At 36.3% G+C, this 57,671-nt stretch carries 47 protein-coding genes and 1 pseudogene (1 of these 48 only partly in view); 38 read left to right on the forward strand and 10 right to left on the reverse strand.

The window, feature by feature from the left end:
- From ACFQRG_RS08435 to ACFQRG_RS08450, 4 genes are all read left to right on the forward strand, one after another.
- A protein-coding gene (locus ACFQRG_RS08435; RefSeq protein ID WP_380965446.1) for a sugar phosphate nucleotidyltransferase crosses the window boundary here: on the forward strand, positions 1-167 show its 3' end. It extends 1,204 nt beyond the left edge of the window; 167 of the gene's 1,371 nt are visible here — the last part of the coding sequence; its start codon lies beyond the left edge, outside the window; the stop codon is at positions 165-167.
- A gap of 341 nt (positions 168-508) precedes the next feature.
- Positions 509-976 (forward strand): hypothetical protein, encoded by a 468-nt coding sequence (locus tag ACFQRG_RS08440; protein ID WP_380965447.1) that lies wholly within the window; start codon positions 509-511, stop codon positions 974-976.
- A gap of 647 nt (positions 977-1,623) precedes the next feature.
- The gene (locus ACFQRG_RS08445) at positions 1,624-2,994 is read left to right on the forward strand and encodes an AAA family ATPase (protein WP_380965448.1); all 1,371 of its coding nucleotides are present in this window, start codon (positions 1,624-1,626) and stop codon (positions 2,992-2,994) included.
- Positions 2,987-3,859 (forward strand): DUF4435 domain-containing protein, encoded by an 873-nt coding sequence (locus tag ACFQRG_RS08450; RefSeq protein ID WP_380965449.1) that lies wholly within the window; start codon positions 2,987-2,989, stop codon positions 3,857-3,859. The genes ACFQRG_RS08445 and ACFQRG_RS08450 overlap by 8 nt, the downstream gene beginning before the upstream one ends.
- A 792-nt stretch (positions 3,860-4,651) precedes the next feature.
- On the opposite strand, the gene ACFQRG_RS08455 is transcribed toward ACFQRG_RS08450, so the two are convergent.
- The 7 genes from ACFQRG_RS08455 to ACFQRG_RS08485 all read right to left on the reverse strand — a co-directional run bounded on the left by ACFQRG_RS08455 (position 4,652) and on the right by ACFQRG_RS08485 (position 12,794).
- Positions 4,652-6,292, reverse strand: coding sequence for an APC family permease (locus tag ACFQRG_RS08455; RefSeq protein WP_380965450.1), 1,641 nt, complete (start codon positions 6,290-6,292; stop codon positions 4,652-4,654).
- Between the two features lie 401 nt (positions 6,293-6,693).
- Complete coding sequence (locus tag ACFQRG_RS08460) at positions 6,694-7,875, reverse strand: trans-sulfuration enzyme family protein (RefSeq protein WP_380965451.1); 1,182 nt, start codon at positions 7,873-7,875, stop codon at positions 6,694-6,696.
- Positions 7,876-8,490: 615 nt separating this feature from the next.
- Complete coding sequence (locus tag ACFQRG_RS08465; protein WP_380965452.1) at positions 8,491-9,285, reverse strand: carbon-nitrogen hydrolase family protein; 795 nt, start codon at positions 9,283-9,285, stop codon at positions 8,491-8,493.
- 38 nt (positions 9,286-9,323) lie between these two features.
- Positions 9,324-10,646 carry an MFS transporter gene (locus ACFQRG_RS08470; protein ID WP_380965453.1) on the reverse strand — a complete coding sequence of 441 codons (1,323 nt, stop codon included), beginning with the start codon at positions 10,644-10,646 and terminating at the stop codon, positions 9,324-9,326.
- A 22-nt stretch (positions 10,647-10,668) separates the two neighbouring features.
- On the reverse strand, positions 10,669-11,319 hold the full coding sequence (locus ACFQRG_RS08475; protein WP_380965454.1) for an RraA family protein: 651 nt from the start codon (positions 11,317-11,319) through the stop codon (positions 10,669-10,671).
- A 56-nt stretch (positions 11,320-11,375) separates the two neighbouring features.
- Positions 11,376-12,140 carry a creatininase family protein gene (locus tag ACFQRG_RS08480; protein ID WP_380965455.1) on the reverse strand — a complete coding sequence of 255 codons (765 nt, stop codon included), beginning with the start codon at positions 12,138-12,140 and terminating at the stop codon, positions 11,376-11,378.
- Positions 12,141-12,164: 24 nt separating this feature from the next.
- Entirely contained in the window at positions 12,165-12,794 is a 630-nt protein-coding gene (locus tag ACFQRG_RS08485; protein WP_380965456.1) for a GntR family transcriptional regulator, read from the reverse strand.
- A gap of 584 nt (positions 12,795-13,378) precedes the next feature.
- Between ACFQRG_RS08485 and ACFQRG_RS08490 the strand changes: the two genes are divergently transcribed.
- From ACFQRG_RS08490 to ACFQRG_RS08560, 15 genes are all read left to right on the forward strand, one after another.
- On the forward strand, positions 13,379-13,918 hold the full coding sequence (locus ACFQRG_RS08490) for a toll/interleukin-1 receptor domain-containing protein (protein WP_380965457.1): 540 nt from the start codon (positions 13,379-13,381) through the stop codon (positions 13,916-13,918).
- Positions 13,919-15,320: 1,402 nt separating this feature from the next.
- Entirely contained in the window at positions 15,321-16,412 is a 1,092-nt protein-coding gene (locus tag ACFQRG_RS08495) for a DNA sulfur modification protein DndB (protein ID WP_380965458.1), read from the forward strand.
- Between the two features lie 12 nt (positions 16,413-16,424).
- Complete coding sequence (locus tag ACFQRG_RS08500) at positions 16,425-17,468, forward strand: DNA sulfur modification protein DndB (protein ID WP_380965459.1); 1,044 nt, start codon at positions 16,425-16,427, stop codon at positions 17,466-17,468.
- Positions 17,469-17,691: 223 nt separating this feature from the next.
- Positions 17,692-18,258: a competence protein ComK gene (locus ACFQRG_RS08505; protein WP_380965460.1), complete on the forward strand. Its 567-nt coding sequence runs from the start codon at positions 17,692-17,694 to the stop codon at positions 18,256-18,258.
- A 338-nt stretch (positions 18,259-18,596) separates the two neighbouring features.
- Positions 18,597-19,217, forward strand: coding sequence for a DUF1643 domain-containing protein (locus tag ACFQRG_RS08510; RefSeq protein ID WP_380965461.1), 621 nt, complete (start codon positions 18,597-18,599; stop codon positions 19,215-19,217).
- A gap of 375 nt (positions 19,218-19,592) precedes the next feature.
- Positions 19,593-19,820, forward strand: coding sequence for a DUF1659 domain-containing protein (locus ACFQRG_RS08515; protein WP_380965462.1), 228 nt, complete (start codon positions 19,593-19,595; stop codon positions 19,818-19,820).
- 36 nt (positions 19,821-19,856) lie between these two features.
- Positions 19,857-20,075 carry a DUF2922 domain-containing protein gene (locus ACFQRG_RS08520; protein ID WP_380965463.1) on the forward strand — a complete coding sequence of 73 codons (219 nt, stop codon included), beginning with the start codon at positions 19,857-19,859 and terminating at the stop codon, positions 20,073-20,075.
- Positions 20,076-20,536: 461 nt separating this feature from the next.
- Positions 20,537-20,905: a helix-turn-helix domain-containing protein gene (locus ACFQRG_RS08525; protein WP_380965464.1), complete on the forward strand. Its 369-nt coding sequence runs from the start codon at positions 20,537-20,539 to the stop codon at positions 20,903-20,905.
- Positions 20,906-20,909: 4 nt separating this feature from the next.
- On the forward strand, positions 20,910-21,701 hold the full coding sequence (locus ACFQRG_RS08530; RefSeq protein WP_380965465.1) for a hypothetical protein: 792 nt from the start codon (positions 20,910-20,912) through the stop codon (positions 21,699-21,701).
- Positions 21,688-22,524 (forward strand): hypothetical protein, encoded by an 837-nt coding sequence (locus ACFQRG_RS08535; protein ID WP_380965466.1) that lies wholly within the window; start codon positions 21,688-21,690, stop codon positions 22,522-22,524. Before ACFQRG_RS08530 ends, ACFQRG_RS08535 begins: the two co-directional genes overlap by 14 nt.
- A 315-nt stretch (positions 22,525-22,839) precedes the next feature.
- The gene (locus ACFQRG_RS08540) at positions 22,840-23,397 is read left to right on the forward strand and encodes a sugar O-acetyltransferase (RefSeq protein WP_380965467.1); all 558 of its coding nucleotides are present in this window, start codon (positions 22,840-22,842) and stop codon (positions 23,395-23,397) included.
- Positions 23,398-23,760: 363 nt separating this feature from the next.
- Positions 23,761-25,695, forward strand: coding sequence for a PTS mannitol transporter subunit IICBA (locus ACFQRG_RS08545; protein ID WP_380965468.1), 1,935 nt, complete (start codon positions 23,761-23,763; stop codon positions 25,693-25,695).
- 239 nt (positions 25,696-25,934) lie between these two features.
- Positions 25,935-28,019, forward strand: coding sequence for a BglG family transcription antiterminator (locus ACFQRG_RS08550; protein ID WP_380965469.1), 2,085 nt, complete (start codon positions 25,935-25,937; stop codon positions 28,017-28,019).
- 1 nt (position 28,020) lies between these two features.
- A complete protein-coding gene (locus tag ACFQRG_RS08555) occupies positions 28,021-29,166 on the forward strand; it encodes a mannitol-1-phosphate 5-dehydrogenase (RefSeq protein WP_380965470.1) in 1,146 nt (381 codons plus the stop codon).
- Positions 29,167-29,506: 340 nt separating this feature from the next.
- Positions 29,507-29,764 carry a phosphocarrier protein HPr gene (locus tag ACFQRG_RS08560; RefSeq protein WP_380965471.1) on the forward strand — a complete coding sequence of 86 codons (258 nt, stop codon included), beginning with the start codon at positions 29,507-29,509 and terminating at the stop codon, positions 29,762-29,764.
- Positions 29,765-29,996: 232 nt separating this feature from the next.
- Here ACFQRG_RS08560 and ACFQRG_RS08565 read toward each other — a convergent pair whose 3' ends face one another.
- A complete protein-coding gene (locus ACFQRG_RS08565; RefSeq protein ID WP_380965472.1) occupies positions 29,997-30,197 on the reverse strand; it encodes a cold-shock protein in 201 nt (66 codons plus the stop codon).
- 349 nt (positions 30,198-30,546) lie between these two features.
- On the opposite strand from ACFQRG_RS08565, the gene ACFQRG_RS08570 reads away from it, so the two are divergent.
- The 3 genes from ACFQRG_RS08570 to ACFQRG_RS08580 all read left to right on the forward strand — a co-directional run bounded on the left by ACFQRG_RS08570 (position 30,547) and on the right by ACFQRG_RS08580 (position 33,818).
- Complete coding sequence (locus tag ACFQRG_RS08570) at positions 30,547-31,062, forward strand: CarD family transcriptional regulator (RefSeq protein ID WP_380965473.1); 516 nt, start codon at positions 30,547-30,549, stop codon at positions 31,060-31,062.
- Positions 31,063-32,203: 1,141 nt separating this feature from the next.
- Complete coding sequence (locus ACFQRG_RS08575; protein WP_380965474.1) at positions 32,204-33,430, forward strand: MFS transporter; 1,227 nt, start codon at positions 32,204-32,206, stop codon at positions 33,428-33,430.
- A 250-nt stretch (positions 33,431-33,680) separates the two neighbouring features.
- On the forward strand, positions 33,681-33,818 hold the full coding sequence (locus ACFQRG_RS08580) for a hypothetical protein (RefSeq protein WP_380965475.1): 138 nt from the start codon (positions 33,681-33,683) through the stop codon (positions 33,816-33,818).
- A 950-nt stretch (positions 33,819-34,768) separates the two neighbouring features.
- Here ACFQRG_RS08580 and ACFQRG_RS08585 read toward each other — a convergent pair.
- The gene (locus ACFQRG_RS08585) at positions 34,769-35,458 is read right to left on the reverse strand and encodes a GntR family transcriptional regulator (RefSeq protein WP_380965476.1); all 690 of its coding nucleotides are present in this window, start codon (positions 35,456-35,458) and stop codon (positions 34,769-34,771) included.
- A 116-nt stretch (positions 35,459-35,574) separates the two neighbouring features.
- Positions 35,575-35,931: pseudogene (locus tag ACFQRG_RS08590) on the reverse strand (FAD-dependent oxidoreductase); the annotation flags it as partial.
- 389 nt (positions 35,932-36,320) lie between these two features.
- Here ACFQRG_RS08590 and ACFQRG_RS08595 point away from each other — a divergent pair.
- The 16 genes from ACFQRG_RS08595 (at position 36,321) to ACFQRG_RS08670 (ending at position 57,660) form a co-directional block, all read left to right on the forward strand.
- Positions 36,321-37,475: a Gfo/Idh/MocA family protein gene (locus tag ACFQRG_RS08595; RefSeq protein WP_380965477.1), complete on the forward strand. Its 1,155-nt coding sequence runs from the start codon at positions 36,321-36,323 to the stop codon at positions 37,473-37,475.
- 28 nt (positions 37,476-37,503) lie between these two features.
- Entirely contained in the window at positions 37,504-38,601 is a 1,098-nt protein-coding gene (locus ACFQRG_RS08600) for a Gfo/Idh/MocA family protein (protein WP_380965519.1), read from the forward strand.
- A 147-nt stretch (positions 38,602-38,748) separates the two neighbouring features.
- On the forward strand, positions 38,749-39,441 hold the full coding sequence (locus ACFQRG_RS08605) for a GntR family transcriptional regulator (RefSeq protein ID WP_380965479.1): 693 nt from the start codon (positions 38,749-38,751) through the stop codon (positions 39,439-39,441).
- A 15-nt stretch (positions 39,442-39,456) separates the two neighbouring features.
- Positions 39,457-40,545, forward strand: a complete 1,089-nt coding sequence (uxuA, locus tag ACFQRG_RS08610) for a mannonate dehydratase (protein WP_380965480.1) — start codon at positions 39,457-39,459, stop codon at positions 40,543-40,545.
- A 161-nt stretch (positions 40,546-40,706) separates the two neighbouring features.
- A complete protein-coding gene (locus tag ACFQRG_RS08615) occupies positions 40,707-42,239 on the forward strand; it encodes an MFS transporter (RefSeq protein ID WP_380965481.1) in 1,533 nt (510 codons plus the stop codon).
- A 344-nt stretch (positions 42,240-42,583) separates the two neighbouring features.
- A complete protein-coding gene (gene uxaC, locus ACFQRG_RS08620) occupies positions 42,584-44,038 on the forward strand; it encodes a glucuronate isomerase (RefSeq protein ID WP_380965482.1) in 1,455 nt (484 codons plus the stop codon).
- Entirely contained in the window at positions 44,029-45,654 is a 1,626-nt protein-coding gene (locus tag ACFQRG_RS08625; RefSeq protein ID WP_380965484.1) for a mannitol dehydrogenase family protein, read from the forward strand. The genes uxaC and ACFQRG_RS08625 overlap by 10 nt, the downstream gene beginning before the upstream one ends.
- Positions 45,655-45,755: 101 nt before the next feature.
- Positions 45,756-48,245 carry a glycoside hydrolase family 31 protein gene (locus ACFQRG_RS08630; RefSeq protein WP_380965486.1) on the forward strand — a complete coding sequence of 830 codons (2,490 nt, stop codon included), beginning with the start codon at positions 45,756-45,758 and terminating at the stop codon, positions 48,243-48,245.
- 676 nt (positions 48,246-48,921) lie between these two features.
- The gene (locus ACFQRG_RS08635; RefSeq protein WP_380965487.1) at positions 48,922-50,139 is read left to right on the forward strand and encodes an acyl-CoA dehydrogenase family protein; all 1,218 of its coding nucleotides are present in this window, start codon (positions 48,922-48,924) and stop codon (positions 50,137-50,139) included.
- Positions 50,140-50,211: 72 nt separating this feature from the next.
- On the forward strand, positions 50,212-51,399 hold the full coding sequence (locus ACFQRG_RS08640; RefSeq protein WP_380965488.1) for a CaiB/BaiF CoA transferase family protein: 1,188 nt from the start codon (positions 50,212-50,214) through the stop codon (positions 51,397-51,399).
- A gap of 32 nt (positions 51,400-51,431) precedes the next feature.
- A complete protein-coding gene (locus ACFQRG_RS08645; RefSeq protein WP_380965490.1) occupies positions 51,432-52,190 on the forward strand; it encodes an IclR family transcriptional regulator in 759 nt (252 codons plus the stop codon).
- A 36-nt stretch (positions 52,191-52,226) separates the two neighbouring features.
- Entirely contained in the window at positions 52,227-52,571 is a 345-nt protein-coding gene (locus ACFQRG_RS08650; RefSeq protein WP_380965491.1) for a cupin domain-containing protein, read from the forward strand.
- Positions 52,572-52,745: 174 nt separating this feature from the next.
- Positions 52,746-54,053, forward strand: a complete 1,308-nt coding sequence (locus ACFQRG_RS08655) for an MFS transporter (protein ID WP_380965492.1) — start codon at positions 52,746-52,748, stop codon at positions 54,051-54,053.
- 609 nt (positions 54,054-54,662) lie between these two features.
- Positions 54,663-55,604, forward strand: a complete 942-nt coding sequence (locus tag ACFQRG_RS08660; RefSeq protein WP_380965494.1) for a 3-hydroxyacyl-CoA dehydrogenase NAD-binding domain-containing protein — start codon at positions 54,663-54,665, stop codon at positions 55,602-55,604.
- An 18-nt stretch (positions 55,605-55,622) separates the two neighbouring features.
- A complete protein-coding gene (locus tag ACFQRG_RS08665; protein ID WP_380965496.1) occupies positions 55,623-56,960 on the forward strand; it encodes a short-chain fatty acid transporter in 1,338 nt (445 codons plus the stop codon).
- 22 nt (positions 56,961-56,982) lie between these two features.
- Positions 56,983-57,660 carry a cyclase family protein gene (locus tag ACFQRG_RS08670; protein ID WP_380965498.1) on the forward strand — a complete coding sequence of 226 codons (678 nt, stop codon included), beginning with the start codon at positions 56,983-56,985 and terminating at the stop codon, positions 57,658-57,660.
- The last annotated feature ends 11 nt before the right edge of the window (positions 57,661-57,671 follow it).

Below are 57,671 nucleotides of genomic sequence, written 5' to 3' on the forward strand. Positions count from 1 at the left end.
CTGGTGATGTTTTAACTATAGCGGTTGGTACAGAACATGCTATAAAAGCGAATTCTAATCTTGAGTTTATTGAAGTGCAGACTGGTACCCAGTTAATTGAGGAAGATATTTTGAGGATTTGCATGGATTGGGATGAGATTGAAAGGTATTGTGGAGTGGTTAAGTAAAAATGGTAAAATAATTGAAATAATTATAATGTGAAACTTTATAGGATTTTTATTAACAAACAATTTGGTGAGAAAATTTTGGTTAAATGGGGGTTTAATGGAATAAATATAATATTTTATTATAATTTACTTATTTCCTTCACAATTCTTTCTGAAAAGAAAGTTTGGTCTGTGATCTCTCGTTTCGATTTGCTATGCTCTATCTAAATTGTTTTATCAATGGCTAATGGCAACCAAGGTGAACATATTATCTGCCGCTTTTAGCCATTAGTTGATACATGGAACATCAGATATTACTTAAAACTTTTAATTGGCATATGAACAATTACTAGGTGGTTTTTATGAATAATAAAAATGAAGATCAAAAGGAATTTGGTATAGGACTTGCTTTAGCCTTTATACTACTGGCAATGTTTATTTATCTAAATCATGATTACTTAGGAAATAAAGACTTATCATATATAATTTCTGCTATTTTAATTTCTGTTGGTACAATAGGACTTGGAACTGAATTGGAAAGTGAAAATAAAAAATTTGGATTTGATAATTTGGGAATTGGTTTAGGGCTTTTAGTAATATGGGCTTTATTACACTATTATTTTCCTTACACTTTGATAAATTGGGTAATTTCATTCTTATTATTCTTTGCTTTTGTTGGTATTTTTAGTGGTATTGTAAGTTTATTGGTGAAATTGGTTAACACTAGGTCAGGAAAGTCATTAATCTATAAATTACCTGTAATAATTACCCAAATAGGAACTGCTGTTTTAACTGTATACCAAATAATGAAAAAGTTAAACTTGCTTTAAATTTTATTTTTAATAACTAATTTTAAAGAAGGCGGATTGTGTATATAGGTCTTATTTAATTAAAAGGTCGGCTATTTTCTAGGATATACAATATTAGTTTGCTAATTCTAATTTAAACTAAATCCACAAAGAAAGGGCGGCCCTTTTTTCTGCCCTATACTCAGTGCTTACCGAAGTCCTGTAATTGGTTTTAGGCAGGGTTGGGGAACTATACCAATTTGGAGTTCCCTAGATGGTATGCTTATTAGCCTATTAGAGCAGTATGGTCTATAAGTTGTAATTGAATTTTGCAACGTTTAGTATATTTGGTACTAAAAATACAGTCTAAAAAAAGGAGGCCCGGATAAAGAGTTAGGAAACTTATAAAGAAGTCTTATCTACCTTGAAAAATCAGTGCTTTCTAAAAGAGCCTAAAATTATTATTAAAGAACATCGTAATCCTTAACGTATTTTCCAGGCTGTTTCATAAATGGGACACTTAAAACCTTTTCACCTTGAAAATAATTCCTGGTTAAATAGTCCCGTGTCAAATCAATAATTTAGATTTTCAGTATAATAACTTTAAAATGGCTTTTGTTTATTTGGAAGGTAAAATCATTAAATCATTTTTACCAGATATTGATTTAATTTAAAATAAGGGGATAACAATGAAGATTAAAAGTTTATTTATTAAAGGTCTTTATGAAAAAGAATATACTCTACATTTCAATGATGATGTAACTATTTTCTATGGAATTAATGGATGTGGAAAGACAACTATATTAAACATTTTATCAAGTATAATATCAGGAAAATTAGAAAGGCTTAACAGATATGTGTTTGAATATTTAGAATTAATCGCTTTCGATTCAATTAGGAAAATGCATAAAATTATTATTTCCTCTCAGATCATTAATAAAAATGAAAATTGCTATGAAGTAATTTACGAAGATCATCAATGCATTATACCCCATGGTTCTAATTACGAAAGAGAGACTTTTGAGAATGATGTAGTACATGGTAATTTTTATATGCAAGAGAAAATAAAAAAAACAATATATAATGAAGACCTTACAAAAGGTAGTATAAATGATATGAAAAGTAAAATAAAGGAAAATTTTTATCATCTTTATTTGCCAATATCAAGGAAAAATATTTCAAGTTTAGAACTATATGATGAAAATAGGCGAACTCATAGTCAAAGGAGACACCATTTTGGGCAAATATCTGGAAGTTCATTAGACTCCATTATTAGAAGTGCTGTTTCATTATTAAGGGATTATATCGCAAAACTTATACAAAAGGAAAATGATATTCTAGAAAGGTTAAAGAAAGATGTTTTAACAAAAACTACTGTTTATAACGATATTAAGACGGTAGACTTAAATATTAGAGAAGAAATAAATATAGATGAATTAATAAAAAATAATGAAAATTTAAAATTTGACTTACCAGTAGAAAGCGATTTAAAAAGGATAGCAAATAAACTTAATACATTAAGAGACTCTTTTAGTATACTTCAAGATGGCCAAATTAGTATAAATAATGCACTTGATTTTGCAAATTATATATCAGCTACTTCTCAATTAAAAAAACTAAATGAAATTGCACTATTAATTAATAAGGCTAATGAAGAAAGGAAAAAAATTCGAGGTCCAGTTACAAAGATGCTTGAGGTTATTAATGGCTTCTTTTCAGATGCTGGTAAAGAAGTCTTTATACAAGAATCTACACGAACTATAAAATTTAGAAGAATAGGCAGTGAAAAATCAAATCTAGTAGGACATATGTCATCGGGGGAAAAACATATATTAATATTTTTTATTTTTTTGGTCTTAGATTTAGATCAAATTGGTAAAGGAGCTTTAATTATAGATGAACCTGAGCTTTCACTACATGTTGAGTGGCAAAATAAACTTTTAAGCAACTTAGTTAATCTTATACCGAATGCACAATTAATATTAGCTACTCATTCACCAGAAATTATTGGAGATCGAATTGATAAGTGTGTAGAAGTACGAGGTGAATACAATGAATAGTCTTCCTATCCATAATGATATATCTAAACTCGCTCTAAGTAAATTATACTCGTCATATAATGATATAACAATATACGTTGAAGATGAAAAAATTGTCCATGCATATTTAAAATTATTTAACGAATTATTTAAAAATGAATTAAAAATAAAAAGGGTATTCTCTCTTAAAGGAAAAGGAAATATAATAAGGGCTTTAAAATCATACCGATCAAATCAAATTAGCCTCCCTAGTCCATGTTTTTTTATTGTAGACCAAGATTTAGATCCCTTTTTAGAAATCGAGAATCTTGAAGACGAATTATTAATTTATTTAAAGGAATATTGTATTGAAAATTATTTAATAGAAGAGGTTGCAGTGCTTCGTGCATTACAATGGAAACTTTGTTTACCGATAGAGGAATTGGGGAACATTGTACAATTTCAAAAGTGGTTAAATGAGATCAGTCTTGCTTTTTTACCATTATTTATCGCGTTTATTATTTGTAGAAAGCATAAACTTGGTGAAAACGTTCAATTATCTCCATATAAATTTATTGAAGATAATGGTTATAAAGTCGACAATAAAAAAGTAGAAAAATATATTAATAAATTAAGACAAAAATATGTTCAAAAAGGGATTGGGTCTATTGAACGATTTGAAGATGAATATGAATATATAAATGTATTAATTCAAGAATTGGAAGCACCTTTTTTTAAATGTCTTATATCAGGTAAATATTTATTAGCCAGTTTACTTAGATATGTAAAAAAAATTAGTAAGAAGTCAATAGATGAAGATTTCTTCTTTGGACATTTAGTCGAAAACTTTGATATAAGTAAATTTCAATTTATAAAAGATCATATCCTTAAATTAGTTTTTAATTGAACCAATTCCATAATTCTATAGGTTAAAAGGATAGAGGATCGCAGAACTTAACTACTTCCTAATTGTTAGACACAACTAGCAATTAGAGGAGTAGTTTTTTTAAAGGGGAAGACTAGTAAGCGGCAAATAGTGGGATTTCAAGTATACTTTATTCATTACCATTAGGACGTAAACAACCCCGAGAGAACTTAAAAATAGGCAGAATTACTAAAAAGAAAGTAGGGTTATATTATGTGGACAAAGCCCGTAAACATTATATTTTCGGGCTTAGACACGGTTGCTATACCAAATTTGTATCTAAACTGATTACGGCCACGGAAATGTACCAGCGATGACATATTTATTACCAATCCCCGCCATTAAATTTAGCATCGAATGACAGTCTTTTTACCAGTCTTCATTCAGAACGCTATACTTTTATGAATAGAGCCAGAGCCACAGTGCAGCTGCTTGCCATTGACTATAACGCCCGATTCTTTGCAGACGCTGGAAGGGGAAGGGGCCCCGCCAGCGAATGCTTAGAATCAATTTGTCCGTGTTATCGTGTTTGAGCATGTGTGCCTCTTAGGCATTATTTATGCCACACCTACGATAGTTCCACAACACGGACAAAAGTTAGGTCAATGGTGGCAGACTACCGAATTTGCACTGCTTTGGGCAAAGTAGAGTAGCCCATTTACTGTGTGGTAAAGTGGGTGGCGTCACTTGGTAAATTGTTTGTCAAACACTGGTACAAATGATGGCAAAGGTGGTAAAAAACGCTGGCCGTAATCATCTAAACTACCTTGTCGTTTACTCTCTTGTTCTCTCGACATTCCGAATCGTTTCCGCCGTTGAAAGTCTTAAAGCCAAGCTCATCCAATAAACGAACCCACTTAGAACGGCGACAATCAGCTCTCCTACGCCAGTCTTAAAAAGATCAAGTCCCCCATCATACGGGCCAAAGAAACTTATGATTGCCAGGCCCCCGAGCCAAATCGGAATCCAAGAAGCCGCCTTAAGGTGAAGAGGAGGAGTTGATGGGTTTTTACGGGCAATAAAGTTATAAATGCCAAATAAAATAAAACCTATTAGAATAGATATAAAGAGCCTAGAGTTTGTGTGCCAACCCGTCCAATACACAATAAGATTCGATGATAGGAAGGCTGCATATCCAAGAACATCGGATCCCGGAGCACGAAATTTCCGCGGCTGGTCTGGTAACTGTCTTCGCAACGCGGCAAATACCAGCGGGCCAATACCGAATGCAAGGATCATCGCCGAGGTAGTAAAACCAATAATTTCTTTCCAAGAAGGAAACGGAAGAAAGGCGATGCAACCAATAATAAACATAAGTAGAACTGAAATCCAAGGCACACCCTTTTTATTGAGCTTGCTCAATATCTGCGGCGCGTTCCCAGCCCTCGCTTGCGAGTACGACAATCTGGCAGTAACTGACGCATATATTAATCCAGTGTCTGCGGGAGAAATGATAGCGTCGATGTACACGATGATTGCAAGCCAGCCGATGCCGAGTATCGTCACAAGGCTGGCTAACGGACCTACTGACCCCTCAAATGATAATTTAGGCCAACCGCTGCTTAGAAAATGGCTTGGTGTTGCACCAATAAACGCAACTTGAAGTCCGATATACAATATCAGACACAAAACCACGGATCCAATCACCGCGAATGGCACATTTCGCCTAGGGTTGTTTGTTTCCGCCGCAAACTCGATACCTTGCCGGAACCCTAGAAACGAAAATACGATACCTCCAGCCGGAAGGGCCTCCAGCACCGATGAAAATCCGCTTGGAGCGAAGCCACCAAATCTTGGAGAGTAGAAGTTTTGAAGATTAAAGGAAGACAAGATAAGGATAACAACCAGCATCACAAGGGCACATAGTTTCCACCATACTAAAACATTGTTTATCCGGGCGAATAGTTTAACCCCTAATACGTTAACCAAACTAAATAGTGCCATGAGACCAATCGCAATGATAAGGCCAATTGACGAAAGTGAGGATCCCCCGGGTCCCCCTTTTACCAGCCACGGAAGGTAGTTGCTCGAATATTGAAGCGTTGCCAATACTTCCGTAGGTGCAGCCGTAACTGCAGAGATGTATGTCAGCCAACCACCGGTAAAACTCACGGTCGAACCGAATGAATACTGCGGAAAGCGTATCACCCCTCCAGATACGGGGAATATAACGCTTAACTCAGAATAGACTATCGCGATTACAAGTATCATTATTGCCGCTAAAACCCATGATATAATTGCAGCAGGGCCAGCCAGTCTCGCTGCGTTAAATGCAGCGAAGAGCCACCCTGATCCGATTATGGTTCCAACGCTGGTAAATAATAACCCGTTTTTTCCAATATGACGTTTAAATCCAATATCATTTGGTACCTTCACCTTAGTAGGAGGTGAGGATGAGGTTTTCTGATGTTCCATTTAGTTTGTTCCTCCTCATGCTAGTATCAATCTTGTTGATCAATGGGGTTGAACCTTTGAAACATAAAGCTTCTATCATTCTTTTAAATCAAAAAAATTTATTCTCAGTTTCCTGATTATATTTTTTCTTTTATCCCAGATCTTTTGCTGAGAGCTGCAGTTGGGATGCTGTAAAGGGTCTGGGACAGTGTGGGCGGAGCTTTACCCTTGACTGAATAGACAATCTGGCTGCAATTTCAGAAGAGACAAACAGGAAATCAAAATGATTGCTGGATTTTATAGATTTTTTGATAACATTGATGGGAAATAGGGGAGGCCGTGCCTCCTCCTTATTTCATTTTTTATAGGCAGGATCAATAACTTAATCAACTCGATATAGGTTTAAAAGAAGCCTTCCTTTACTATGAAGAAATTTTGTTAAGAGCCTGAATAAAGTCAGAGCATAGATCGCCTGCATCTTCACATCCAATCGAGAGACGAATTAAATTCTGACGTTTCGGCATAGGATAGACAAGACTCCGGACGTCACCAAGACTAACCGCTATAGCTGAGAGTTCGAGATTCGCCGCAAACGCCTCCATCGCTTCAGCTCCTCCGTGTAAGCGTAATGCGATCATTCCTCCGTTCCCGTCACGAAGCAGCTTTTGGGCAACATCATAATGGGGATGACTTTTAAGTCCGGGGTAAAGGACGAATTCAACTTCCGGACGTGATTCAAGAAGTTCTGCAACCGCTTGCCCGTTCAACGAATGTGCCCGCATTCGGAGAGGAAGTGTACGAAGGCCGCGAAGTATCAACCAGGAGTTAAACGGACTAACAGGAGCGCCCAAATTGTCCAAATAATAACGCACCCGGTCAACAAGACTCTTATCTCCAGCGACAGCACCTGCCAGCGCATCCCCATGGCCCGCTATGTACTTTGTTGCTGAATGTACGACAAGGTCGGCACCAAACTCTAGTGGACGTAATAAATAAGGAGATAAAAAAGTATTATCGACGATAAGGTACAGGCCATTCTCATGTGCTATTTTGGAGAGATTCGGTATATCAGCAACATTCATGTGTGGATTAGACAAGGACTCGACGAAGATGGCCTTCGTATTTGATCGTATATGTTCTGTTACGTCTGCGATATCATTGGTGTCAATCCGTGTTACTTTAATACCTTTTGCATCAAATACATCATCTAAAAGACTCTGAGTTATCGTAAAAAGGTCAGACGAAGCAATACAATGATCTCCCGCATTTAAAATGCTTAACAGCGCTGTAGCACAGGCCGACATGCCCGAGGCTGTCACAACGGCATCCTCTGCCCCCTCCAGTGATGCCATCTTTTTCTCCAACGCTGCCGTTGTCGGATTCCCGGTCCGGCTGTAAAAATAAGTGTCGGGGGTCCAACTCATTCCTTCATCTACGGCGGCTTCTTTATCTCGTGCGGACTCGAATGCAAATGTTGAAGTTTGATAGATCGGTGTGTTGAGCGCCCGTGTCACAGAATCAACTGATTCACCTGATTGAATGGCACGTGTCGAAAACGCCCATTTTTCTTTTTGCATGGAAGTTCCTCCTTTAACATTAGCCAATTAGCATTGACAAAGTGGTATTAACTGATTCCCATGATAGCGAATCCATCTATACCTGGTTAAACTAACGTGGGATCGAGCCGTTCATTAACCTGAATCCACAAAGCAAAAAGGCTTAATCCTCTTAAGGAGATATCAAAATCTACAGGAGGGTGTACCAATCTATCTCGTAAAATTTAAGATGAAGGCAAACAATTTTGATAACTCCCAAAAAACGATTAAAATGGCACTTTCCTCTTGCTTTCGGGACCCGTCATTCATGTAAAAATCCCCAAATACTGTAGAACCTTTTACACACATCTGAAAGGCAATCATCGGTTAAATAGGTGCTTGTATTTATGTATATCTTTCTTAGATATAAAATATGAAGGGGATTGTACCAATATAGTTTAAAACTTCGGGTGTTTTATCAAAACGTATATATTATCAATACCGCAATCCTCTTAAAATTAGGTATCTAAATTTATAAGCTTAAATAAAGTATAGACCGATATATTTTTTTGCTCCGTTTGAATGTCACCGAGATACTTTTCATCAAGATCTGACCATTTTTCTAATCTTTGAATTGTCCCCATCCGATGAACAGATGGGGACTATACTTAGACATAAAGCTTCTTAGTTATAAAACTCAGGCCTTCTATCAGCCACGCTTGGCAATTTTTCTCTCACACTATTTATTCGGTCAGGACTAACCTCCGAAATAATAAGTGTTTCTTCCTCTCCAGCATTAGCTTTAACCACACCCATTGGATCTATAATCATGCTTTGACCTGAAAAAATATTATCGACTTGGTCAGCTGCAAACACATAGACAGTATTTTCAATAGCTCTTGCACATAGGAGAGTTTTCCAATGATATTCCTTCATTGCTCCTGCAACCCAACCTGAAGGAATAAAAAGGAAGTCAGCGCCTTTAAGTGCTAATCGCCTGCTGATTTCTGGGAATCTTACTTCGTAACAAACCATCATTCCAACTTTACCAAACTCGGTATCTACAACTTCCTGAGCATCTGTTCCAGGTATAATATAGTCAGACTCTTTATAGTTGAAAGCATCGTATAAATGAGTTTTATGATAGGCTTGTAATAATTCGCCAGATCGGTTAAGAAAAATGGTTGTATTATATACTCTGGAATCCTCACTGGGCTTTGATTCGTGCACGCCGCATATGACGTATATTTGGTTTTCCTTGGCGCACTTTGCTAATCCGCTTACAAATGGGCCGTCTAAAGGTTCCGCTATATCTGCATACGTCATATGCGATGAGGAAGGAATAAAAGCCATATACATTTCGGGTAACAGGATAAAGTCTGCCCCTGAATCTTTAGCTTGCTTAATATATTTTCTTGCTTTCTCTAAATTAGCGGTTTTATCCGAACTTGACTTTAATTGAGCAACAGCTACTTTCATTTAAAATACCCTCCTAATAATTAGCGGTTTGTAAAATATTAAAGTGTTTGATTTGATATATCCGGATTTTTTATGATTATTTCATCACTCTTTAGAAGTGGTTTATCAGGTTTTATAAGAAGCCACGACATAGCGCCAAGTACACCCATTACGGTTATCAGCAAGATACCTATTGTCCAACTTCCTGTAAGGCTAACAATTTCCAAGACTAAAATAGTTCCAACTGCTGTTGAAGCGTTCCCGCAAAAGTTAACAAATCCTGATAAGGAGGCGTTGTGTTTACCTCCGATGTCCTGAACTGCAGACCAATTCGGGACTTGAATCATACCGATGCCAGCCATTGAAATCATTAAGAAAATAGATAAACTTATTACCGAACTCGCTTGTATGGCCAGCCATAAACATCCGGAACTGATAACGAAGCCAGCTATTCCGAAGGGAACACGTGAAAGGTAGCGGGAATTAGTTTTTTTGTAAACAAAATCAATGATATTGCCCATAACAAAAACACTAATAGCGAGCGCAATCCAAGGTAAAGCGGCTACGATGCCTATTTTTCCAATGGTTAATCCGCGGGATTGAACAAGAAATGTAGGAAGTAAAGTGATATAAAAACTTTCAATTAATACTAAACAAAAATATTGAAAGCCGATCGCCCAAAACTGACATTTGCTAAAATAGACTTTCCAATCTTTCCATGATGTTTTAACTTTAGTATTGTTTTTCGATGGGTCCGGCTCTTTGCCCTCATTAATCAATTTCAATTCTTCTTGATTGACACCTTTATGTTCATGAGGACTATTCCGAAAGCTAACATACCAATACACGCCAACGGCAATACCAATAATGCCGTAGCCATAGAATCCCCATTGCCATCCAAAATGAGAGACAATCCAAGCCGTTAATGTTGTGCCAATCGCGGCAGCTAAGTATCCGGAACTTAGAAAAATTGAATTTGCCTTTGCCTTTTCTCTTTTAGGAAACCAATTGTTTATAGCATTAATTCCCCCAGGAATATCCGCTGCTTGAGCTATGCCTAATAAACCGCGGAATATCAGTAATAAAATAAGTGTTGAGGCAAAAGGTGTAATCAGGGTACACAAAGACCAAAGAATACCGGCGATTGCAACTGCTTTGCGGGATCCAATGCGTTGTACCCAAATCCCAGCAGGTATTTGGAATAGTGCATAGGTCCAAGCAAAGGCCGATAAAACAAGACCCATTTCTGCTAAACTAAACCCAAAATCTTTTTGAATTAATGAAGCGCTTACACTAATGTTGATACGATCCATTTGCATCATTAATTGCATAGGAAACATAATTAATAATACAATGCGCCATCTGACGTTAGTGGTTTTCATTCAACCCCATTCCCCTCAAACCTTATTTAGAAAAATATTTATCGGCACCGCTGAGAGAGGCGAGACTTACTCCTTCATCTACCTGTCGCTTCATTTCTATCTCCGCATCTTGCTTTTCAATAGCCGTTCTAGCATATTGCTCCGCATCTTTTGGATTAATGGCGAATACTCCGTCATCACTTGCGACAATTAAATCACCTGGGCTAATGCTTGTGCCGCTTACACTGACTGTCGTATTTATTTCTCCTTCAATACCAAGAATTCTAGTTGTTAAAGGACTGATACCGAGTGAGAAAATGGGGAGGTTAAGTTCTAAAATTTCCGGAACGTCATTAATACAACCTGATACGATGACACCAGCGACTTGCTTTGCCTTTGCAGCATAAGAAACCATTCCTCCCCAACAAGAACGCTGCTCATCACCAGACATATCTACAACGATGACATCACCAGGTTCTACGAAATCCATTGCTTTATGGACGGCAGTTGAGTCCATATGAGGAATTCTGACTGTAACGGCATTTCCTGCGAATTTTATTGGGCGATATAGTGGTTTCAATCCTTTCAGGAAGCCAAAATCTGTCATATGGCCAATGGTAGATGGATCGACCTTTTGATAGAGGTCAATAAGTTTTGAATTGACTCCTTGAACTCTTGGATGAATACGAAACATCTTTAAACCCCCATTTTATTAGTATTGTTTTTTATTAATAGATGAAGTGAAGGTACCTAAGAAATAACTGAGTTTTTTTCTTTAATATGCCATTTTTGCAGTAAAAATTGTACAATGCGGTCAACAGACCTATTGACTAAAGCTTCACCTTTTTCTTTGGTCCCTAATGTTGCATTACCTATTGTTCCTGATGTTGTGCTTTTATCATAGTTATTGTATTGAATAAAATCAGAGAATTGGTCGTTGGATTTTGGCGGTTCATTTACCCATTTTTCTGTATCTACCAGATGAGGATAAAGATACATTAAGACAGATGTGCCTGCTTCGCTTGCATGAGCGTGAGCCAAATCACCAGATTCGATGATCCCTTTATCTAATGATTTTATAAAACGCCAATAATCAATTTGTGCACACCGCACTTCATTTTCCCGTTGGATATTGTGAGCAATTTGACCAATAATAGGGACATTGCCAAGATGAGTATTAATAAATAAAAAGTCTTTGAAACCCCATTTTCTCAAACTTCTTAGTGCGTCAGTTAAATAGGCTTTAAAACTTTCCGGTTGAATAGTAATCGTTCCGGGAAATACATCCAGCATGGCGGAATCACCAACTTCCAGCGTAGGACCAATAATTGCATTAACCCGTTCAGCTACAAGTTCAGCAATTTTAACTGAAACTAAAGTATCAGAGCCAAGGGGCAAATGCGGGCCATACACTTCAAATGCCCCTGAAGGTATAAGAACAAGATCAGTTTCCTTTTTTTTGTCCTCAAACATTTTCCAACTCATCTCTTTAAGAAAATTAGTTTTAACACTCATTTTCACATCTCCTCATTTTCTGTTTTAAACAAGTGATATTTTACCGCTCTTGATGTGTTCTTCTAATCTGTTAACTGCCAAATGATGGTTTTTCCTTTTCAATGCATCAATAATCTCAATATGACCTTGAATAAATGTCATCATATTTTGCCGTTTAATTAAGAAACACTTTGAGTTATAAAAAAGCCTTTCACGTATATTAGACATCGTTTGGATAAACAAACTATTACCTTCAACTTCCAATAGGTATTGATGGAAATCAGCATCGAGTTGTGCAAAGTTAAAAAAATCTTGCTTTTCACAGCAAATCTTTTGTTCTTCAATCATTTCAAATAGAGTATTAAAATGATTTTCAGTTAACAAGTCAATTGTTTTTTGAATTGAAAAGGTTTCAATAGCAATACGTGCATCATAAAAGTCATTTATCTCTTTAATGGACAACTCTTGAATAATGATTCCTTGATTAGAAACAACTTTTAAAAATCCCTCATGTTGAAGTCTTTGAAGTGCTGCAACAATTGGTGTTCGACTCATGCCAAGTTCTTCAACCAGTTGATTTTGTGAGGTGACATTTTCTTCTGCAAAATCGCCCCTCATAATACTTTGTTTGATTTTTTGATATGCAACTTCGTTTAAAGCTGGGCCTTTTTTCATATCGAATAGTCCTCCTCAAATAATTGAGCATGACCTGAATGCCAGTTGAATTCAGGCTGTATACAACTATAAATATTTCAATGTTTAAAAATAATGCTAATTATTTTTCAGATGATGGGGAGGATGTTTTGATTGCAAACTTATGGCTTAGTTAAATATTATTAACAGTTTTTTAGTCAAATATGGTCAAACTTTTTAATAATATTTTTGTTGAAAAATAGGCTAATGTTCAAGTAACGTGGAAATCAAAACACTAAAAGTGTTGATTTAATAGGGTTGGTAAAACCCGTTACTTGAACATATACCACATATTGTAAACAAAATACCATCAAGATATAATGCTTTTAGAGCCTTCCGGAGACTCTATTCATATAAAATGGAGTTGTGTATATCTACCAAATACCAAAAAGGGTTTAGTTATAAGAACAATAAAATTTTTTAGCTTTTACTGATCATAATCCAAAATGATTTAGTGGCTATTCACTTGAAATATTTACTGTTATCTGTTACAGAACCATCCAAGTTAACAGGGCGGGAAGCACTATTATTATTAAATTAGAAAATTGTTGTTAGGGGTGAACGCCATGGACAAGGTAAAATCCGTTTTTGTTAGTTATAGTTGGGATAATGATGAACATCAAAAATGGGTGTTAAATTTAACTAATAAGTTACGTACTAATGGTGTTGATGCTACTATAGATTTATTTGAAACACAAAACGGCACTACAAATTTAAATAAAATGATGATTCAAGGTTTACGTGATAGTGATTCTATAATCATAGTACTGACTGAAAAGTATGCTAATAGGGCAAATAAATTTGAAGGCGGGGTAGGTTTTGAAACTACTTTGTCATTACCAATACTAAAAAATAATCCAAACAGACTAATATTTATTTTGCGTCATAAAGAAAACTATTTGAATGCATTCCCTTTCCATTATCGTGATTACTATGCTATTGATTTTTCTGATGATGTCTCATTCGAAAATGCATTCCGCAAACTTCTATACCACATTGCAGAGGTTCCATTATTTGAGAAATCACCACTTGGAAAAATGCCTATATTACAGCCGATTAATTCAAATAGCGCAATAAATGTTCATGAAACAATTGAATCAGGTTAGGATGACTTTGATATACCGAATTTAAAAAGTGTTACTGACTTTGACAGAAATCAGTTTATCTCAACAAACTATACAAAAATAACTAAGCTACTTTCTGAACTGCTAGAAAGAGTAGAATCGAAAAATCCTAATTTTCAATTTATAAAAGATAAAATAAACGATAAAAAATTGATTATCCAATTTTATGTTAATGGTCAACATAAAACAGGGCTGAAAATTTGGGTCGGAAGTTTACTAGGATCAAGTAATCCAAGTATAAACCTGGTTTATGGAAAAATGTTCAATCCTTATAATGATGGTTTAATAAACGAAACAATAAATTGTGAAGTAAAAGAAAATAACGAGATGTGCTTAAATATGACAATGAGTATCTCTGGAGAAAGTCCAAGAGAACCACGAGAAATTGTAAAACGGATTTGGAAAAAAAGTATAGAGCCGTATTTAAAGTAAAGGGTATAAAGGCGGGACTTCGAGAACAGGAACCGATGCCCCTTTAACCCTTATTTAAAGTTTTTATGAGTCTAGCGGTGATAATTACATTAGCAAAACCATATGAACTAATTTGATAGTTTGTGCAAATGGAAAATCTAAAATTGTATAAAAGGTAATTAAAACTTTTTAATAAATGCTGCAATGGATGCTTCATTTGGGGTCCTTTTTAGAAGGGGAGCACTCCTTATTACTTAGGGAGGGGATCAAATGACCCGAAGAACAAAGGCATTGAGGTGAAAATCGGACAATTCAATAAGCAGTACGTTGTAGTTGTCTCTCTTGAGAATTATAAGAAACGTAAAAATTATTATAGAAAGACATAGATAACAATGAAAAAGAAAACGGGAGTTAAATTAATCGTTTAGTAGCTCGTTTAGAACGGGTAAAAACACGATACTGAAATAAGTAACTTAAATTGGGCTTAAAAAATCTAATGTTTAATTACATCCTCATCTAATAAAAAGATAAGTAGTTCGTATGTAAATAAGCCATTATAACGGAATTTATGTTTTTCTAAAAATAGAATAGTATTGTTAGCCACCACTGTCTAATGAAATGATACTCATTAGACAGTGGTGGCCTTTTTATAATAAAAGCATAAAAATATCTCTATAAATTTGTTAAGTTTATTTCCTAAGAAGACGATGATTAGAAAGGTTAACTTGAATAATTATCTGCAGTTTTTGAGCAAAAACTGACGTAAGGTATATATATAGGTTATATAAGGCAGCTTTCTTCTTTGTAAAGCAAACTAAATAAAGTGCCACCCCATATACTATATTAATATAACTTTGTCAATAGTTAGGACGCAGGTGTAATACATACACGATTGGTAAAAAAGTAATAGAAAATGCAGAAAAATGCTTCCTTTTTGAATAGAGTTTAAGTATAATGCTTTTAGGTGGTAAAAATGACTAATACTATTGGCTTGGTAACTCAAATGCAAGGGCAAATCTATCGGCAATTTGGAAAGAAAATTCTGATGACATCCATGCCGTTTCGACAACTTGAAGCGATTTTTGACATCGATTATAATGTTCAACGCGAACTCGACATTGGGAAACTTAATGAAATAAGACAATATATTCTTGATCACCCGGATGACGAAGGGTTTTATTACTCACCATTTATTTTTTCGGCAAGAGGTGCAATAGTCGAAAATGATAACGGCGAGTGGGTGATCGATCCAACGAAGAAGATTTATGTCCAAGACGGGCAGCACCGCTTATCGGCCCATGCCTCAGCGGTTAATCGCTTGAAATCAAAAAATGAAACACTTGCTGAAAGAGGAAAGTTCAATGATTTAGAGTACATACAATCGAAAGAACAGATAGACAAGCTATTAAATTTCCCAATCATGATGCAGATTTATCTGAATCTTAATACTGAAGAAGAAAGACAGCTGTTTACGGACATCAATACTTCAAGGAAAGACGCACATCAAGGCCTGGTCATGCGTTACGACCAGCGGGACCCTTACACTGTTATGACACGTAAAGTTGCAAAGAAACTTGAAAATCGTATTGAGATCGAATGGCAGTTATCCCGTCTAACAACAAAGAACACTGCACTGACCTCACTTCGAATTATTAAACGCTGTTTGTTAGCGCTGTTTGAAGGCACTTTAACAGTAAAAAACGGAGAACCTTATCCAAGGCGTTGCCGAATAGAGGAAATGCCGGATGTTGCGGAAACCTTTTTTAACACTCTTGTAGACGTATTTCCTTCTAAGGCATGGGATAGGAAGAAATATACATCAGGTTTAACAGGTATACAAGTGGCTTTAGCATATACTGTGTTCAAATATGCTGAGCAAAATGATTGTGATTATTATGGGGCAATAAAGAATTTAATGGTGTTAAAAAAATGCTGCACATGGCGTCATGACGATCCATTATACAGTAACTTTTATGATTCAACGGCGCGCAAAATAAAAAGGCATTCAGAAACTATTGCTATACAGAAATTATCTAAAATTTTTTTGGAGTGCATTAATAAATAGGGTGGTCTAAAAATGGTTTTGACTTATGAAAGGAACATCGAGCAAACATACGTGATATATAAAGTCAGAGACCTTATTAAGATGGTAGAGGAGAATAAAATCAAGCTTAGATCTGCAAGACAGGCACAGGTAAGTGAGATAAAGAAATACATATTTGATAACATAAAGGAACAAAAGGTATATTTGCCGCCAGTGGTTGCCAATTGCCGCCCTGAAGATTGGAATGATGGACAACCCACCCGATTTGAAGTTATTGATGGCAGCAAAAGAATATTAGCATTACATCAGTTACCTTCATTGATTGAACAGATGCTAAAAGAAGATCAATCGTTAAAAAAAGTCTTTTTAGCGGATGAAGAATTGAATGACTCTTCATTCGGCATTCAAATGTTTAAAGGATTGACACCTGAAGAATGCGACCAACTCTTTATTGATTTTAATACTAAGGGAAAAAAGGTAGCACTGTCGAAGCGCATTGCTTATGATTCTCGTAATGAAATTAATAAGATTACAAATGAGTTGCTTATCCAAAACCTGGATCTCAAAGATGTTGCTGGTATTGAAATGGAAAAACATGCGGTGGTTAAACCGCCCAATAAGAAATTGCTCTCTTTGGCACAGCTCCGGAATATTGTCGCTATTTTTATAAGAGGGAAGATCACGAAACAAGACCTAAATAAGGTTGATATTGACGGCTTCTTATCGACAAACGAGTATGTTCATCTTCTCCATTTATGGTTTGATAAGCTCTTTCAATGTCATTCCGCAAAAACGATTGGTGATTATGAGATCACGATATTGGCAAGTTACCCAATGCTGCTTGCCATCGCCCTTTATGCAAATGAAGATCTTGAGAGAGTTCCATTTGAAAAGCGTCAGGCTGTAATTGAGGAGCGAATGGATAGAATTCGGCACATTGATTGGCTGATTACCAATAAGCAATGGCGGAAATTCAAAGGCAACGTTCGCGGCAGAAGGAATATCTATTACCTTGATAAGGATAAGTCAAGTCTTAATCAAATCGTTGGATGGTTAAAGTCAGAGGCTGAGAGTTAAAGTAAATATATGATAAAAGTGCTATTACTTAAGGAGGTGAGGCTAGTTGAAGGCCATTCAAAAGGAAATCCCCTAAGTGTACGGTCTAGGAAACAGAACACTTAAGGGATTTAGGCAAGTTGGGTATACCAACTTATTTTTAGTATACCCTCTTTCCGAAAAAAATGAAAGATGTGAATGGCTATTTTAGAAACTTAAAATAGTTTGGGAAGGGGAAATAAAAATGATGCAAGTAGAAAATTACATCGTTAAACCGGAGACAATGGCACTTTTTCCGATGAACGGTCCATATGGTGAACGGTGGACAATTGTTATTGAGACGACTCAAATCATTGTTGTACCTCAATTACATACCGAGATCATAGATCGATCTTGCGCGGAATTTGGTACAAGTTACGAAGGCGGTAAAAGTGGAACAATAGCTCTTATGGGATATAAAACAATGACACCTATTTGTCTCTGTGCAGAGCTTGGAATGTATTTTCTTCCATTGTCATCTCCTGAAAATCATTATTGCATTTGGCTGTCTCATACGCATATAAAGGATTGGAAACAAAAAGACAAAGAGTCAATAACCGTTCGTTTCATTAATTATCAAGTGATTGATTTACCAATCTCAAAGAACGCATTTGATTTAAAAGTCTTCAGAACAGCCCAATACCGCCATCGGATACAAGAAACCGTCGCGGAATATAGGGTGGTAAGAGAGCCAATGACTGACAGAAATGTTGTGGATTTAAATAAGAGTGTTATAAAAATGGAAGATGGGGGCTATAGACTTAGAGAATAGTGAATGTAATTTTAAAAGTAGACCTTTTGAGAACAGATATGGTTTCGAACCATTAAAATTATAGTACAAAATGAACTGCCCCCTGTCTATTTGACAGGGGGCTATTCATTTGAGGGGATAACCTCTTTCATTTTTTATAAAATCTTTCACCACTTTCCGCCTCTTCTGTTTACTGTTTATTTGGATCCTTAATAGATTCACGTTTTGAAACTATAATTAGTTGACATTCATAAGGTTTACTTATGTATGACAATGGGGTTTTAAACAAAGGTAGGGGACGAAATTACAGAATAATAACAATATGCAGTAAAATATATTAAATTAGGGGGGAAGGTAAAATGAATATAGTTGCTCAATTTGAGTCAAGAAATACTTCCGATGGCATTAAAATCTTCAGGCACAGCACTGAATGTCATTCGAAGTTAGGGCCTGGTAAAGTCATAGGGTTAGTTTATATGCTTAACCCTGGGGATGCCCGGCCTATATCAGAAGAGCTATTTCATACTCTTCAAACAAGTGAGTATAAGACAATAGAACCAGTGGCAACAGCTCCTGATAAAACGTTAAGTAAAGTTACTAGACTTATTAATTCGGCGTTTGAATACAACAATATCACGCTTCCGGATCGTTATACCATTCATATAGAAAACTTATTTAATCTAAGGGAAAAGGATAGTGACAAGGCTATTCGATTAGCCAAAAAATTAACAGGGGTAGAGGATCTAATGTTTAAACAAAGGCCGGTTAACAATTCTTATAAGTTTGTATGGATTGCTTGGGGGAGTCAAAAAATTAATTCACAGCGGCAAAAAGAAATAATGAGTCAATTTCCGGACGCCATTATAGTCAAAAAGTTAAAACATAGGGGAGAAATAAGAGATGTTACATACCCGGTTCATCCATTATATATGAATACGGATTATTTTATTGAAGCGTCGAGAGGAAAAATCCGGGTTTAATGATATTTCAAATGGGGAAAAAAATGATATTTTGAAGGGTTTAAACAAACGTTTAATTAATTAGAAGTGACAGGCGATCTAAGACAATTTTTTTAATTGAAAACTGACTAGCCGTACCTCAGGAATATGAATCATTTTAGCCGCCATTTTCCCATCATACCGCAGTCGGGCAAAAGAGAAATTACTAGAGCAATCAAGGCTTTGACGATCATGCCGCTGTTAATCCGGCTAAATACATACAATTAACTGCCTCCTGTCAAATTAAACAGGAGGCAGTTCACTTGATCGACATCCTCTTTCATTTTTTTATAAATGTCTTTCACCACTTTCCGCCTCTTCTGTCTACTTATGATATGAAGGGAGGAGGTGATGAACATGGCTATGAGTACACTAACAGATACAGCGCTTGTTATGTCTTTGGATGGCGGTATGAACAAAGACGGCAAGCCTGTTATTAAGAAAAAAAGCTTCCGCAACGTCAAAATTAATGCAACTGATGATCAACTATATAACGTTGCCAAAGCGATTGCGCCGCTGCAACAATACCCGCTCATTTCTATCGAGAGAAACAACACGGTAGATTTAGTTGGAGAATCTAAGTGAAAATATTTAACAGATTAAGGGAAGGAGTTGGCAATAATGGCGAAAACATTAGAGCTGTTATTTACGAATCAAAAGGGAGGCACCGTGAATATCAGCTTGGATGAACCGGTTGATCCTATTAGTCCGGCCGTTGTGAATGCTGCTATGGATACTATTGTTTCAGAAGGTGCATTTACATCCGCTGGCGGTGACCTGATCAGTAAAAAAGGCGCGCGGGTGATTGAAAGAAATGTGACTGATATTGAATTAGGGTAGTAAGACACTCAAATTCCTGAACGGTCCAGAAATCGTCTGTTTTGGTAAGAAAAGAAAGATACTTAAGGAAACCTGTTGTGAAATGGTAACTCATAACAGGTTTTCTTTTATTTGTAGCAAGCTGTTTATTGCCTGTTGGTGAAAGTCTGCCTAAGTTTACATGATCGGTAGTTGATATAGTGTGATGAACTTGGGAAACAATATTAAAAACCTTTTGGGATAAAGGATCGCATGCTAAGTAATGAATGGAATTAGGGATGCTTTTTCTTGTTAAAAGATTTGTAGGTAATGTCCATGTATTATTTTAAGTAATCCTTTACTAATTACTTTATATTTCAATCAATAAGTATAAAGATTCTTTTATTAGACGAAAATATTTTTACAACATGTAAAAAACATTTTTACATACTATTCAAGTTTTAGTGTATAATGAATAAGGAGAGCAAGATGGGGGTGATTAAATGAAATTGTACACATTGCAGAATGTTATTGGAGAAAACTTACTTACTTTTTTAAGGATAAAGGGATATACAAAAACATCTTTAGCTAAATTGACGGGGATTTCTCGTCCAACTATAAATCAAATTTTGGAAGGAAAAAGCCCTAATCCTAAAATTTATGAAGAACAAATAAAAAAAATAACTGAAGCTTTAAAATTACCCATCGATTATTTTATAAATTTTTCTCCTGCACAACAAGAAAAATGGCAAATTCCAACCACTCAGTATTCGGATAGATCAGCATCTTCTAAGAGAACCCAATTAACACAAGATTTATTGAATGATTTAGATGAGTTATTAACTGTTGCCGCTTTTTATATAAAGGGGTGAAAACTTGAGAATAACAAGTAAGAATTTGGATGAAACCGTAAAATTAAATCGGCAAATTGAAAATGAAATACAACGTCATTTAAAATTTACACATAGGTTCCTTGCTAAATATGATATTCAATCTCCAGAAAAACTTGCATTACAAATATTGAAAGATAATTATTTAATTCAAATCCCTATTCCAGACTCAGATTGGGGAGGAGCTATTAGGGAATTGCCTAATGGTAAAAAAATTCCCGTGATTAATACTTTTCAACCCCGTTTATATCAGTATTTTATTTATTGGCATGAAATTTACCATCTTACTGAGGAATTTTCAAATTCCCATGAGATTTCAACGGAATTTGATTTAACGGAACGTAAAGCGGATTATTTTGCCAGTCAAATGTTAATTAGTAAAGATCTTTATAATTATTTCTTTGCATTAAAACAAACTGAGTTTATTGATAAAGTTGCCATATGTATGGATACGTTTAAAGCCCCATACAAAGCAATATTAATTCAATTGTATGAGTCTGCAATAGAATATGAAAATAAACGGCTTCAAGAAATAATAAAAACGAATTTTGATTTATCATTAAGTATAGAGTCATGGGAAAAATTATTTAAAAAGCTATCTTTGGATGAAAATTTGGTTAAACCATCATTTAAAGTGGATTTTGGACTTTTGAAATATGAAGTAAATCAAGTGGACACTTCTGATGATCGTGCTTATATAGAAACAAAAGAGTTTATAAACGCACTGGAACAAAAATATCTGCAAGTGAAAGGGAAACTAGAAAGTGGGGAATTATAGAGATTTTGATAGAGTAATCAATGAGAGAAACAGTAATCGTATTCTCATTATGGATAATAATAATTTGGAGTTCTGTAGTCAACATGGTGATATTTTTCATACGGATAAAGTATTTAATAATTATGATATTATACTTATTCCTGAGTGGGTTCATCGTGAAATATCCCATAGTTCTAACCGATTAAATTATCTGGCCGCCATTCCAGTTCCATATTTTATATTGAATGAAGAGGAAGATTATGTTGATTTAATAAATTACCAAGAGTTAAGGTTAATGGAACTTTTTAAGCATGCTTCCTCTTCAATATCTCCTGCTAGAAAGTTTTTTTCCGGTTTAAAAAAATATTACAATCAGAATAATGATCTACCTGAACATTGGATTGAAGATTTTTACGAAGAAGGCTTCGAAGTCAGAGGCGATACAGAATTAAGAAAGAATGCTGGAGAAACTTCAATTTTAGTATTAACATATTTATTACTTCATCATTACCCCTCATTAATTGGCCATATTACAATATTTTCAAGTGATAAAGGTACTTTAACTATTAAACAAAAGATAATGGACAACCTTCGTAAAATTGAATTAATACATAACCCAGCTACTCCTGTAAGCTTTGCCAGCACTGATATATTGCTTATTGAGGCTATTTCAGAGGGATGGATTAATATTGAAGATGTTAATAAGTTGCGTCCAAATAGCAAATTCGTAATATATACAAAAAAACTAGATAATCAAAGCAGCTCTAGACATGAATATGTTATGGATACCGTAGACTTTGTGGATGCTTTGAAACATATAGATGATTACCATTTTGAATTTTAACGAGCGCATTATTCCAGACACTCCTTTTCACTTTAGTTTAGGGGGTTTGAAATAATGTTTTTTTCTTTCAGAAGGTACCTACTCAAATTATTCCGGACTCAAAAAATCAAATTCCAAATTAAAGTTAAATTAATCCAGAGTCGTTTGCACTCTAAATGCTCAGGTATAATAACGAATCTTCGATATGTTCAGGAAATTGAAATTAGAAATATTGTCATCGAAGAAAAAAGATAGTTTGAAAAATGAAAAGTCTGCAATTTGTTTCATGTTAGTATTGAAATGATTTCAATTTAGGTCGGAAGGGACATCTAATAAGTGAGAACTGAAAAAGAAAAAATGATCAATGGCGAGCTATATTTTCCTGCAGACATAGAATTGATGAAGGATAGAGAAAAAGCAAGAAGGCTTGTTCGTACATTTAATCATACGGATGAAACAGACTATGAAAGTCGTGAGGCGTTGTTAAAAGAACTATTTGGGTCAACAGGGGAACGAATCCATATCGAATCTGACTTTCGCTGTGATTATGGATACAACATACACGCAGGAGAGAACTTTTATGCCAATTTTGACTGTACAATTTTAGATGGAGGACGGGTGACTATCGGACAGAACTGCATGATAGGTCCAGGTGTACATATCTATACAGCCGCTTATCCTATAGATGCCGAACAACGGATAACTGAAATCGAATATACGAAACCCGTTACCATTGGAGATAACGTATGGATTGGGGGACGGGCTGTCATTAATCCAGGCGTGGCGATTGGAAACAATGTTGTCATCGGTTCCGGATCTGTTGTAACAAAGAATGTTCCAGATAGTGTGGTAGTTGGAGGAAATCCGGCGAAAATCATTAGAAAGTTAGATTGATTTGTTTTCCCCATACTCATCATCCTTATTATACCTGGGTTTGAGTATCCGTCATTTTAAGAGAGAACTGCAAGTAAATCTGAAGAGGCTGTTTAAACCTATTAATATATAAAATTTACATAAAAAGAGAAATAATGATGTATCAGATCATTGATACAATCTTATCCATGAGAAGGCGCCTATCTGAATGTTACGTACATTTATGATTAGTGCCTTCTCTTTTTTACCTTTAATTGCTTGAGAATTGTTTAACACATCATTTGTCTTAATGGCTGTGACAAAGTTAGCTTTTTCTTTTATTGAATGTAAGTGCTTTCTGACTTACATTAATAGTGTAATCAAAAGAAGAAAGGAGCAAAACTTTTGACTAAATCAGGTTTAAAAGTTGGCGTACAAAAGTTTGGTAATTCATTAAGTTCTATGATTATGCCAAACATCGGAGCGTTTATCGCCTGGGGGCTTGTCACAGCTTTATTTATCCCTACAGGTTGGCTGCCGAATAAACATTTGGCAACACTCGTCACTCCGATGATTACTTACTTACTGCCATTATTAATAGGTTATACAGGCGGAAAATTGGTACATGATAAACGCGGTGCTGTTGTTGGCGCCATTGCGACAATGGGTGTCATTGTCGGGACCAATATTCCAATGTTTCTTGGTGCGATGATCATGGGGCCGCTTGGCGGTTATTGTATAAAACAAGTAGATAGGTTATTTGGAGATAGAATTCGTCAGGGATTTGAAATGCTTGTGAATAACTTTTCCGCAGGCATTGTCGGCGCTATTTTAGCCATCCTTGCTTATTTAGGTGTAGGACCTGCCGTTGAGTTTTTGAGTAATTTGTTAGCTTCCGGTGTTGACTGGCTGGTTAATCACCATTTAATTCCGTTAGCAAACATCTTTATTGAACCGGCAAAAATTTTGTTCTTAAATAATGCGATTGGCAACGGGATTTTAGTGCCATTGGGCATAGAACAGGCAAAATCAGCCGGGCATTCAATTTTGTTCTTGCTTGAAGCAAACCCGGGACCTGGTCTGGGACTTCTTCTTGCTTACTGTTTCTTTGCTAAAGGGAGTGCAAAGCAATCGGCGCCTGGTGCAGTCATTATTCAATTTCTTGGCGGGATTCATGAAATTTACTTCCCTTATGTATTAATGAAACCAATGCTTATTCTTGCGGTTATCGCAGGCGGGGTTTCCGGTGTCTTCACGTTTTCTATATTTCATGCCGGTCTTGTAGCACCCGCTTCACCGGGAAGTATTTTTGCGGTATTGGCCATGACGCCTAAAGGCGGTTACCTTGGTATAATAGCCGGCGTTTTAGTAGCGGCTGCCGTATCATTCATTATTTCCAGTCTTATTCTTAAAACAGCAAAAGATAAAGAAAATGAAGGGGATCTTTCAGAAGCAGCTGCAAAAATGCAAGAGATGAAAGGCAAGAAAAGCTCAGTAGCAAGTGCTTTAACTGCAGAACCTGGTGTTTTCCCGGAAAACGTCAGCAAAATCGTTTTTGCCTGTGATGCCGGAATGGGTTCCAGTGCGATGGGTGCTTCCCTTCTTCGTAAAAAGGTTAAGGAGGCGGGACTGCCTATTACCGTTACAAATACGGCAATCAGCAGCCTTCCGTCAGACTGTCAGATTGTTGTTACACAGGAAGAGTTAACCCCTAGGGCCAAGGATAAACTGCCAAATGCTTACCATGTATCCGTTGATAATTTCTTATCAAGCCCTAAATACGATAAATTAATTGAACAGCTGAAAAACAACGGGGAAAGCGAACTTAATGAAAGCATTGAAGAGGCAGAAGCTGCTGTGTCTGAACAAGATAACGATATCAATCATCAGAATGATAATGATCTGCTTCTTGAAGAAAACATCTTCCTAAATCAATCGTTCGAAACGAAAGAGGATGCCATCCGTTTTGCCGGCAGGGTTTTAGTTAACGGAGGGTATGTTAAAGAGGATTATATCGAAGCAATGATTGACCGTGATAACTTAACTTCAACTTATATGGGGAATGACGTTGCCATCCCGCATGGTACGGAGGAAGCAAAGAAGGCTGTTCTAAAATCCGGCTTTACTGTTATCCAAGTCCCTAATGGTGTCGACTTTGACGGTAATAAAGTACGAATGATTTTCGGTATTGCAGGAAAAGATGGTAAACATCTGGAGATTCTGTCTGGCATAGCTGTGACTTGCTCGGATATGGCCAATATTGAAAAAATGGCTGCGGCCAAAACAGCACAGGAAATCATAGATATTTTAACTGCTGAAAATGATTTCGTTAATGCATAATGAATAGAAAAGCTAGCTTTTCTATTCATTATTTCCTTTTACGTAAGGAAAGTATAAATTGGCAGCAATGCAGCCGTTCGACGTAGGGGCCAATTTTAAGATCCTAGCATAAGGGCAACAAAGCGAGACTGCGAACAGAGTGAGTTAGCGAGACTTGTACTCTGGAGTGCTAGGCAGTTGTCTGCGCCTTTTAAGGCTTGACACCAGCCAAGTTTTCTTTACTGAAAAGAGATGATAGCATGGATATTACCTCAAGAGAAAAATCAATTATTAAGTTAATTATTAAAACATCTGGTAAACATACACCTTCTTCTATTGCGGATTATTTAAAAGTCAGTGTCCGGACGGTGCATCGTGATCTCAATTCAATCGAAAAAATGCTTGAATCGTTTGGGCTCCGTTTAGTGCGCAATCCGGATAAAGGCTTAATGATTAATGGAAAGAATGAACAAATCTTTCGCCTGATCCAGTATTTAGAGGACATCAAGCCAGTCGATGAAACGCCGCAAGAAAAAATGCTTCAGCTGCTTTTAGCCTTACTGGAAGAAGAATCGTACAAAATTCACAGCTTATCTAACCACCTTGGCGTCAGCGTGGCAACGATATCCGGTTATCTGGATCAATTAACAGAATGGCTAGGGGACTATGGTGTGGTGATTACGAGAAAAAGAGGCGTAGGGGTCGAACTTATTGGTTCAGAGTCCAATAAACGCAAAGCTCTTGCAGGCTATATCTTACAGTATTTTTATGAAGAGCTTATTGAGCATTTATTTCAGCTGGAACAAGGCCAGTTTTCTCAAAAAATGATTTTGTATTATTTCCAGACTGATTACCTTCTTGCCATCGATAGAATTGTCAACAGTATCTTTCACCATTTGCATCCGCGGCTTGCGGATAGTGATTATATTAGATTCATGATTAATATTTGTATTACGATGCAAAGAACGAAAGATGGCTTTTTACTGGAAGAGGAAGTCGTCTATAACGAAAACACAAATGAATATAACCTCATCACCACAATAAGCAAATATATAGAGGGCATATGTTCGGTATCTTTTACAAAAAATGATCTCAGCTATCTCGCTGTCATCCTTAAAGGTTCTAAACTGCAAGCGGTGGATGCGGCGCCTTATGACAGCATTGTGCTTAGCCAAAAGATAAAAAATTTTATTCAAGATGTATCTAACCAGATTAATGTTGATTTAACAAAAGATTTTTCTTTGAATCAAGGGCTTCTTGCCCACATGGAACCATCTCTTTTTCGAATGAAACATCAAATGGAATCGTACAATCCTTTAACAGAAGATATTAAACGGAAGTATCCCCTTTTATTTATAGCTGTCAAGAACAGTGTACAAAAGGAATTTAATGAGATTGAACATTTTCCTGATGATGAGATTGCTTTTATTGCCCTTCATTTTGGGTCGGCATTACTCATGCGGGAAGAAGATATATCCGTCAATGCGCTGATTGTATGTCCCACTGGCATTGGCACCTCCAAGATGCTGGCCAGCAGGATTAAAAAGGAGATCGCTGAGATTGACGCCGTTGAAATATGCTCGATTAAAGAGATCCAGCGTCATGAAAACCTCAGAAGTTTTGATATTATCATCTCGACTGTCAGCCTGCCTTTTATCGGTATAGACTATGTTTTGGTTTCACCCTTGTTGACTGACGAAAATATTCAAGCCATTAAGGCCTATATAACGAATAATATTGAAAAAATAACGAAGAAAAAACATTATATAAAACCAAAACCGCAAAGCAATGCTTTAACAAGTCACAAACTTGGCCTTCCCGAAATATTAGACGACCTCGCGGATGTTAAACAAAGCATTCAATCAGTGATTCGTCATTTTCATGTTCTTCGGTTTGATCTGGAAAACCATCGGCAGGTCATTGAGGAAATGGTAAAGAAAGCTGAAGAAGATCAGCTTTTATCTGACACTAATGATATTATTGAGGCTTTAATGGAAAGGGAAAGAAAAGGCGGACTCGGCATACCAAACACCGGGATGGGGCTTTTTCATTGCAGGCATGAAAAGGTCAATGAACTCATTTTCCAAATTTCACATGTTAATAAGCCCATTCTTATAAAAGGAATGGACGGGAAAAACATGTATATGAAGAATTTGCTGCTGATGCTGGCACCTGAAGCATTAAGTGTCAGACAACAAGAAATCGTTAGCTTAATCAGTACAAGTTTAATTGAAAATAACGATTCAATCATGATATTTTCATCCGCCGATGAGAACATGATCCGTCAAAAATTAGAAACAGTTTTTTTAGATTATCTTTATACTCATGTGATAAGGAATGATTAGAATGAACCAAGTTGTACATTTTGGAGCAGGAAACATAGGAAGAGGATTTATAGGCGCCCTTTTTTCAAAATCGGGTTACCATGTCACATTTGTTGATCTTGCAGATGACATCATTAATCAGTTAAATGAAAAAGGGCAGTATCAAGTGAAGTTGGCAACAGATCAACAAGAAACGATGACAATTACCAATGTCTCAGGTTTAAATAACATGAAACAGGAGAGCGATGTAATTGAAGCCATCAAGCATGCAACCTTTCTAACGACGGCTATCGGGCCGAATATCCTCCCGCGTATTGCGCCGTTGATTGCTAAAGGTTTAACCGAGAGAGTTAAATCAACCGATGACAAGTTATATGTTATTGCCTGCGAAAATCAAATCTCGGCAACAGATTTATTAAAAGGTTATGTCTTGGAACATTTGGATCAAGAGACAGCAGAGCTTTTAACCGGAAAAGTTTATTTTTGTAATTCAGCTGTTGACCGTATTGTCCCAATCCAAAACAATCAAGGCTCTCTTGACGTTCTCGTTGAACCTTATTATGAATGGGTTGTGGAAACAAAGGAAAATATCCCTTCAGTTGACGGGATGGACATCGTTGCGGACCTTGCGCCATTTATTGAAAGAAAGCTTTTTACTGTTAATACCGGACATGCGGTCATTGCCTACCTTGGTTATTTGAAAAACAAATCATTTACCATTGATCAGGCATTAGCTGACGAGGAAATTGTCCAACAGGTTAAAGCCACTCTCAGCGAGACCGGTGCTTATTTAACCCATCAATATGGACTCGATCCGGAAGAACACCAACAATATATCAACAAAATTATCAACCGTTTTAAGAACTCATATTTAAATGATGCCGTTATAAGAGTAGGACGTTCGCCGCTTCGTAAGCTCGGCCTTAATGATCGCTTGGTACGCCCTGCCACCGAAGCAAAAAAAGCCGGACTTTCTTATACTAATCTAGCAAAAGCGATCGCATCAGCTCTGCTTTTTGATTACAAGGAAGATGAAGAGGCAGTCAAACTCCAAGCCATGATTAAGGAAAAAGGTGTCTCCCAAGTACTCAAAGAAGTCAGCGGGTTAGAAGAAGATAATGAAATAACTCAAGAAGTCATCAGCTATTATAATGTTTTAAAGGGATGAATAGTTTTTTCCTTGTCTAGTAAACTATAAAATATCAACCCGTTATAAGTGATGAAAGACATTTTTTAAATTATACCGTACAAAATGTCTTTCATTAGCCACATGAAGGACAAAAAATAAGACCAACGATTGTAACTTGTCCTTCATCGACAGTATGAAGGACAAAATTTAATTATAAATTTAAAACATTGTCCTTCATGCTCTTTTACTCATATTGTCCGACAGATTCAGAGATTAAGATATCCATTGGGCACTGATGAAGAGCCAACCATTATTTTATAGAGATTTATTGAAAACAGCAGAATTAGTAGAATTATGAAAAATGAAGGAGTTAATAAAGATGGCAGAAAAAACATTTACAGTAACTAATGACTCAGGTATTCATGCAAGACCGGCAACAACTTTGGTCAATCAAGCGGGCCAATTTGGTTCAGACATAACGATAGAATACAACGGCAAACAAGCTAATTTAAAATCCATCATGGGCGTTATGGCTATGGGCATTCAAAAAGGCGCTGAAATTAAGATTACTGCCGAAGGTCCTGATGCAGATGAAGCACTTAAAGCCATTGAAGAAGTTTTTAAATCACTTTCCTAGGGTCAGACCCCTAAAGCTTATGGATTGTGTGGATAATGTGGATTAAGTAAAATTAGAAATAAATATGGTAGAAATTAAGCCGGTTTTTACACACTTAACGTGGTAAAAACCGGCTGTTTTTTTGGTCTTAGATTGCTTAATGTTGTAAATTGTTTTTGTTGGTTTATCTTAAAAAAGCCGGACGAATTAAAAAAGGCCTCCCTAATTTTAGGAAGAGCCTTCTTGTCAATCCTTACGCTTTTACAACGTTAGCAGCTTGAGGTCCGCGGTTACCTTGTTCAGTATCAAAAGTAACAACTTGACCCTCATCTAATGATTTAAATCCATCGCCTTGAATGGCAGAGAAGTGAACAAATACGTCCTCTCCGTCTTCAACCTCGATAAAACCGAACCCTTTTTCTGCATTAAACCATTTAACTGTACCTTTGTTCATGTTTTTTCCTCCAGGTGCTTAGCACACATTATATTGTACTATTCCTGCTCCCACATAATCATTCAAGAGGATAATTACTTGTAAAAGTTATTTCTTCTATGATTAATTACATCCGAACAACAATAATAATTTTAATTATATCACATTTGAAATAAAAAGATACTATATTTCAAAAATAAAATCTATATTGTAGTCGAGGGCAGGAACTCTTGGAATATCAACGACTTATAATCTTGTAAAAACCGAGCTGATGTACGGCCGCCCCATTGTTTTTTTACAAACGGCTCAGGAGATAATTTTATTGACTATTATTAATAAAAAATGATAAAATTTTTTATTTAGGTATTGTATGGTATACTTAAGATGTCTTAAATTTGGAGGTGGTCAGTTGTTTCAAGTTGGTGATTACATTGTTTATCCTATGCAGGGAGTAGGAGTTATTGAAGCAATAGAAGTAAAGCAAATTCAAGGTGAGAAACAGCAGTATTTTATAATAAATATGCTAATGAATAAAATGCATGTTATGATTCCAATTGCAAAAGTACACGAATCACGGATTCGCTTAATTACCGATATGACTACACTTGAAAACGTATTGTACATTTTTCATCATGGTCTAACCGATACAACTCTTTCAGCGAAAGAAAGATACAAGATTAATACTGCAAAACTTAGAACAGGTAATATGCAAGAAGGAGCTGAAGTTGTACGGGACTTAATGCGGATAAACAAAAATAAATCACTTAATTCAAGTGAAAAGCAGATGCTGGAGAGCGCAAGAAAGATTTTAATAAGTGAACTTGGTTTAATTAGAGGTATCACTGAAAATCAGGCAATAGATTTATTAAGTAACGAGGTGGGATAAGTATTTTATTTCAAATTTTAACTTTCACGCTCTTATGAAAAAAAATATCTTAACCACTTAAATCATAATTATTCATATCCTCTTATTTCTAACATCATTAGAAAGTACAAATTTCCCCTTTAACTGTAAAAGACGCTAATTTTTTAAGAACCTTTTTCAAAACGGCGCGGTCTTACAACTTAATTAAAGTGAGGGCTCTTAATAAAGACAATCCTTTGTTATAAAGGGTTTTTTTTTATATTTTAAATCACTAGTGTTGCATTAATTGGTTCTGATGATTTTAAATACTAACGATGTTTAATTTTTTGTTGTTTTGACAAGAAAAAAATCCTTTACAAATGGAAGTACAGGTGATTCCTGTCTAAATCCAAAAGTAAAGGATAGCAGTTGTGGACAAGAATACACTAAATTCATCATTTGGTAAATGGATTTCACCCATCAATATTCAAAAACTTGTTGAACAAGTTAAAGATTATAGCAAGATCACTCACAAAGAAACTGACGATAAAACCTTATATTAAGCTGTTACTCTTTGCTTAGCTGCACGAAATCGGATGACATTGGGGTCAGGTCCCAAAAAAACTTGTGGATTGTGTGGATAATGTGGATAAAGTAAATCATATAAAATAGATTTGAATAGTGAAAATGTTAATAATGTTTTTGCGTTTGGGTTATTTTTTCAAGAAGGTGGAGCTGAGAGAACCAACCCACCTTGGAATAGAAATTAAGCCGGTTGTTACACACTAAACGTGGTAAGAACCGGCTTTTTTGTTCCCTAATGCTGACTTTGTAAATTGCTTTAAAAAGAGACAGCAGATATAATTTTCCGGGAAATAATAACATGCTTTGACATTTTTCAAAGGAAGCAGACAAATTAAATTGCAGTTAGCTTGTCAAGTTCTGCATGAGATTGATTATGTTGATCATGTATCAACTCTGCCCTGCATTTTTGAGGATTTGGGAAGGGAAATTCGGTTCTAAAAAGATCGTTTTCGATTGCATGAAATTTCCGACCATTTAGTATCATATAATGCTATAATAATAAAAAATCTGTTGGCAGGAGGTTCCAATGTAAATTTCCCTTACTTTTTAAATTAATTTGATGCTCCTTGAAAATTAAATAAAAAGTGAGGGAATACGCATGGACCAAACGAACGTTGTTTCCTTTCGTTTTCTTTGGCTTGGCCAAATGCTGGCGAATCTTGGCGATGTTTTATACATCGTTAGCCTCATCACGCTCGTTTATAAGGTAACTGACTCTGTAACACTTGTGTCTTTAATACCGTTTGTCATTACAATGACATCTCTGATTAGCGGGCTGCTTGCTCCGCTGATGATTAATAAGTATAAATTAAAATCAATATTGTTTTATTCGCAAAGCGGAAAAACGATCATCCTTCTTATTTTATGCTTATTTACTCCTTATATAGGGTTTGATACCCTGTTTCTTATATATTTATTGATTGCTATTGTCTCGTTTCTGGACGGATGGGCGATGCCTGCACGCAATGCGTTAGTGCCGGGGCTTGTTGAGGAAAGGAAACTTGTGAAGGTCAATAGTTTCCTGGCGATATCTGATCAGGTTACACAGCTCATCGCTTGGCCGATTGGAAGTGTACTCCTTGCAGCATGGGGAGGACCTTATATCCTTTGGTTAACGTTCGGTTTATTTATTGTTTCAACTTCCTTTATGTCTCTCATTAAGGATAAAGGAATAGGCGTTGTTAAATCTGAAGACGGCAGTTCAAAATGGTCAGTGTTAAAAGAAGGCTGGCAAATGATCTGGGAATCTAAACAACTTCGGACGATTAGTACGATGAGTATTCTGGAAGCGATGGCAAACGGGGTATGGATTGCAGCTATTTTGCTTGTCTATGTTTCACAAGCGCTTCATAAAGGTGAAGCTTGGTGGGGATTTATTAACACCTCGTTCTTAGCTGGAATGATTCTTGGGGGATTGTTGGTATATCGTTATGCCAAACATTTAGAAAATAATCTAGGGAAAACAATGATGTTAGCTTCCATTTGTTTAACAGTAATCACATTGCTGTTTGGGATGAATTCCATATCATGGATTGCGTTGATGTTTTCCCTGGTATTAGGCCTTCCTCAAATGGCCCGTGATGTTGCTGAGACGACCATTGTTCAACGAAGTGCAAAAAAGGAACGGCTTGCTAAAATTTTTTCTGCCCGCGGTACCTTATTTAATGGAGCCTTTGGCATTTCTTCTGTCTTGTTAGGGTGGTTAACTGATCTTTTCGGCGTTCGAACGACTTTTCTAACAGCCGCAGCTCTATTTTTCTGTTCCTTCCTTATCGCTTTTTTTAACCGTGAATACTTGTTTAATAGCAGGATTAGTAAAAATTAAATAATCTTGAAATCACGTCTTGTTGGTTTAGATTAAAATGGGCCCATAAAAAAATCAGATTAGCCAAAAATATAAGAGCATGTTTTGGGGAAAATTGACCAAAACATGCTCTTTTTAATATGGCTTATCCCAAGTCAGCAAAAGATAAGTTTGATAAGGAAGGATGAATAGACGTTAAAGTATTAATATCTTTATATTGGAATGATGGAGTTAAGACTTTCCATAGATGTAAAAAATAAAGGTGCTTTAAATGTTATACTTTGATAATTTGATTACCCATTCTTTTTACGTTAACAAAGCTGACATGGGCGCTTTAAATGGGGATCGGTGCGAGGAAACAAGTATTGTTTACTACCAAATTGAAGAGTTTAAACAAACGTTTAATTAAATGGAAAGAATTAAAAAACATAACATTTAATAAATCTAAAATTCTATAATGAAAAAAACAGATGAATAGATAATTAAAGCTCCCTGTATGGGAGCTTTTTACTTGAAAAGTACGGCATAACGTTACGTTCTTGATTCAAAATGAATTATAAAATTCTAATTTGAATCGATATACATTTATTTAATTCAAAAATGAATCAAAACAATAAAACAAAAAGGTTTATAGCATATAAAAGACATTGGCAATAACTTTGCATAAACAAAATGTAATTACAAGTACTCGAGGTTATATATCAATCAAAAGATTCGTTACTATCCCCACTTTTTTTGGCCATGCTTCCATCGTAGCTTTTAAACGATTACACTTACCCCTAAAACTTAGATCTCACTCGCATTACATATTTTGGAATGTAAAATATAACGCCTCTCAACCACCTTTATAAACAAAAATGCCCCAGGCTTTTGAAAGAAATTGAAAAAAGGCACGCTTTATAGCGTGCCTAAATTAGTATAGTGAATGCACAATATATCTTATGAAAGCATAAAAGATGCAGTTTTGCAAAAGTAATTTTTATTTTTAGTATTCTTAATTATGGATTTAAAAACGGTGTGTTGAGTAAGAAACACAAATCCTCTTTGTGAATTATTGGTTTATTTGTCCTTTACATTGTCAGCATTGCTATTTTTCCCTTTATTAGAATTAGTATTGTAAAAAGCATCAATACCTTTAAAGAAGGAAATTTCAGTGTTAGCCATTTTGATCGTGCAAGTAGGATTAGGTAAGCACTGCTGGATTGGTTGCAGAAGTATTTTCGCTTTCGGTATATAATGTAATGGGGACAATGGTTAGTTTTTGTTGTAGTATATGAAAAGCACCTCCTTAAATTGATACATCTATTGTACCAAGGGGGATTGATCATTTATATGCGTTGTTTGAATGCAAGGTAAGGCTTACCTTTCAAAGTAATCAGGATACTGTTTAATTAAAATACTTTCTTCAGATAACATAAGCTGTAAGTGCTCTACTATTTTTTTCTTTGCTTTTTGCTTATCTTTTTCAAGTATAGCAGTGTAAATATATTTATGCTGGTCAATTAAAATATCCCAATCGAAACTTGAGGTAGACATCGTTCTTAGTAATCTAAAACGATTTAAATGTCCAGTAATACTTTGCATCATTTGCCATGTGCGATGATTTCCAGTCAATTTAAAAAACTCTTTATGGAAGTTTTCATCTAAATTAAAAAAGTTTTCCTTTTGTTCTAAACCAACTTTTTCACTGGCTAACAGCTCCTGTATCTTTATGTTCATCTCTAAATTTAACAAAGATTCTTTTGAAGCTTTTTCACAGCACAATAAAATTACTGCTGTTTCAAGGTTCTCACGGACAAATCTAGCCTCTTTAGCGTAGTCCAAGTTAATAAGAGAAACAAATGTACCACTTTGAGGAATAATTTTAAGCAATTCCTCTTGAGCTAATTTTATGAACGCTTCTCTTATTGGTGTTCGGCTAACCTGCAATTGATCTGCAATCGACTTTTCAGATATTTTAGTTCCTGGGATTAATTTTAAATTTAAAATTTGCTCCTTGATTTCATTGTAGGCAAATTCTTTTACATTCACTACTCCATTTACAACCATACAAATTTCCCCTTTACTTATACTTTTATTACTATTAGAAATATGTTTTTTTATATTAATTATATCTGGAATTAAGGTTGATTACTAATTTGCTTAATTCATAGTTTCTCTTTTAGAATTTCTGGAAAGATATAGTTAATAGCATTAATAATATAATCGCGATCGCTAACTGCCATATTTGGGTTAACTGCATCTTCATTAAAAAGGTATCAGTGGTTCCTACATAAGTTTTTCCATCCTTTCGAATGGCAATCGTCCATCAGGAGTATTAAAATAGATGGCTTGTTTTAATGGGGAACCGGGATTGCTCAAAAATAAGATGGACACCTTTCTGAAAGCCGAAGTACCTTACCGTTTTTTGATTGGTCCATTTCCCGGATTGAATCAACCCAGGACAGCTGCATTCACGACTTTTTTGCAAGAACCTTAAATGTTTCACCTGTTAACGGGTCATTAACTACGGCGCCTACTATTATTTACAAAAACAAATTTTCAGTAATTTAATCATTTCGTTATTACCTTCAAAATACTCCCAAAGTTCTTTTTTTGTAGTCGTTATAGCTGTGGCTCCTGAACCTATAGCAGCTAGGACGTCTATAATCCTTATCACAGAAAAACTGTAGCGTAGGAACATATGTAATAGTTGTTTATGCCGTTTTTTTTAATTTAATGTTAATAATTGTATGGATAATATATACATTTATAGATTAGAAAAGATGCTTTTTATACTATTGAAATTTTTTAAACTATTGATATTTATAAGTGATTTTATTAAAATACATTATGTAACTACCATACTAGTATGATTAACATATTAAAAAATGTATATATTTCCAATGAAAATATGAAAGGGGTTTCTTGAATGATTAAGGTAGCAATCGTTGGATCAGGTTCAATCTCAAATGAACATATCAAGGGATATCAACAATTTCCGGAAAGATGTGAGATTGTAGCATTATGTGACATTTATCCGGAGAAAGCTGAGAAACTTGCAGAAAAGTATAATTTAAAAGCGGATATTTATATCGATTATAAAGAAATGTTAAATCGCTCCGATATTGACTTAATCTCTGTTTGTACCCCCCCGTATACACATGAGGAAATTTCAGTAGCATTTCTAAATGCTGGTAAGCATGTGCTTGTAGAAAAACCGATGGCTTCCTCATTAGAAGAATGCGATGCTATGAACAGTGCTCAGATAAAAAGCGGCAAAATTTTATCAGTTGTTTCCCAGAACCGCTTTACAAACCCAATGATGAAGGTGAAAGCGATTCTCGATACGAAATTAATGGGACCAATTGTTCATACTCAGGTAGATTCTTTTTGGTGGAGAGGGCATTGTTATTATGATCTCTGGTGGAGAGGAACATGGGAAAAGGAAGGTGGAGGCTGTACATTAAATCACGCTGTCCATCATATTGACATTTTCCATTGGATGAATGGCATGCCTGCTGAGATAACCGCAATATCTACCAATACTTCTCATGATAATGCAGAGGTTGAGGACCTGTCCATAGCAATCGGCCGTTATTCGAATGGAAGCTTGGCTCAGATTACAAGCTCTGTCGTCCATCACGGAGAAGAACAGCAATTGATTTTCCAGGGTAAAAATGCACGAGTATCTGTTCCATGGAAGGTGGAAGCATCAAAATCAAAAGGTAATGGTTTTCCGGAACCGGATGAGGAATTGGAGCAAGAATTGCAAACGCTTTATGAACAGCAACCAAATCTTAGTTATGAAGGACATACCGGACAAATTGATAATGTTTTATCTGCCATTGAGGGCAAAGGAACCGTTCTTGTTGACGGAATACAAGGAAAAGAGACTTTGGAGCTAATTACTGCCATTTATCAATCGGCAAATACAGGTCAAACTGTAAAACTTCCGTTAATTAAAGAAAGCCCATTTTATACCCGCGATGGCATTCTAAAAAATGCACGCCACTTTTATGAAAAAAATACTCATATTGAAAACTTTAGCGAAAATGAAATTACCGTTGGCGGAAAATATGAATAACAATAAAATATTGGAAAGGATTGGAAAAATGGATAAAAGCAATGGTATGAATTACGCCCCAAAAGCTTCAGTTAAGCATGTTGTCGTTGAACCAGGAGAGTTTCAATTTGCAGCAATTGGATTGGATCATGGTCATATTTATGCAATGTCTAACGGCTTAATCGAAGCAGGAGGCCAACTGGTTTCTGTTTATGATCCAGATCCCAAAAAAGTAAAGGCATTTATTGAGAAATATCCTGAAGTCAAAGCTGCTTCTTCAGAAAAAGAAATTCTTAACAATCCCGATATTAAGCTGGTTGCCAGTGCCTGCATTCCGTGTAATCGGGGCCCACTTGGTCTTAAAGTACTTAATTATGGAAAGCATTATTTTTCAGATAAACCAGGTTTTACAACAAAGGAACAAATTGAAAAGGCAAGACAAAAGGTTGCAGAAACGGGATTAAAATGGGGAATTTCATACAGTGAACGTATCCATGTAGAAGGTGCGGTATTTGCCGGCCAATTAATTGAAGAAGGAGCAATTGGACGGATAGTACAAGTTATCGGAACAGGCCCACATCGTATTTCTGCCAATAGCAGACCAGATTGGTTCTTTGACCCCAAATGTTATGGGGGAATTCTGTGCGATATCGGAAGCCATCAAATCGAACAGTTTTTACATTTTGCAGGAGCAAAAGACGCAAAGGTGGTGCATAGTAAAATCGCCAATTACAATTTCAAACAATATCCGAAATTTCAGGATTTTGGTGATGCTACCCTTGTGGCTGATAACGGCGCTACATTCTACTTCCGTGTCGATTGGTTTACGCCGGATGGTCTCGGTACATGGGGGGATGGTCGTGTAATTATTTTGGGAACAGAAGGTTATATTGAAGTAAGAAAGTATATTGACATTGCCCGGGATGCAAGTGGTGATCATGTTTACTTAGTAAATCATGAAGGTGAAAAACATTTTGATGTAGCAGGTAAAGTTGGTTTTCCGTTTTTTGGTGAATTTATTTTAGATTGCTTACATGGTACAGAAAATGCAATGACACAAGAACACACTTTTAAAGCAGCTGAATTATGTATCGATGCCCAAGAAAAGGCAGTAGTGATTGAGGGATCAGAGCTGCAAATCAGTTAATAAAAAAAGCAAATATATGTGTTTAAGGAATTGAAAAATGTTTTTAATCTATTGATTTTCAACAGTGATTATACGCTTATAGCCTTAAATTACCATACTAGTATGATTACCATATTAAAAAACAGGTATATTTGCTCTTGAAAAGAGATGGTTCAAATTTTACCTACGAAATCACGAATAAAAGGGTCTACAAGAGATTTTGTTTACCAGGAAATAAAAAATCAAATCATTAATTTAGAATTAACACCTGGTGAAAAGATCTTGGAAAAGGAAATTGCTGAAAAATTAGAAGTGAGTAGAACCCCTGTAAGAGAAGCCTTTCTCAAATTAGCCGAGGAAGAACTTATAGGAATCTACCCACAAAGTGGAACCGTTGTATCAAAAATTGATTTAGACCTTGTTGAAGAGGCAAGATTCGTAAGAGAAAACATAGAAAAAGCAGTAGTCAAAATTGCTTGTGTACAATTGAATGAAAGCGATTTATTTTTGTTCAAGAAAAATTTAGCTTTACAGGAACTGTGCCTTAGTAAAGACACATATCAACAACTATTTAAATTAGATAAAGAGTTTCATAAAATTTTATTCGAATCGGTTGGAAAAAGCGGGATATGGAAAATAGTTAATAAAATGAATAGTCATTTTGATAGATTACGATTACTTAGACTTACAGTAAATACCGATTGGGAACTCCTCGTTTCTCAACATAAAGAAATATTTCAGGCAATTGTAGAAAAAAATGAGAAATTGGCGGGAGATCTTATGGAAAAACACCTTAAACTAGTTAATTTTGAGAAAGAAGAAATAAAAGCCACGTACCCAGAATACTTTAACCAAAATTGACAGGAGGTATACAGCATGCAAATGACATTTCGCTGGTATGGAAAAGGCAATGATTCTATTACGTTAAAACAGATTCGTCAGATCCCGGGCGTTAAAGGGGTTGTCTGGGCCTTGCACGATGTGCCTGTCGGTGAAGTTTGGACGGTTGAACGGATTGCAGAAGTCGTAAATCAGGCTAAAATGTACGGTCTGAATACAGATGTTGTTGAGAGCGTTAACATCCACGAAGACATCAAACTTGGGCTGCCAACAAGAGACAAATATATTGAGGCATATAAAGAAACTTTGGAGAATTTAAGTAAATTTGGTATCAAGGTTGTATGTTATAACTTTATGCCAATATTTGACTGGTTCCGGACCGACTTATTTAAAGAATCAGAGGACGGTAGCACCGCTTTATTTTTCGATGCTAAAAAAGTTCTTTCTCTCACACCGGAACAAGTGGTTAAGAACATGGAAGAAAACTGCAATAATTTTACACTCCCAGGCTGGGAACTTGAAAGATTAAAAGATTTGGAGCACTTATTCTCTAAGTATAAAAATGTGACTGAAGCAGAACTTTTTGAGAACCTGACCTATTTCCTAAAAGAAATTTGCCCGGTTGCAGAACAATGTGGCATTAAAATGGCGATTCACCCAGATGATCCGCCGTTCTCGATCTTCGGATTACCACGGATTGTTAAAAACAAAGAAGACATCGCACGGCTTTTAAGTGCTGTCGACAATCCTGCCAATGGACTGACATTTTGTTCAGGTTCATTAGGGGGAAATCCAAACAACGATTTAGTAGATATCGTTAAAACCTTTACAGAACGCATTCCTTTCGCTCATATCCGCAATGTTAAGCATTTTGAAGATGGCAGCTTTATTGAATCATCCCACCGTGTAGAAGATGGTTCATTACCGATTACGGAGATCGTTAATGCCCTTTATGAAAACGGCTTCGATGGCTATATTCGCCCCGACCATGGCCGACATATTTGGGACGAAGTTTGCCGCCCTGGCTACGGATTATATGACCGTGCATTAGGTGCAATGTATTTATTAGGTGCTTGGGATGTAAATGTGTTGTTGAAAAATAGGAAAACAGCTTGTCTGATATAACTTGATAATAACTGCTTTGAAAACAAATGTGGTTCAAGGCTAATCTTATATCTGAAAAGGAATGTTTTTGTTCCTTTTCTTTTAAAAAGCCGTTGAAAACGTTTACCCTATTTCTTTATTTTTTATCATTTATATAATATTTAATAGAGGGAGCAAAAGTAATGGAATCTGCAAAAAGAAAGTTAACATGGAAAAACTTTATTGGTTACGGTGCAACGGATTTATTTGGTGGTGGTTTCCTTGCGGTAATGAGCGCCTGGATGTTATATTTTTACACCACCTTCTGTGGGCTTAGCCCAATTGCGGCAGGATCTATTATTGGTATCGCCCGTATTGTAGATGCAATAGCCAGTCCGACTATGGGTTATATTACAGATAGTTTCGGTAGGACGAGACTTGGTAAGAAGTTTGGAAAGCGGAGATTTTTCTTATTGCTGGGAATGCCCTTAATGGCTCTTTATGCCCTGATGTGGATTTCTGGAATGAATTACTGGTATTATTTAATTACTTATCTTCTTATGGAATTTATTGCAGCAATGATATTAATTCCATATGAAACCCTAGCGAGTGAGATGACAAACAATTTTAATGAACGAACAAAGTTATCTTCTGTCAGACTGGTCTATTCAGGACTAGCGTCAACTTTGGCAACATATATACCTAGCTTATTATTTGGACATTTCGGAAAGAATTCACCATCAGTTTTCTTTTTTAACGGATTAATTTTCGCAATTATTTTCTTCGTTGCATTATTTGTTACACATAGAACAACGTGGGATCGTGAGGAAACAATAACTGATCAAGAGAAAGTTCCTTTTATACAGTCTCTCATAAAACCGTTTTTTAGCTTAGCATCAACGTTTAGAATTAAAAGTTTTCGCCAGCATTTGTTGATTTATATTTGTTCCTTTACCGCGATGGATGTATTAAGTGCTGTATTTGTTTATTTTATTGTATTTGCTCTCCATAAAGATGCCATTCTTGCAGCTAATTTATTGACGATTTGTGCCTTTCTTCAGATGGTATGTACACCACTATATGGTTGGCTAGTCCTTAAAATAGGTCCTTCAAATTCAATGAAAGTAGCTTATACGTTAGTTATTGCTGGTGTAGCTGGAATTATATCATTATATTTAATACAGCCATCTTTTATGGTAACAGCTCTATATGTAATGGCTTTTCTGATCGGGTTAGGCAGAAGCGGCTTATATTATATACCATGGAATATCTATCCGTTTATTCCTGATGTGGACGAGATAGTAACCCGCCAAAGAAGAGAAGGAGTTTTTGCTGGGATCATGACCTTTGTTCGTAAAAGTACAACAGCGCTGGCAACATTCATCGTAGGTGCTGTTTTATCATCTGGCGGATTTGTTGACAAGGCAACAACGCAATCTCCTGAAGCAATCCATACCATTATAGGAGTTCTAATTGTTGGAAATATCGGTCTTCTTGTCATTAGTTTTATTGTTGCCATTACATTTAAACTTTCTAAGAAAAACCATACAATTTTACTTGCCGAAGTTAACAGATTAAAAAATAATGGTCCAATGAAATCAGTGGATGCGGAAACACGTAATGTAGTTGAAGCGCTAACAGGCTGGAAATATGAAAAACTTTGGGGAAACAACAATGTGGCATATTGGTCCAATACTACTCATACTCAGGATTTTAAAAAGTCTAATATTAATTAATAGTGATAATATTTCTTTCACAACAAAGAACAAAATGGAATCTAAAATATGGTTCCTAATCACTATAGATATTAAAGAAAGCGTATCCATTTCAAGTAATGGGGCGCTTTTTTAAAGGGTCTCAGCTCGTGCTAATGGAAAAGCCAAGGGTTCTTAATGGACTTTCAAGATAACCAAGGAAAATAAATTACTATATGAAAGCGTTGTAAATTTATGCTATCAACATTATAATGAGTTTAAAACTACCATATTAGTATAGTATTATATTAATAAACAAAAATAGAAATGCTGTCCGTGGAATTCCGAGGTACAAAGATATCTTAATTAACAGGTGGGATTAAACAATGAAAGCATTTATGGGCAAAGATTTTTTACTTCAGACCGAAACAGCAAAAAAATTGTATCATGACTATGCAGTGGAAATGCCAATTTATGATTATCATTGCCATTTAAACCCAAAGGAAATTTATGAAAATAGGAAATATAAAAATATGACTGAATTGTGGCTTGGAGAAGATCATTACAAATGGCGGGCAATGCGTGCAAATGGCATAGATGAATATTATATTACCGGTGAAGCCGATGACTTTGAGAAGTTTAAAAAATGGGCGGAAACTGTTGAAAAATTGATTGGTAACCCCCTTTATCATTGGACACATCTGGAATTACGACGATACTTTGGTGTGGAAACAGTTTTGAAAAAATCGAATGCAAAAATAATTTGGGATCGATGCAATGAAAAATTACAGAGCCCAGAATTTTATGCAAGAAAGCTAATTTCGCGCTCAAATGTAGCGCTTATTGGTACAACGGACGACCCGATTGACGATTTGCGTTATCATAAACTGCTTCAAGAGGATAAAAGTTTTGCTACAACTGTCTTGCCATCGTTTCGTCCGGACGTTGTTATGGCTATTCATAATACGTTGGAATGGGTAGATTATGTTAAAAAGCTGGGATCTGTCACCGGAATTGAGATTACAAACTTTACAAACCTTATGGCTGCATTAGAAAGAAGAATGGATTATTTTCATGAGATTGGCTGTAAATTATCCGATCATAGCATTGAAAGAGTATCTTTTGAACCAGCCACATTAGAAGAATTAGACGTTATTGTCAAAAAGGCTTTACAAAATTATGCAATTTCTGTAAAGGAAAAAGATCAATTTTTAACACAATTGCTTGTAGCCCTTGGCAGGGCTTATCACAAAAGAGACTGGGTAATGCAGTACCATATTGGTGCATTAAGAAGTGCCAATTCCCGTTTGTTCCATAAGATTGGAATTAATATAGGGTGCGACTCTATAAAGGATGAGCCAATTGCCATTCCTCTAGTAAAATTGCTTGATGAGCTAGATCAAAATGGGGAGCTTCCCAAAACGATTTTATATGGACTGAATCCCAATTATAATGAAACACTGGCAACAATCGCGGGCGACTTCCAAGAAGGAGGTACTCCTTCAAAAGTGCAGTTTGGGTCGGCATGGTGGTTCAATGACCATATCGACGGCATGGTTGATCAAATGAAAGCGCTTGGCAATTTAGGATTATTATCGAGATTTGTAGGAATGTTAACTGATTCCCGCAGCTTTTTATCATACAGCCGTCATGAGTATTTTCGCAGGATTTTGTGTAATATAATTGGGAATTGGGTTGAAAATGGGGAATACCCATATGACCTTGAATGGTTAGGACATATTGTACAAGATATCTCATATAACAATGCTTTACATTATTTTGATTTTCAATTTAAAGAAAATCATTCGTTACATGAACAAAGGGGGGGTAAATGCTGTTAAAACTAGGCATAGATGAACTTATAACAAAAAAGGAGCAATTTGCTGAAACCGGAATTAAAACACCGGAATATGATTTTGAAAAGGTCTGGGAAGTTACGGAAAAAGAACCGACCTGGTTACATTTCGGCGGAGGAAATTTATTTAGAGCGTTCCATTCGGTTTTACAACAGCATTTAATCGAGAAGAAAGAAATAGATAAGGGGATCATAGTGGTTTCCTCCGGCAATTCAGGCACGATTGAAAAAATTTATCATCCTTATCATAACTTAAGTCTAAACGTCGTAATGAAAGCGGATGGAACATTGGATATGGAGGTCATCGCAAGCGTAGCTGAAAGTATTTCTACGTATAACAGTCCCGAGTCCTGGGATCGTTTAAAAGAAATTTTCCGAAGCCCATCACTGCAATTAGTTACTTTTTCAATCACGGAAAAAGGCTATGATTTACGTGATTTGAATGGTGAAATCCGAGAGTCCGTCCGCAATGACATTTTTAAAGGACTCATGCAGTCTAACCATGCGATGATAATGGTTGCTGCACTTTTATATGAAAGATACCAGTCAGGAAAAGTACCTCTGGCTCTAGTAAGTACGGATAATTTCTCTCATAATGGCGACAAGCTGAAAGAAGCAGTATTGACGGTAGCTTCGATGTGGAAGGAAATTGGTGTTGTCGATAACGGCTTTATCGATTATATCAATGATGAAACGAAAATTACGTTCCCATGGAGCATGATTGATAAAATTACGCCGCAATCTTCGGAAATTGTCTCGGAAAAACTAACAGAACTAGGTTTTGGCAGTGCTGAAATCATTTATACACGCCCAAACGGCCCGGCAATTGCTCCATTTGTAAATACGGAAGAATCCGAATACCTTGTGATCGAGGACCGTTTTCCAAATGGAAGACCGTCATTAGAAAAGGTTGGCGTGTACTTTACCAAAAGAGAAGTTGTTGACCAAGTCGAGAGAATGAAAGTATGTACATGTTTAAATCCACTTCATACTGCATTAGCGATCTTTGGCTGCCTGCTTGATTATACCTCGATTGCCGATGAAATGAGAGATAAAGATTTAAAAGCGCTAGTGGAAAAGCTCGGCTATGATGAAGGTATGAAAACTGTGACTGATCCGGGCATCATTGACCCAATACAATTTATTAAAGAAGTCATTGAGGTCCGTTTTCCGAATCCAAATATTCCGGATACACCACAGAGGATCGCGACAGATACCTCACAGAAATTGGGAATACGCTTTGGGGAAACAATCAAACGGTATGTCGAAAGAGAAGATCTTAACGCAACAGATTTAACTTTTATACCGTTAACGATTGCTGCTTGGTGCCGATACCTGATGGGCATTAATGATGCAGGTGAGGAAATGAACATAAGTCCGGATCCACTTTTGAATGAGGTTCAACAATACATTAATAAAATCGAATTTGGTAACACCGATTCAATTGGTACAAACCTGCAGCCAATTTTATCAAATCAAAAAATTTTTGGCACTAACTTATATGAAATCGGTTTAGGAACAAAAATTGAAGAATTCTTTAAACAGCTTATTAAAGAACCAGGCGCTGTAAGAAAAACCTTGCACCACCAAATAGTTTCATAATTTTAAAAATGACTTAAAGGCGTTTAAAAGAGTATTCTTTGTTTTAAGTTATACTGGAGTATATTTTTTAAAAGAACTTGCTTTTCGAAGGAGAAAATAAAATGAAAGTAAGTAATAAAATTTTGACCATCAAAAATTACGAACAGTATTTAGACCTTGATACAAATGCGGCAAAATATAGAATCATCCTCTTAAATGATGAAATTGTAAGAGTTCGCTGTACTTTTGATAAAGAATTTCAGGAGGAAGCTTCCTATTCTTTAGTTTTTACTGCATGGGAAGACAAAATGGATGATTTGTTAAAAGAGGAAAGAAAGAGAGTAGCTCCAGTCAGTACTAAATATGAAGACTTGGATACCCATATCCTGTTAACAACAAAAAAATTGAATATTATTATTAATAAAGAACCTTTTGTTATTAAAATCACAGATAAGGAAGGTAATCTATTACATTCAGATCTAAAAGAAAGATCTTACGTAAAAGACAACTTGGGAAGACTTTACCATTATTCCTGCATGGATGACGAAGATTATTTCTACGGATTTGGTGAAAAAACAGGCTATTTGAATAAGAAAAATAGAAGAATGAGAATGCATAATGTAGATACAATCGGATATGATTCAGAATACACAGATCCACTCTACAAACATATTCCTTTTTACATCAAATTCAACAATAGGAATAACATTGCCAGCGGAGTATTCTATCACAATTCTTATGACTCTGTTTTTGATATGGGGTGCGAAAGAAGCGGTTATTGGAATAAATATAGTTATTTTTGCGCGGATGGCGGAGAGCTGGATGTGTTCTTTATCTATGGACCAAAAATAAAAGATGTCGTTAGAAACTATACGGATTTAACAGGAAAAACAGCGCTGCCTACAAAATATTCCTTGGGATATATGGGATCAACTATGTATTATACAGAATTAGACAAGGACTCGGATCAGGCTATCCTGCAATTTTTAGATAAATGCCAAGAAGAAGATATTCCTTGTGACGGTTTCTTTTTATCTTCTGGGTATACGACAGGAGAAGATGAGAAGAGATATGTATTTAACTGGAATCATCACAGATTTAAAGAGCCTGGAAACTTTGTGAAAGAGATGAAAAAGAAGGGGGCTTCTCTCGCACCTAATATAAAACCGGGTATGTTAATTTCCCACCCTTTATACAAGGAGTTTGATGAAGCAGGAGCTTATATTAAAGATGAACATGAAGAAAAATCCCAAATTGATCGATATTGGGGAGGACTGGCTTCATTTGTGGATTTTACAAATCCAAAGGGTCGAAAACTATGGAAAAAGCATTTAAAAGAATCATTAGTTTCACTTGGAATTACATCTATATGGAATGACAACAATGAATATGAAATAAATAATTCAGAAGCTATTTGTTATTTTGAGGGTTTGAAGAAAAAAGTCAGTGCTCTAAGGCCGATCATGCCAAATTTAATGGCGTTTATGGCCAAGGAAGCAATAGGAGAAGTTCATCCAAATGCAAGACCTTATATAACAAATAGAGCCGGGTTTGCAGGAATTCAACGTTACGCGCAAACTTGGGCAGGAGATAATAATACAAGTTGGAAGAGTTTAAAGTTCAATATTCCTGTAATCCTTGGAATGGGGCTTTCTGGAGTTGCCAATCAAGGGTGTGATATAGGAGGTTTTTATGGACCGGCCCCAGAACCTGAATTATTTGTAAGGTGGGTTCAAAATGGAATTTTTCAACCCAGGTTCTCCATACATTCTTGTAACAATGATAATACAGTGACAGAGCCATGGATGTATCCTTCTTACACAAATTATATAAGAGATGCCTTAAAGCTGAGATATCAATTAGTGCCATATTTGTACTCCATGCTGTTTGAAGCTTCTATACTAGGATCACCAGTGATGCGACCATTAATATATGAATTTCAACATGATAAAAAAGTCCTTGAAGAAAGCTTCGATTTTATGTTTGGAAGCTTTATACTAGTTGCAAACGTTCTTGAAAGAGATCAAAAGACAAGAAGGGTTTATCTGCCAGAAGGGATTACCTGGTTTGATTGGAATACGAAACAGGTATATGAAGGCGGACAGACAATTGAATTAGAGGTTTCCTTAGATTCAATCCCTATGTTCTTTAGAAGTGGCTCGATTATTCCAATTAGTGAAGATCTAATGAATATTCATAAAGATAAAATTGAAAAGATGAAGTTTTTAATAGAGCCATCACAGAATTCCAGCTTTGTCCTATATGAAGATGATGGTCTTACAAATAACTATAAAAATGGTGAATTTTTAAAAACAGAAATATCTGTTAAAAGGGATAACGGGGTTAAAATTACATTTGAAAAAGAAGGCAATTATAATAATCAAGTGAAAGAAGTAATGATAGATTTAATCTGCAAGGATATCGCACCGGTTCAGATAAGTTTAAGGGATAAAAAGCTTCCTATGTTTCTTGATAAAAATAAATGGGAAATAAGCGAAGAAGGCTGGTATTTCAACATAGAACAAAAAACAGCTAAAATAAAGTATTTAAATATAACTGAAAACTATGATATTCGAATTAACTTTGATGTAAAGGATTTAATTTCTATATAGTTTTCCAAGAATGGGGTTTTTTAACGTTATCAGTCGCGTAATCGCAGCTTGTTGGAGTATTCAAGACAGGTAAATGATGTAGTCTGACATTTAAAAGCTATACCCGGTGAGATTTCGGTTAGCGCGAAAAGGCAGTAATGTTACAATCGCTTTTAATTAATGGTAAACTGATATAAAACAATTAAGTTAATATCTTGTCAGAAGAAATTAGAGAGATCACAGCAAAACAATGGATTGCTTCCATTGTACTTGTTGTGTTCTTTTTTTTGTTCATTGTTAGGGAGAATCCATAAGCACATAAAAAAATTATTTCAGTTTCAATAAAAAATCATAAAGGCGTAATGGTAAGTCTATTTAACGAATGGGGAACTTTTTTATGGATAAACGAATCTGGATGCTATTATAGTCAATACACAGTTCGAAGAAACGCGGTTAAACACCTGCCTATGATTAATTCCACCTTTTTCCCGACGTGATAACCACCCCAAATCAGCTTTAAATCCCTTTAATAGTCTATTCGACGTTTTTAAGGAACCAATCTTTTAGGTTGAAAATTCAGTATTGAAAAACTATTTGTATGATGTTAACATTCAGTATGAAGGTATACTATTCCAAATAGTGGAATGGACTTTAGAAAGCTGAATAAAAATCCCTTTTAGGAAAGGAAGTTAACAAGTTGGATTTTGAACTCACAGAAACAAATAGGGAAATCCAAAAGTTGGTGCGGACCTTTGTGAAAAAAGAGATTGGACCCGTCATTAAGGGTTATGAGGAAAGGCGGGAGTTTCCTCGTGAGATCTTCAGGAAAATGGGGGAACAAGGTTTTTTTGGGAGCTGCTTTCCGGAAAGTGTAGGGGGTTCAGAGCTCGGTTTTCTTAACTTGGCAATCATATGTGAGGAGATTTCAAAGGCTCATCCGGCCCTGGGGTATGCTTTTAATATGCAATCGATGACTTGTCCCTTTACCATTCTAAATTGGGGAAATGACGAACAGATCCAGAAATATGTACCTGATTTGATTCGTGCAAAGAAAATAGGGATGTTTGCTTTAACCGAACCCGGCGGAGGCTCTGATCCTGCTGGGGCAATGAAAACAGTGGCTAAGCTTGATGGTGATGACTATGTGATTAACGGCTCTAAGGTCTTTATCACTTTTGCCAATGAAGCAGATTATGGCGTTTTATTTGCGAAAACGGATGTAAGTAAAGGTCATCGGGGGATATCGGCCTTTATTATTGAAACGGACCGGCCTGGTTTCAAGGCACAGCCTATAGAAATGAGCGGCTTGGGCTATATGACCCGGAGCTGTGAAGTTTTTCTTGATAATTATAGGTTACCTAAAGAAAATCTTCTTGGAAAAGAAGGTGAGGGCTTTAAAATAGCGATGAATGCGCTTGATTATGGACGGCTGACTGTCCCGGCAAGGTTAGTTGGCATTGCCCAGGGTGCCTTAGAATTATCAATTGATTATGCTAACGAGCGTATTTTAAAAGGAGAGCCGCTGGGGAAATATCAAATGATCCAGCACTTGATTGCGGATATGACAGTTGAAATTGAGGCGGCGAGATTACTTTTATACAAAAGTGCTTATTTGAAAGATAAAGGCGAAACTGCTACGCGGGAAAGCGCCCATTCTAAATATTTTGCCTCAGAGGTTGCGACTAAAGCGACTCGGGCGGCTTATGAAATTTTTGGCGGTTATGCCTTAACGGATGAGTATCCTGTCATGAAATACATGAATTATGCCAATATGCTCCATATGGGAGAGGGTGCGCCCAATGTGCAAAGAGTGTTGATAGCGGAGGATGCCTTAGGTTGGAAAGATGCTAATCGCCATCAAATTAAGCGGAGATTTCCTTTGAAAAGTGATCTGGCTGTACTATCTAAATCATGAATAGTACCTATCTTTGAAAGGGGTTACAAATGAGCGGCGTTTATCAGTTTTAAAAAAGGCGGGGTGATGATCATGAAGCAGGCGCTTGAAGATATTAGAGTACTGGATTTATCAAGGGTATTTGCCGGTCCGGCGGGCTCTATGATTTTAGGGGACCTTGGAGCGGATGTCATTCGGGTGGAATCACCGCAAGGGACTGACAGTATCCGTGAGTGGTGGCCGTTTGTTAAAAATGAAAGCACGTATTATTTAACAGCCAATCGGAATAAGCGTTCAATCACACTTAATCTTAAGAACGAAAAGGGAAAAGAAATCTTTCTTGATCTCGTCAAGCGGGCGGATGTTTTGATAGAAAATTTCAAAACCGGGACGATGGAACGGTTGGGGCTTGGTTATGACAAATTGCAAGCGCTTAATCCAAAATTGATTATGTGTTCTGTCACCGGATACGGCCAAACAGGACCGTTTGCCCGGGAACCCGGATTTGATCCCGTCCTGCAGGCGATCGGGGGACTGATGGATGTCACGGGCCATCCCGATGGTGAACCGACACGGGTGGGTGTGCCGGTTGTTGATATCATGAGCTCTCTATACACAGCGATCAGTATTTTATCAGCGGTCAGATCAAGGGACTTCAGCGGGGAAGGACAGCACATTGACATATCCCTGCTTGATGTACAAGTCAGCGCTCTGGCCAACGTAGCAAGCAGTTATCTAATGACAAACCATATCTCAAAACGGATGGGTAATGACCACGGTAACATTGTCCCTTATCAAGTCTTTCAATGCCGGGACAAACCGCTAATGGTTGCCTGCGGGAATGATCAGCTGTTTATTCGTTTTTGCGAAACGCTTGGTCATCCGGAATGGTCGGAAGACGAGGATTACAAAACAAATGCCATGCGTATCAAAAATAGAATCGTTTTAACGGAAAAGATACAAAATGTCATGAAAGAGAAAAATGCGGATGACTGGTTTAGCTTGCTTTCGGGAAAAGGTGTTCCATCCGGTCCAGTGAATAATATTGAGGATGTCTTTAAGCATCCGCAAGTTCAAGCAAGGCAAATGGTGGATGAGGTGGCACATCCCAGCCTGGGCAAAGTAAAATTGGTTCGAAATCCGATTTTATTCTCAAAAACGCCAATAACAATAAAAAAACATCCGCCGCTTTTAGGTGAACATACCATTGACTTTTTGAAAAATGAACTCCAACTATCGGATGATCGAATTGCCTTGTTAAAAGAGGATGGCGCCATCTAAGTTATGGAGAATTTTAAAATAGGGTGATGAAAATGGTCCGTACTGCGGGTAACAGCAACGTTATATCAAAAGCTTTCGCGGTTTTAAGAGCCTTTACAGATAAAAAAATGGAATGGGGGGTTAATGAGCTGGCCAGATACATGGATATACCTGTCAGTTCCCTCCATCGTATTCTCACCCATTTAAAGGACGAAGGCTTATTACAAATATCGCCGGTAACCAATAAATACAAGGTTGGGTATGAACTCATTAGGATGTCCTCAATCATTTCTGCCCAAGTTGATCTCAAAAGTCTTTCAAGGCCTTTCTTGAAAAAAATATCTTCAGCAGTAAACGAATCTGTCTATCTGGGATTATATTATTCTCAATTTAAAAAGCTAGCTTTCGTCGAAGGTGTGCATAGTCAAAACCCTTTACAGTACGTATTAGAAATTGGCGTATTGCAGCCCATCCATATTGCTGCCAGCGGTAAGGTGATCTTGGCCCATCTAAATAAGAATGAGGTGGCATCGATCTTTGAGGAGGAAGGCATCGATGGTGAGGAAGCCAAGAAGGTTAGGTCAGAGTTAGAAAAAGTTCGAAAGCAAGACTATTTGATGACGGCCGGTGAGAGGCTGCCGGGTGCGATTGGCATCGCTTCACCTTTATATGACGCTTCCCAGCAAGTGATTGGCTGCATCACATGTGTAATCCCTATTAGACATTTTAAACAAGAGCAGGAGGAGATGATTTCTCAACAAGTAAGAGAGGGCGCTTTAAAAATTTCACAAAGCCTTGGTTATTGTTGTTGAAATGAAAAACTAGACAAGTATAAGGGGGAAATGGACATGGCATATTGGAAGGATGTAAAGGATGTCGAAGTTTATTATCCGCCGGGGCACACAGGCACCTTTAACAAACGTTTAGTAGGCCCTGTAGAAGGTATAAAGGGTGCAGAGGTCATAGTGGGAGAAATGGAGCCGGGTGGCCATGCTGATCCTCATAAACATACGGATCTTGAACAAGTGATGTATATCTTGGAAGGCAAGATGCTTATTGAAATGGATGGCAAACAAACTGAATTAAGTAAAGACCAAGTCGTTTGGATTCCTAAGGGCGTCAACCATGAAGTGAAAAACGCTGGTGACAGCAATCTGCGGTTTTTGTTAATATATACACCACCCAAGAATTAGTAGATTCAAATCCGCCTTCATGGTATTGATTGAAAGGGTATAAATAGAATGGTGATTTTTAAATTAAACAAATGATAGAAAAATGGACAGAACAGTAGATTCTCTAAGATTTGCAGTTAATTTGTTTATTTTTAATTTAAACCGCTGTAACTCATTTTAAGGGGAGGAAAGTTAATGAGGAACCTTCGTTGGTTTGTTATGACTGTATGGTTTATCTTGGGAATTGTTTGTTACATTGACCGCATGAATATTGCTGTCAGTTCTGTACCATTAATGAATGATCTCCACATCAATGCCACACAATTTGGATACGCTGTCAGCGCTTTTACCTTAGGCTATTTTATTTTTTCTATTCCAACTGGGGTCATTATGGATAAGTGGGGGATCAAAAAAACTACCATTTTATTTACCTTAGGCTGGGGCGTATTTTCCATTTTGTCAGGAGCCGTTTGGGCTTTGCTACCTCTCATTATTTTCCGTTTTATTTTTGGCATGAGTGAAACAGTTCTTGGACCATCATTAACAGGATTGAACAAAAACTGGATGCTTCCTAGTGAAAGAGGAAGGATTTCCGGGCTGTTTATTGCATCCTTAATGATTGGAACAGTGATTGGCGCGCCTTTAAATGCGGCAGTTGTATCTGTCTGGAATTGGCGCGGCGCCTTCTATGTCACAGGTATTATCAGTTTTTTCGTAGCCTTGTTATTTTATTTGTTTATTAAGGATAGACCAAATCAACACCGTTGGATGACCAGTAAAGAACTGGATTTGATTAACAAAGAACAACAAAAAGACAATGAATTACTGGAAAGCTTTTCGAATAACAAACCATCTTCTGTTTCACTGGCAATGATTTTTAAAAATAAAACAATCTGGCTCACGGGTATAGGTTTATTCCTCATTAACTTCCTGTACTGGGCTGATTTACAATGGCTGCCTTCTTATTTTAGTCTGGTTAGACACACTTCGGTTATGGCATCAGGGATTTATACCGCTCTGCCATTTTTAGCGGCGGCATTTGGAAGTTACGTTTCTGGCGAATTAACTGATCGTATATTTAAAAAAATGCGTATACCGGTCATTGTTATAGGCGCCGTCCTTGCAGCGCCATGTGCCATTTGGGCGATGATGAGTGAATCAATTACGGGTTCTGTCACAGCTTTTATGCTTATGGCATTTTTCAATGGATGGGCTATAGCTCAGACCTACACACTGCCAATGGAAATTTTCCCGGATTTAAAAGAGCGAGCGCCAACAATTAGTGCCTTTTATATCACATGTAATTCCTTGGCTGGTATTTTGGCGCCTCTAGTTATTGGTCCTATCTATGATGCCACAAAGAGTTTCTCGGCGGCATTTTATATTTTTGGGGCTCTAAATGTTATTGGCGGTCTTTTGTATTTAACGGCCTATAAAAAGGAAAAGAAATTTAAGAGAACGGGTCATTTTATAAATAAAGGTGAATTAACGCGGGATATATAAAGGAATTTTGTTCTGAATATTGATAATATGTGTTATAGTTGTTCCCCTTTAAAAAGGGTTGCTTTTTGTTATGGTGATACATTTTTTCTAGAAATCATAATAAATGAGATCAAAAGATAGATCTAGGACTGTCCCGTTTTTGATGTAACAGATTTTACAAAAGTCAATTATTCTAAGTTGTTGGAAGACATAAGACTGTAGGATGAAAGTAATGTTAGTGTAAATAATCTAAAGTGAAACCCATAAAGTTAGACAAATATTATAAGCAATTATTGAGGATTGAACTCTATATTGTACAAAGCTCAATCCTTTCAGTTTTTCTTTCCTTTGTTTGTAATTGTCAGAGATATATCGAGCAAATAGAAAAGAATGAAGAAAAATAAAAAAATAAAAACTTTCTTGACAATTATTGTTTGTTCTTGATAAAATCTAAGTAGATAAGTTATACAAATTTATACTTTTTCGTACGAAAAGCCATTTCTTAACTATGAAAGTAACCCTTTCATTATAATTAAGAAACTTAAGCTTTTCCATTAGAAATTAGGGTATTTATACCTTTATTCTATGGAAAAGCTTTTTTGTGTTTTACATGAAATGGGGGGAACAGGATTGCTAAGTGAAATAAAAAATGTATCAATTGTTGGTGCCGGAACCATGGGCAGCGGGATTGCCCAATTATTTTTACAAAGGAATGTAAGCGTTAACTTAATTGATCCGTCCCAAGCAGCGTTGGAAACTGCCAAGACTAAGATTAATGATCAACTTGAACTGCTTTCACGCTTTGACCTTTTTAGCCAAGACAATATAAATCAAGTCATGACAAATCTGAAAACATCGAATAATATTGCCTTAGTATCAGATGCAGACCTTGTAATTGAGGCTGTTCCTGAAAAATTATCACTAAAACATGAAGTTTTTAGGAAAATTGAATCTCATTGTAAAAATGACACACTTATTGCAACCAACACATCGGGGATTTCTATTAATAACATTGTAAGTGTTCTACATCACCCGGAAAGAGCAATGGGGACTCATTTCTTTATGCCTGCTGCTATAGTCCCTTTAGTTGAAGTGGTGAAAGGGGATAAAACTTCACTTGATGCAATTAATAGTATGATGAATGTTCTTATAAAAATCGGTAAGAAGCCGGTACTAATAAATAGAGATATTCCGGGTTTTGTAGCAAATCGTATTCAGCACGCTCTTGCTCGTGAAGCTATTTCACTTCTAGAGTCTGGTGTTGCATCAGCCGAAGATATTGACACAGTCGTGCGTTACAGCATTGGTATGAGGCTGCTATTTACAGGTCCACTTGAGCAGCGTGATTTAAATGGATTAGATATTCATTACGATATTGCACGTTATTTGTACGAGGATTTGGAGAGTCGAAACACCCCATCCCCATTATTAGAAGATAAAGTTGCAAATGGCGAGCTGGGGTTAAAGGTTGGTAAAGGATTTTATGATTGGAATGAAAAACCCGAAAAAATTTCAATGAAAAAGAATGCACAACTGCTTGAACTGGCTAAATGGATGAAAAATCATTTATAAAAGAAGGAGATGAGGGGTATGACAAAGGTCACTAAGTTTTTTACAAACTTAATGCGTAAGTATTTACCGGATCCATTTGTTTTTGCAATTGGGTTAACCTTACTTGCGTTAATCTTGGCCATGATTGTTGAGGGACAAGGCTTTTTAGCAGCTACTAAGTCTTGGGGGGATGGTTTTTGGGATTTGCTTGCTTTTACAACACAAATGGCAGTTATTCTAGCCATGGGATACGTTTTAGCGAGTGCACCTATTGTTGACAAGTTTTTAACCAAAATTGTTAATAAGGTAAATAAACCTAGAACAGCCATCATTGTTGCAACCTTGGTAGGTGCTATCGGCAGTTATCTTAACTGGGGTTTTGGGCTCGTTATCGGCGGCATTATGGCAAAAAAACTGGCAACAAAAGTCAACGGAGTACATTATCCATTAATTATTGCTGCGGCATATAGTGGTTTTACAATGTATGGTTTAGGATTGTCAGCAAGTATTCCAGTATTAATTTCTACACCAGGACATCCGTTAGAAAAGGCGATGGGCGTTGTATCGTTGTCTCATACCATTTTTTCACTTCCAATGATCATCACAAGTATTATTGTTGTTGTCACATTACCTATATTAAATGCTCTCCTTCATCCAAAAAATAAGGAGGACATTATTGAGTATGACCCGTCGGTAGAGGTGAAAAAGGAAGTGGCAGTAGCTTCGGAAGGTGTCCTTGTTAATAATACCCTTGCAGATAAATTGAACCATAGTCGTTTATTAAGCCTTCTTATAGGTGCTGTTGGTATTGTCTATGTTGTCTATTATTTTGTTTCTGGTAAATCATTGGATTTAAATATGATTAACTTTATTATTCTCTTTCTTGGTATTATTCTTTTAGGGAATCCTGCTAACTATGTTGCTAAATTAAATGAAGGTATTAAAACAATTGCGGGAATTATTTTACAATACCCTTTTTATGCTGGGATTATGGCAATTATGGCCGGTTCGGGATTGGTGACGACGATTTCTCAACTTTTTGTAAATATATCAAATGCAGAGACTCTTCCAGTATGGGGATTAATTAGTTCATTCGTTATAAACTTCTTCGCGCCATCAGGGGGAGGGCACTGGGTTGTTCAAGGGCCATTTATGATAGATGCTGCTAAAGAGCTTGGTGCTTCTTTTGGAAAAACATCAATGGCAGTCATGCTTGGTAATGCATGGAATGACTTAATTCAGCCCTTTTGGATTTTGCCAGCCCTTGCACTATCGAAATTAAAACTAAAAGATGTAATGGGCTATACTGTTGTTTCAATGTTTTGGGTAGGTATTGTTTATATTGTAGCTATTCTTACGTGGGGATACCTAGGTTAATATATTGTGAGGAGGAACTCTAATGAAAATTGTCGATTTATCTGTACTATTATATGATGGGTTAACTTCTTTTCCTTCCCATCCCAAAGTTGTAATGATGGATTTTGAAACACAAGAGAACTCTAGAGCAAGATATATTGCTCCGTGCGAAGGATTTAATAGTAAGGTATTTATGATGTCGGATCATGGTGGAACACATATGGATGCGCCGTATCATTTTTTTAAAAATGGCTTAACGATTGAAGAAATTCCTTTAGACGCCACAATGGGTGAAGCAGTGTTAATCGATTTGTCGGATAAAAGCCCGAATCAACCTGTAACAAGAGAAATGGTGGAGGCTAAGATTGAGGAAAATGATTTAATTGTTAATGAAGGTGACATTGCCTTTTTCCGCTGCTGGCCAGGGGAGTGGCAGGAAGAAGGTTATTTCGATTGTAAGTCACTGGACGGAACCGTCGGGGACTGGGTTATCGACAATAAAATTAAAGCTATTGGCCTAGATCTCCCAAACGCAGATATCAATGAAAATATGCGTCGGGACATCCATTTAAAATTATTAAGTAGAAACATTTTAATTATGGAAAATATCGTTCATTTAGATAAGCTAACAAAAAATCGATTTTATTTTATGGGAACTCCGCTTAATTTAAAAGGTATGACAGGTTCCCCAATTCGTGCACTCGCCATCGAAGAATGGTAAAGTAATAATAA

Origin of the sequence: Scopulibacillus cellulosilyticus (assembly GCF_042665295.1) — a bacterium.
GTDB classification, from domain to species: domain Bacteria; phylum Bacillota; class Bacilli; order Bacillales; family Sporolactobacillaceae; genus Scopulibacillus_A; species Scopulibacillus_A cellulosilyticus.

What these genes read in the sequence shown, in the direction of transcription:
- ACFQRG_RS08440 (WP_380965447.1), top strand. Translation starts at nt 509, where the DNA reads ATGAATAATAAAAATGAAGATCAAAAGGAATTTGGTATAGGACTTGCT.
- ACFQRG_RS08445 (WP_380965448.1), top strand. Translation starts at nt 1,624, where the DNA reads ATGAAGATTAAAAGTTTATTTATTAAAGGTCTTTATGAAAAAGAATAT.
- ACFQRG_RS08450 (WP_380965449.1), top strand. Translation starts at nt 2,987, where the DNA reads ATGAATAGTCTTCCTATCCATAATGATATATCTAAACTCGCTCTAAGT.
- ACFQRG_RS08455 (WP_380965450.1), bottom strand. Translation starts at nt 6,292, where the DNA reads ATGGAACATCAGAAAACCTCATCCTCACCTCCTACTAAGGTGAAGGTA.
- ACFQRG_RS08465 (WP_380965452.1), bottom strand. Translation starts at nt 9,285, where the DNA reads ATGAAAGTAGCTGTTGCTCAATTAAAGTCAAGTTCGGATAAAACCGCT.
- ACFQRG_RS08470 (WP_380965453.1), bottom strand. Translation starts at nt 10,646, where the DNA reads ATGAAAACCACTAACGTCAGATGGCGCATTGTATTATTAATTATGTTT.
- ACFQRG_RS08475 (WP_380965454.1), bottom strand. Translation starts at nt 11,319, where the DNA reads ATGTTTCGTATTCATCCAAGAGTTCAAGGAGTCAATTCAAAACTTATT.
- ACFQRG_RS08480 (WP_380965455.1), bottom strand. Translation starts at nt 12,140, where the DNA reads ATGAGTGTTAAAACTAATTTTCTTAAAGAGATGAGTTGGAAAATGTTT.
- ACFQRG_RS08485 (WP_380965456.1), bottom strand. Translation starts at nt 12,794, where the DNA reads ATGAAAAAAGGCCCAGCTTTAAACGAAGTTGCATATCAAAAAATCAAA.
- ACFQRG_RS08490 (WP_380965457.1), top strand. Translation starts at nt 13,379, where the DNA reads ATGGACAAGGTAAAATCCGTTTTTGTTAGTTATAGTTGGGATAATGAT.
- ACFQRG_RS08495 (WP_380965458.1), top strand. Translation starts at nt 15,321, where the DNA reads ATGACTAATACTATTGGCTTGGTAACTCAAATGCAAGGGCAAATCTAT.
- ACFQRG_RS08500 (WP_380965459.1), top strand. Translation starts at nt 16,425, where the DNA reads ATGGTTTTGACTTATGAAAGGAACATCGAGCAAACATACGTGATATAT.
- ACFQRG_RS08505 (WP_380965460.1), top strand. Translation starts at nt 17,692, where the DNA reads ATGATGCAAGTAGAAAATTACATCGTTAAACCGGAGACAATGGCACTT.
- ACFQRG_RS08510 (WP_380965461.1), top strand. Translation starts at nt 18,597, where the DNA reads ATGAATATAGTTGCTCAATTTGAGTCAAGAAATACTTCCGATGGCATT.
- ACFQRG_RS08515 (WP_380965462.1), top strand. Translation starts at nt 19,593, where the DNA reads ATGGCTATGAGTACACTAACAGATACAGCGCTTGTTATGTCTTTGGAT.
- ACFQRG_RS08520 (WP_380965463.1), top strand. Translation starts at nt 19,857, where the DNA reads ATGGCGAAAACATTAGAGCTGTTATTTACGAATCAAAAGGGAGGCACC.
- ACFQRG_RS08525 (WP_380965464.1), top strand. Translation starts at nt 20,537, where the DNA reads ATGAAATTGTACACATTGCAGAATGTTATTGGAGAAAACTTACTTACT.
- ACFQRG_RS08550 (WP_380965469.1), top strand. Translation starts at nt 25,935, where the DNA reads ATGGATATTACCTCAAGAGAAAAATCAATTATTAAGTTAATTATTAAA.
- ACFQRG_RS08555 (WP_380965470.1), top strand. Translation starts at nt 28,021, where the DNA reads ATGAACCAAGTTGTACATTTTGGAGCAGGAAACATAGGAAGAGGATTT.
- ACFQRG_RS08560 (WP_380965471.1), top strand. Translation starts at nt 29,507, where the DNA reads ATGGCAGAAAAAACATTTACAGTAACTAATGACTCAGGTATTCATGCA.
- ACFQRG_RS08565 (WP_380965472.1), bottom strand. Translation starts at nt 30,197, where the DNA reads ATGAACAAAGGTACAGTTAAATGGTTTAATGCAGAAAAAGGGTTCGGT.
- ACFQRG_RS08570 (WP_380965473.1), top strand. Translation starts at nt 30,547, where the DNA reads ATGGTATACTTAAGATGTCTTAAATTTGGAGGTGGTCAGTTGTTTCAA.
- ACFQRG_RS08575 (WP_380965474.1), top strand. Translation starts at nt 32,204, where the DNA reads ATGGACCAAACGAACGTTGTTTCCTTTCGTTTTCTTTGGCTTGGCCAA.
- ACFQRG_RS08580 (WP_380965475.1), top strand. Translation starts at nt 33,681, where the DNA reads ATGTTATACTTTGATAATTTGATTACCCATTCTTTTTACGTTAACAAA.
- ACFQRG_RS08585 (WP_380965476.1), bottom strand. Translation starts at nt 35,458, where the DNA reads ATGGTTGTAAATGGAGTAGTGAATGTAAAAGAATTTGCCTACAATGAA.
- ACFQRG_RS08595 (WP_380965477.1), top strand. Translation starts at nt 36,321, where the DNA reads ATGATTAAGGTAGCAATCGTTGGATCAGGTTCAATCTCAAATGAACAT.
- ACFQRG_RS08600 (WP_380965519.1), top strand. Translation starts at nt 37,504, where the DNA reads ATGGATAAAAGCAATGGTATGAATTACGCCCCAAAAGCTTCAGTTAAG.
- ACFQRG_RS08605 (WP_380965479.1), top strand. Translation starts at nt 38,749, where the DNA reads ATGGTTCAAATTTTACCTACGAAATCACGAATAAAAGGGTCTACAAGA.
- uxuA (WP_380965480.1), top strand. Translation starts at nt 39,457, where the DNA reads ATGCAAATGACATTTCGCTGGTATGGAAAAGGCAATGATTCTATTACG.
- ACFQRG_RS08615 (WP_380965481.1), top strand. Translation starts at nt 40,707, where the DNA reads ATGGAATCTGCAAAAAGAAAGTTAACATGGAAAAACTTTATTGGTTAC.
- uxaC (WP_380965482.1), top strand. Translation starts at nt 42,584, where the DNA reads ATGAAAGCATTTATGGGCAAAGATTTTTTACTTCAGACCGAAACAGCA.
- ACFQRG_RS08625 (WP_380965484.1), top strand. Translation starts at nt 44,029, where the DNA reads ATGCTGTTAAAACTAGGCATAGATGAACTTATAACAAAAAAGGAGCAA.
- ACFQRG_RS08630 (WP_380965486.1), top strand. Translation starts at nt 45,756, where the DNA reads ATGAAAGTAAGTAATAAAATTTTGACCATCAAAAATTACGAACAGTAT.
- ACFQRG_RS08640 (WP_380965488.1), top strand. Translation starts at nt 50,212, where the DNA reads ATGAAGCAGGCGCTTGAAGATATTAGAGTACTGGATTTATCAAGGGTA.
- ACFQRG_RS08645 (WP_380965490.1), top strand. Translation starts at nt 51,432, where the DNA reads ATGGTCCGTACTGCGGGTAACAGCAACGTTATATCAAAAGCTTTCGCG.
- ACFQRG_RS08650 (WP_380965491.1), top strand. Translation starts at nt 52,227, where the DNA reads ATGGCATATTGGAAGGATGTAAAGGATGTCGAAGTTTATTATCCGCCG.
- ACFQRG_RS08655 (WP_380965492.1), top strand. Translation starts at nt 52,746, where the DNA reads ATGAGGAACCTTCGTTGGTTTGTTATGACTGTATGGTTTATCTTGGGA.
- ACFQRG_RS08665 (WP_380965496.1), top strand. Translation starts at nt 55,623, where the DNA reads ATGACAAAGGTCACTAAGTTTTTTACAAACTTAATGCGTAAGTATTTA.
- ACFQRG_RS08670 (WP_380965498.1), top strand. Translation starts at nt 56,983, where the DNA reads ATGAAAATTGTCGATTTATCTGTACTATTATATGATGGGTTAACTTCT.